Origin of the sequence: Escherichia sp. WS547 (assembly GCF_046486065.1) — a bacterium.
Taxonomy (GTDB): domain Bacteria; phylum Pseudomonadota; class Gammaproteobacteria; order Enterobacterales; family Enterobacteriaceae; genus Escherichia; species Escherichia coli.
This window is the reverse complement of sequence record NZ_JBJQMA010000010.1, coordinates 1-57,671: the sequence shown is the minus strand read 5'-3', so window position 1 is coordinate 57,671 and position 57,671 is coordinate 1. Positions and strand designations below refer to the sequence as shown.

Sequence of the window (57,671 nt, the reverse complement as noted above, 5' to 3'; positions counted from 1 at the left end):
GGTAAACAACAGAATCGTCGGAAACGCAGCAAACTCAAGCGTGCGCTGGGTAAACATCGCCACCAGCAACACCATGATCGACAAGGCGATATTAAAGGTAAACAGCAGGTCGAGAATGAATGCAGGCAATGGCAGCACCATCATCGACAAAATCAGCAAGATCAAAATCGGTCCGGCAAGGATCTGCCATTGTGTCGATTTCAGGTTTGCAGGCAGGCGCAGCATCGCGGCCAGATTACTCATGGGTCGGTTTCTCGTTAATAAAATCCAGGGCTTCCGGCACCGGAAGATGAGTAGGTTGTACAGGGCGCTGTCCACCAGCCAGACGCCAGCGTTTCAGTTGCCAGACCCAGGCCAGTACTTCCGCCACTGCGGCGTACAGTTGACCCGGGATTTGTTGACCGATCTCCGCATGTCGATACAGCGCTCGCGCCAGCGGTGGCGCTTCAAGCGTCGGGACGTTATTTTCAGCGCCAATTTCACGAATGCGCAGCGCGACCAGCCCTGCACCTTTAGCGACCACTTTCGGTGCGCTCATTTTGTTTTCGTCATACTGCAACGCTACCGAATAGTGGGTCGGGTTATTAACAATGACATCCGCTTTCGGCACATCGGCCATCATCCGACGCCGTGCAGCCGCTCGCTGCATCTGACGTATCCGCCCTTTAACATGGGGGTCGCCTTCGCTTTGTTTGAACTCATCACGAATATCCTGCCGCGACATACGCAGCTTTTTCAGGTGGCTGAAGATTTGGAAAAAGACGTCAAATCCCACCATTGGAATGACACCAAGCACCACCAGCAGTGCGCATAGCCCTACCAGATCCATCGCATTACCCATGGCGGTAATCGGAGACTCGGCCATTAAGCGCATCATCTGCGGCCAGTGATGCCAGAGAAAAAATCCCGTCACGCTGCCAACCAGGATGGTTTTCAAAATTGCTTTAAGCAACTCCGCGCCAGTCTGTGCCGAGAACATCCGTTTAATCCCCGGTAGCGGGTTGAGTTTGGAAAACTTCGGCTGCAAGGATTTGCCGCTAAATACCAGCCCTCCCAGCATGACCGGAGAAATGAGCGCCACCAGCACCACGCCGCTAATCAGCGGCAGCAGCGCCAGCATGGCTTCTCTGATCAGCAGAATAATTTGCCCGAGGATCAGATTCGGGTCATTGATAATACTGTGATCAAAATGCAATCCCGCGGAGAGCATGCCCGACAATCGACGGGCCAGCGACACACCGCCAAACCAGATAACACACACGCCCACTAACAAAATCAGCAGTGACGTTAATTCACGTGAACGCGGGATTTGCCCCTCTTCCCGCGCTTTTTCTAGTCGGTGAGGTGTGGGGGCTTCTGTTTTGTCGTCGCTCTCGTCAGACACGTCGCCAATCCTGGAAAGAGTATTAAGCGTAAATGATGCCAGAGCGCAAAGCGTTCAATGGTTTGAGTAAGGGGCAAAACAGGCGGGATTTAGGGCTTTTGCTGCCACACATCAAGCATAGTATGCGTTTGTCGGATGCGGCGTCATCGCGTTATCCGACCGCCTGATATGACGTAGTCACGCCACATCAGGCAATACAAATCAAAATCCAAGACTATCCAACAAATCGTCCACCTGATCCTGACTGGCTACCACACCGGCTTTGCTGGTATCGACCTGAGGTCCATTAAGCAAACTCTGGTTTTCACGTTTTGGACGCGACTCCTGTTCCGGGATGTTTTCCAACAGCACCATCAACAACTGGCGTTCGATCTCCTGAATGACATCCATCATCCGCTTAATAACCTGTCCGGTGAGATCCTGAAAATCCTGCGCCATCATGATTTCCAGCAGTTGCGCGTTTGTAAAGCTGGTATGCGCGGGTACATCTGCCAGAAATTGCCGCGTGTCTGTTACCAGTTCACGGGCGTCGGCAAGATCAATCGGATCGGCAAACCAGTCATCCCAACGTTGGGTTAACGCTTTTGCTGATTTCTCCATTTGATCCTGATGCGGTTGTGACGCCTCAACACTGTTCAGCGCCCGCTCCGCAGCCTGGGCGGTCATCTGCACAACATAGTACAAACGATCGCGCGCATCGGGGATGGCTTCCGCCGCTTCAGCAATGGCCTGATCCAGCCCCAGCTCCCGCAAACTGTCGCGCAGCATACGCGTCAGGCTGCCGATGCGCGCAATGATATCGCCAGCTGAATGCTCGTCAGCAGGTTTGATTGATGGTTGCATCATAGTCGCATCCTCACATGCCCAGTTTCTCAAAGATTTTGTTGAGTTTTTCCTCCAGCGTCGCGGCGGTAAATGGCTTCACCACATAGCCACTGGCCCCCGCTTGCGCCGCAGCAATGATGTTCTCTTTCTTCGCTTCTGCAGTCACCATTAACACTGGCAATGCCGACATCGCGCCATCTGCACGAATCGTTTTCAGCAACTCCAGGCCATCCATATTGGGCATGTTCCAGTCGGAGATAACAAATCCATAACCGCCTGCCTGCAACTTATTGAGAGCGTCGACACCATCTTCCGCTTCCTCAACATTATTGAATCCCAGCTCTTTCAGCAGGTTACGCACTATGCGTCGCATGGTGGAAAAGTCATCCACAACCAAAAATTTAAGTTCTTTATCCGCCATTTCACACTCCTGATTTAAATACGTATCGCCTGTCCGGCACTAATTTTTGCCAGCATTTGCTGGCTTACCTGGCTAAGATCGACCACTTCGCAAACACCACCCATATTGATGGCCTCGCGCGGCATGCCGAACACCACGCAACTTGCTTCGTTTTGTGCAAGGGTCCATGCCCCCGCCTGACGCATCGCCAACATTCCCGCCGCACCGTCGTTGCCCATACCGGTCAGGATCACCCCAACCGCATTACGCCCTGCCTGTTTGGCGACAGAATGGAACAACACATCTACCGAAGGCCGATGACGGTTAACCGCCGGGCCGTCGTGAATTTTGATTTGATAATTTGCACCACTACGCGCCAGCTCCATATGCCGATCGCCCGGCGCAATATAGGCATGCCCCGGTAAGACACGTTCTCCGTCTTCGGCTTCTTTAACCCCGATCTGGCAAAGCTTATTAAGTCTGTCGGCAAAAGAGCGGGTGAAACCGGGCGGCATATGCTGGGTAATTAACAGTGCCGGGCTGGAAAGCGGCAACGGTTGCAGTACGTGACGAATTGCCTCAGTTCCACCCGTTGAAGCACCAATCGCAATCAGTTTTTCAGAACTCAACAACGGCCCCGCTTTCAGCGTTGTCGGTGCCGACAATGGTTTATGTGCCGCAAGGCTCGCTTTTGCTGCCGTACGCACCTTTTCAGCAATCATTTCGCTATACGCCAGCATTCCTTCGCGAATACCCAGTTGCGGTTTGGTGACAAAATCTATCGCCCCCAGCTCCAGCGCGCGCAGCGTGACTTCTGACCCTTTGCCGGTCAGGGAAGAAACCATCACTACGGGCATTGGACGCAAACGCATTAATTTTTCGAGGAAATCCAGTCCGTCCATCCGCGGCATTTCAACATCCAGCGTTAGCACATCGGGATTGAATTTCTTAATCAAATCACGCGCGACCAGCGGATCAGGGGCGGTCGCCACCATTTCCATGTCGCTATGGCTGTTGATGATTTCTGTCATGATCTGGCGCATCAGTGCCGAATCATCGACAGATAACACCCTGATTTTGCTCATCGTTAATCCTTACTTAGCGCATACACCGTCTGACCACGCAGCGTGAAGCGGCGCTCAAGGTGGCTAAAGTTTTCAGAGTGACCCGCAAACAGCAATCCGTCGGGTTTAAGGAGCGGAACAAAGCGGCGCAAAATCTCCTGCTGGGTAGTTTGATCGAAGTAGATCATGACGTTACGACAGAAGATCGCATCAAACGGCCCCGGCACGGTGTACTGTTTCGCCAGTAAATTCAGCGGGGCAAAATCAACATAGTTCGCCAGCTCCTGACGCACGCGTACCAGCCCTTCATGCGGTCCCGTCCCTCGCATGAAATACCGTTGCAGTTGCTGCGGCGTCAGGTTTTTCAACTCTTCATGGCGATAAATACCGCTTCTGGCTTTTTCCAGCACTTCGGTGTCGATATCACTGGCAAACACTTTCCAGCGTCCGGGCACGGTGCCCAATGTGTCAGCCAGCGTCATCGCAATGCTGTACGGCTCTTCGCCGGTCGAAGCCGCCGCGCTCCATACGCGATACTCGCCAGAACGACGCCGGGCGTGATCCGCGAGCAGAGGAAAATGATGCGCCTCACGGAAAAAAGCCGTCAGATTCGTGGTCAGCGAATTGATAAACGCCTGCCACTCACCGCTGTGCTGATTAGATTCCAGCAAGTTCAGGTAATGGCCGAAATCCGTCAGTCCCAGCGAACGCAAACGACGAACCAGTCGGTTGTAAACCATGTCGCGTTTATGGTCGGCCAGGACGATCCCGGCTCGTTGATAGATCAATTGACTTATCCGCCGAAAATGCGCGTCGGAAAGCGCCAGGCGCTCGGTCATCTGTAACAATAAAGACGTTTGCCCACAGGGCAGAGATGAAGTCATAGCGCCTTCTCAATCACTTCAGGATACCACTGGCGCAATATGTAACTGCGCCGACTCATGTCGTGCTACTTCATGTTCTTCAAGGGTAAATACCGCCACACGCGACGAAAGATGGTCAGCCTGGTTCGCCAGTTGTTCCGTTGCCGCCGCCGCTTCTTCTACCAGCGAGGCGTTCTGCTGTGTCACCTGATCCATCTGGCTGACAGCCTGCGCAACCTGCTCAATCCCCCGCCGTTGTTCTTCCGAGGCCGAAGCAATTTCTCCCATAATGTCGTTCACGCGGGTCACCGAACTGACAATATCAGTCATGGTCGCGGCGGCGTTATTCACCAGTTTCGAACCCTGCTGGACACGATTGACTGACTCTTCGATCAGCCCTTTGATCTCTTTTGCTGCCTGGGCGCTACGGCTGGCAAGATTGCGCACTTCACCTGCCACTACCGCAAAACCACGCCCCTGCTCTCCGGCGCGAGCCGCTTCCACTGCCGCATTCAGGGCCAGAATATTGGTCTGGAAAGCAATGCCGTCGATAACGCTGATAATGTCGCCTATTTTTTGCGAGCTGGTGGCGATCTCCTGCATGGTGTGAGTCATTGTACTGACCTGAACACCGCCCGCCTGCGCCGTTGTCGCGGCATTTTTTGCCAGTTCCGACGCCTGGCGCGCGTTATCGGCGTTTTGCCCTACCGTGGCGGTTAATTGCTCCATACTGGCGGCCGTTTGTGCCAGCGATGCCGCCTGCTGTTCGGTACGACTTGAGAGATCGTTATTGCCTGCGACAATCTCCGCGATACCAATGTGCATCTCCTGGCTTCCCTTACGCACATCACTCACCGTCCCACGCAAAGCCTGCTGCATGGTCTTCAGGCTGGCAAAAATGGCGGTGATCTCATTACGACCATATACCGCAATCGGACGCGCCAGATTACCCGCAGCAATGCTGTCAAAATGGCTACCGATAATGGCCAGTGGTTGAACAATCATCTTGCGCGTCCACCACAGCGCACTGCTGATGTAGATCGCCGCAACAATAATCATGCTGATAAACACCAGCGCCGAAATCTGATAGTTACGCTGGCTTTGCGCACTGGCGGCTTCCAGCACATGGTTGATCTCCAGCTGCCAGGCCTCAAAGTTAACGTCAAACGCATTCTGTGATTCCTGCACCGGCGCAGTGAGGAAATCCGAAAGTTGATTACTTTCAAGCCAGGTCGCCTGATGTTCGAGATCGTTGTGCCAGCGGGCAAAACTTTTCTCCGTCTCTTTTTGCAATGCCCTGACGTGCTCGTTGCCCGCAGTCATCGCCATAAAACTTTTAAACAGCGTGGTGGATTGCGTCAGACTGGCGCGCGCCGTCGTCATCAACGTTTTAATGTCATCCGCCGGATAGCTAAGCGCCGTCAGAGTGCCCGCTTTGTTCAGCGCGGTACTGGCCTGTAACATTACCGCCCGAGTTTGCGCTAATGCCGCACGTTGCTGATTGCTCTGCTCGACCTGATTCAGTCGTTGCAAATCGTCGCGAAATGCCCAAAAAGACATGCCGTTACTGCCAATCTGCAAGATCCCGCAGAGAATCAAAATTAAAAACAGCGTGGTCGAAATTCGAATACGATTAAACATCAACGCTCCCCATCAGGCGGCAATGACCGCGTTAGTAAAAACTCGTCAAAATGTTTCCCAGTTTGGATCTTGTTCAGTAATTCGCAGTCGTGGCTGTGCCGGTGGTTGCTCACTGGCAGGACGGGATGGTGTTTGCGGTTTATTGGTGAGTGGGCTGGCTGCCAGACGAAACGCGGAAACCGCTTGCGTTAAACGACTGGCCTGTTCTTCCAGCGCAGCTGCGGCGGCAGCTGATTCCTGCACCAGCGATGCGTTCTGTTGCGTGACGCGATCCATTTCCGAAACCGCCAATGCGACTTGATCGATGCCACGGCTCTGTTCATCCGATGCCGATGCAATCTCGCCCATAATGTCAGTCACGCGAGTGACAGCATTGACGATATTGTTCATTGTTTCCCCGGCGCTTTCGACCAGCACCGAACCGGTATCAACGCGCGAGACGGAGTCTTCAATGAGGGCTTTGATCTCTTTTGCCGCCTGGGCGCTGCGACTGGCAAGATTACGCACTTCGCCCGCCACCACGGCAAAACCACGGCCCTGTTCACCCGCACGCGCGGCTTCAACAGCGGCATTCAACGCGAGGATATTAGTCTGGAAGGCAATACCATCGATAACGCTGATAATGTCGGCAATTTTCTTCGAACTATCGGCGATCTCATGCATCGTTTTCACTACACCATCCACTACTTTTCCGCCGTGCTGGGCAGTATCGGAGGCACTTTGCGCCAGTTGCGAGGCCTGGCGGGCGTTATCGGCGTTTTGCTTCACTGTCGCAGTGAGCTGCTCCATGCTGGCGGCAGTTTCTTCCAGCGCGGATGCCTGCTGTTCAGTACGGGAGGAAAGATCGGTGTTGCCCGCCGCAATTTCACGGGTACCGGCATAGATGGCATCTGAACCTTCACGCACATGAGTGACGGTGTCAGTCAAAGAGCGTTGCATATGTGAAACGCTCTGCGCCAGGTCGCCCATTTCACTGCGCCCGTCAATGGTCAGGGTATTCGCCAGGTTACCACTGGCGATTTCGCGAATGTGAGCAATAATTTTTGCCAGCGGTGTAAGCAACATACGGCGAATGCCGTACCACGCCACCAGCAGAATCAATACCACCACCAGCGCAATAACCGCCAGTTGCCACTGGGCAAATCGGTAATCATCTGCGTTGTCAGTGACGATATCGCGATACAGTTTTTCACTGCTGAGGGCGTACTGAGCAAACGCTTCGCCCATTGCATTTTGCATTCCCTGGGTTGGCTGAGCGAAATAAGCTCCAGTATTGCCATAATCAAGATAATCAATCAGTTCAGTTAACGCTGTGTGATAGTTTTTATATTTTTCATCAATATTACGACTGGTAGCGACCATTTCAGGTAACGGTGCCATGCTTTTGAATTTTTTATAATGCGTCGCTGCCTGGGCCAATGTTTTCCTGGCGCTATCGAGCAATTCAACTTTGGCGTTACTTTGTTGATTGGAGGAATCCATCATCATCCGCACCGCTGAACGACTCAGGTTAATGCGCGTTTGCAGCATTAAATCCCAGGTTGACGTCAGCTCGCCCTGCTGTTCCCGTAATTGATTGGAAACCACAAAGCTCTTCTGGCTATGGTGAAGGGAAGAAAAAAACAGACTGCCGGAAATAAGCTGTAACAGTGCGAATACCCCCAGCACCATTACCAACAGCGTGACTACGCGGATACGGTTAATCATAAGGCACCTTCCTGAAAACAAGTTGATCTCGTTATCGGCAAGGAAGGGGGAAACTTTATTGCTGATGCCACCCGCCGCGAAACTGAAATAAAAAACCCGATGCGCAGGTCATCGGGTTCATTGCAATTGAGGAAATCGGGAGAATTACGCCACTTCTGACGCCGCGCTATCTAACAGCGCCATCTCTTCGCTGTTCAGCAGTTTTTCGATGTTCACCAGAATCAACATCCGGTCGCCCAGTGCGCCCAGTCCAGTGAGATATTCTGTTGAAAGCGTCACGGCAAATTCCGGTGCCGGACGAATTTGCTCCGCCGTCAATGAAAGCACATCTGAAACGCCGTCAACCACGATGCCGACCACCCGCTGTCCGAGATTCAGGACGATAACTACCGTGTTGTCGTTATAGTCCACATCCACCTGGCTGAACTTAATTCGTAAGTCGACAATCGGCACAATAACGCCGCGCAGATTCGTGACGCCTTTGATAAACGCTGGCGTGTTCGCAATCCGTGTTACCTGATCGTAGCCACGGATCTCCTGCACTTTCAGAATATCAATACCGTACTCTTCATCACCAAGGGTAAATACCAGAAATTCCTGGCCTGACGGCTCGCTGGCCAGCTTTGTTACATTCGTCATACCGGTCATATTGTTACCTTTTTACTCATTCAGGCGGCGGTGTTCGCCATACGTTGTTCGCGGTTTATCGCCTGCAAGGCGGAGACATCAACAATCAGTGCCACGCTGCCGTCGCCAAGAATGGTCGCAGCAGAAATGCCGGGGACTTTGCGATAGTTACTTTCAAGGTTTTTAACCACAACCTGGTGTTGACCAATTAATTGATCCACCAGCAAGGCGTAGCGGCGACCGCCACTTTGTAAGATCACCACAATTCCCTGGGTAGCTTCGGTTTTCGCGCCCGCGACGTTGAACACTTTCCACAGTTCGACGATGGGCAGATATTCACCCCGCACTTCCAGCACCCGCTCACCGCCTGCCAGTGGATGCAGATCGGCTTCACGGGGTTGCAGTGATTCCATAACAGCATTCAGCGGCAGTATGAAAACTTCATCCGCAACGCGTACGGACATGCCGTCGAGGATGGCCAGCGTCAGCGGCAGTAAAATGCGGATCGTAGTGCCAGTACCCTGCTTCGACTGGATTTCGACATGACCGCCCATCTCCTGGATATTACGTTTAACGACGTCCATGCCGACGCCGCGCCCGGAGACGTCGGTGACCTGCTCCGCCGTGGAGAAGCCAGGGGCAAATATCAGCATCGCGACTTCGTCGTCGCTCATGTTTTCGCTGACGGTCAGACCTTGCGAGGCCGCTTTTGCCAGAATTCGCTCACGGTTTAGCCCTGCACCATCGTCGGTCACTTCAATGCAAATGTTGCCGCCCTGATGTTCGGCAGAAAGAATTAAATTTCCTACGCTGTTTTTACCTGCGGCGAGCCGTTTTTCTGGCAGTTCAATACCGTGATCGAGGCTATTGCGTACCAGGTGGGTCAGCGGGTCGATAATGCGTTCTATCAGGCTCTTGTCGAGTTCAGTAGAACTGCCCACCAGCGTCAGTTCTACCTGCTTGCCGAGTTTTCCCGCCAGATCACGCACCAGCCGGGGATAACGGCTAAAGACATATTCCATCGGCATCATGCGAATCGACATCACTGATTCCTGCAAATCACGAGCGTTACGTTGTAACTGCCCCATGCTGGTAATCAAATCACCATGATTAACCGGGTCCAGTTCGCTGGAACGCTGGGCAAGCATGGACTGGGTGATGACCAGCTCGCCGACGAGGTTAATTAATTGATCAACCTTTTCTACCGCTACACGGATGCTGGTGGATTCACTGCTGCGCGTCGTTTTTTCCCGCTCCACGCGACCGGTTGGCGCTTGTTCGGCTGCCAGTTTAAGCACTGGTGGGGTGGATATTTTGGGCGAGACTTCTATTGTTTCAAAGGTAATCTGATCGGCTTCAATCACAAAACAGAGTACCGCTGTGATGTCATCTTCGGCGATGTCGCCCGGTAATATTGCCGAGAGAGAATCCGTCCCTTTCACCACGTCAGTTAACGTTGTCAGATGCCCCAGCTCTTCTTCCAGCAGGTCGACTTCCCCGGCCTTCAGGCGCGAAAGGATAATTCGTCGCGGCGACTGACTGCGACTCTGCTCATCTTGCGGTTCACTTTTGGCAACCACACTTAATCGGGTCACTGCGGATGGCGTTTCGTCTTTCGCTTCTAATGCCAGTTGACGCAAGGCCTGGCAGATATAATCGAAGCTGGCGGCATCCGGCTCTTGCGACTGTTTATAAGCGTCGAGCTGTTCTTGCATGATGTCCTTCGTTTCCAAAAACAGATTGATAATGTCGGTGTTGAGTTGCATCTCACCTCGTCTGGCTTCGTCGAGCAGGTTTTCCATCAGATGCGTGGTTTCCTGCAAAACGCTGAAGCCAAAGGTTCCTGCCCCTCCTTTGATCGAGTGGGCAGCCCGAAAGATGGCATTCAATTGTTCGGCATCTGGCGCTTCCGGCTGCAAAACCAGCAGATGCTGCTCCATGTCAGCCAACAGTTCGTCCGCTTCATCAAAAAATGTCTGATAAAAATCGCTTATATCCATGCTCACGCTGTCACCTCGGTTCGGCTGATGGCATTGTGGGAACACTGACCTGTGGTGCAACCTCAGGTTTTTCCAGGGCGCTTACTGGCTCATTCTGGCTTTCGGCGTTTTCATGCAAAATGGCCTCTTCGGCTTGTTTGTTCAGTACCAGCAGGCTGATGCGACGGTTGACAGCATCATCAGGTCCGCGATCGCTTAAGCGCATCGTTGCCGCCATGCCGACGACACGTAACACTTTGCCGCTATCCAACCCGCCAACCATCAGTTCGCGGCGGGATGCATTGGCCCGATCGGCAGAAAGCTCCCAGTTGCTGTAACCTTTCTCACCACTGGCGTAGGGGAAATCATCGGTATGACCCGAGAGGCTAATTCGGTTGGGAATACCGTTCAGTACGGGCGCGATGGCGCGCAGAATGTCGCGCATATAGGGTTCCACATCGGCACTGCCAGTTCTGAACATCGGGCGATTCTGGCTATCGATGATCTGAATACGTAGACCTTCCTGGACCAGATCGATTTTGAGATGTGGACGTAACGCCCGCAGTTTCGGATCGGACTCTATCAATTGGTCGAGATCGCCACGCAATTTCCGCAATCGACTTTTCTCCATGCGTTTTTTCAGCTCTTCGATGTTCGGCTGCTTATTCACTTCCCCCTGGCTTTGGGTGTAATCATCACCCCCACCGGGAATTGGGCTTTCACTATTAGAAATGCGATCGCCGCCCGTAACCGCAGTCGCCAGTGGAGTCCGGAAGTACTCCGCAATCTGAATCAGCTCTTTTGGGCTGGAGATGGAGATTAGCCACATCACCAGAAAAAAGGCCATCATCGCGGTCATAAAGTCGGCATAAGCAATCTTCCACGATCCATGTGCTGCCCCGTGGCTTTTGGCTTTGCGTCGTTTGACGACAATAATCGGATGCGCTTGATTCTTCATGCTTCCTCGGTTGTCGTCTGTTGTTGCGGATTTTTCACCGCACGCACATGCTCTTCCAGTTCAATAAACGACGGACGTTCGCTGGAATAGAGCGTTTTGCGACCAAACTCAACGGCGATAGGCGGTGCGTAACCGTTCAGATTAGAAAGCAGTGTGACTTTGACGCACTGCATCATTTTGCTGGTTTCGGCGCTTTTCTGACGTAAAACACTCGCTAATGGGGAAATAAATCCGTAAGCCAATAAAATACCGAGGAAAGTCCCCACCATCGCATGTGCGATAAGCGCCCCCAGCTCGGCGGCAGGACGATCGGCTGAACCTAACGCGTGAACGACCCCCATCACAGCCGCGACAATACCAAACGCCGGAAGTGAGTCCCCGACCAGCGCCAGACTGTTCGCCGGGACTTCTGCTTCGCTTTCGTGCGTCTCAATCTCTTCATCCATCAGGGCTTCGATTTCGAAGGTGTTCATGTGACCGCTGATAATCAGACGCAGATAATCGACGATAAAATCAAGCATGACGCTATCCGCAAGGATGCGTGGGTAGCTGGCGAAGATCTCGCTCTCACGGGGATTTTCAATATCACGTTCCAGCGAAAACATCCCCATCTGCCGCGATTTCGCCATCAACCGATAAAGCAGAGCCAGCAGATCCATATACATTGCTTTGGTGTATTTGGAGCGACGAAACAGCAACGGCAGCGCCTTCAGCGTGCCTTTAATCGCTTTGCCATTATTGCCGACGATAAACGACCCAATCCCTGCACCGGCAATAATCACCAGTTCAGCGGGTTGATAGAGTGCTCCAAGGCTTCCACCGGTCATCAAATAACCGCCGAAAACTGTACCGAGAACAACCAGGTAACCTAATAAGATAAGCACGACATCATCCTTCCACTGTTGACCATGACAGGATGTTCAGTCGTCAGGCGTTAACGCGCGATTGGGGCAAAAAAAAGCAGCGGTACGTCGTTACCGCTGCTGGAATGTTGCGCCACACCGTATAAGTTAAACAGCCTGTACTCTCTGTTCATCCAGCAGTTGTGGGATAATATCGGCAGGATTCTGGGAAAGTTTACGTCTTTTTACTGCCCGGGATGGCGGCTGACATAAGCTGCAGGCAAAGCTGCCAACAGGCTGGTGAGCGTGGGTAATAAAATTGCCGCCGCAGCAGTTGCAGCTGGAAAGTTGCAGTAATCCACTTTCAACAAACCGTACCAATGTCCAGGCACGGGTTAATGCCAGCAGCGGTCCGTCTTCTGCTTGCGGGCACTGTTCAAGGTATAAACGGTAGGCTTTGATCACTGCATCGACGCCATTACACAAACCGGTTTTCAGTAAAAACTGCCATGCATTACAGAACATCGAAGCATGAACGTTTTGTTCCCAGGTCATAAACCAGTCGGTTGAGAATGGCAGCATGCCTTTCGGCGGTGGGCTTCCGCGCAGTTCTTTATAAAGTTTTATCAGGCGTCCGCGACTTAACTGTGTTTCGCTTTCCAGCATCTGCAAACGAGCGCCCAGGGTGATCAATTCCATTGCCAGCTGAATATCCCGCGCTTCCTGAACAATGCTTTTTTCACTCATGATCAGGCCCTTTTCTTGCGCAGCGCTTCTTCAGGCTGATTAACATCATTCAGCAAGCGTGTTGAGAGCATGATGCCGGTATGAATTTGCTGGAGATCGTCAACGCGGGAATCTTGCGTCAACTGAGTAATCGTCTGGTGGCTGTCAAAACGAAAGTGACAAACCAGTTGATTGGTTTCTGCCAGCTTAACCATTTGCGGAAGAGTCAGTGCCGCTAACGTTGTCGCCATTTCTTCATTTATGCCGAGACGAAACATTGCGGACGCTTTGTCCTGAACAATCAGACGCTGTGCAAGTAGTAAATATGACAAGTTGATGTCATAAATGTGTTTCAGCAACTCGGAGGTATGCATTATTCCCACCCAGAATAACCAACTTTATTTTTATGCGGTCTCACCGCACCCCGTGATGTCGCCGGGAAGCCCCGGTAAAAAATAATTAGCATTAGAATAGTTGCGATAAGCTGCAACAGGCAGAGCCCCTTTTTGGGATTTAATAAGTCCTTACAAATAGAAGGGGTTCTTTACACTTATCTAAGATTTTTCCTAAATCGACGCAACTTTACTCGTCACTACACTCACATACAACGGAGGGGGGCTGCGATTTTCAATAATGTGTGATACAGATCACACAAAACGCTCAATTACTTAACATAAATGTATAAGTCATACTTTTGTTTTGGGTGTATTTCAATCTGTTAAAAAGTTTTTCGCGACGCTAGCAAGCAAAAATGAAACAGGAATAATCGAAATGGGATGTTGCGCACAGTTAAAATAACTCACCGTAAATAATCATCTGCTATAAATAATTGCTTTAATGCAATACCAGATAAGCTATTTTTAAACAGACACTTACCGCACAACAAACTAATTAAATACAAAGAAAGGCAACAATCAACTTAATGTTAATAAAATGTTTTACATATATTAACCACTTGTTTAATATGGAGAATCAGTACATTATTTTCTTATAATTACAGTTGAAATCATATGATCACCAAGAGTGATTGATTAATTATCTTTACTAATAATCAGACTAATATTTACCTGTTTGACTGAGTTGGGATTGCGTCGATTCTCCATTAGGAGTAAAGCTTTAATGTCACCTGAAGTTCACAGAATAAGGAACAGGTTATGAGCTATAGCAATATTCTTGTCACTGTTGCGGTTACACCGGAAAGTCAGCAACTGCTGGCAAAAGCGGTATCTATCGCCAGGCCAGTAAAGGGACACATCAGTTTAATTACTCTCGCTTCCGACCCGGAAATGTACAATCAATTAGCTGCGCCGATGCTTGAAGATTTACGCAGCGTGATGCAGGAAGAAACGCAAAGCTTTCTTGATAAGTTAATTCAGGATGCGGGGTATCCCGTTGACAAGACGTTTATTGCCTACGGTGAGTTAAGCGAACATATTCTGGAAGTTTGTCGCAAATATCATTTCGATTTGGTGATTTGCGGTAATCACAATCACAGTTTCTTTTCGCGAGCATCCTGCTCGGCGAAAAGAGTGATTGCCTCAAGTGAGGTCGATGTGCTGTTAGTTCCACTTACGGGAGATTAACCGCTCCTACGCAATCTTTGGAAAGGTAGCAACTTTATCGCGCTGCTGGCTTTCCGCGCTTCGCGGAACTATCTGCTTTAGGTCGCTAATGAAGCACTCCTGCCAGTGGTTAATATCGTTTTTCACGATAACGTCCAGCATTTCTGCATGACGGGAAATACGTTCCGCCAGCGACATAGTCAATGCACGATCCAGCGCAGCTGCAACTTCGTCACGATCGTAGGGATTAACAATTAACGCCGACGTTAACTCGTTTGCTGCTCCCGCAAATTGCGAAAGAACAAGTACGCCCGGGTTGGCTGGGTCCTGAGCGGCAACATACTCTTTTGCCACCAGGTTCATCCCGTCACGCAGTGGCGTCACTAAGCCCACGTCAGAGTAGCGGAATATTTTCATCAGTAATTTACGGTCAAAATGCTGATTCAAATAATAAAGCGGCGTCCAGCCTAATTGCCCATATTTACCATTAATTCGTCCGGCTTCATTTTCGAGCTGATGACGAATATCCTGATAGGCTTGCACATCACCACGCGACGTTGGCGCGATCTGGGTATAACGAATTTTACCATGATGCTGCGGATATTTTTCCAGCAACGCTTCATAGGCGAGAAAACGCTCCGGCAAACCTTTGGAATAATCCAGCCGTTCGACAGAAAAGATATTTTGTACGTTTTTCAGTTCCGCTTTAAGTTGCGCCAGTTTTGGCGGCAGTGGCCCGGCAGCCTGTTTGGCTATTTCTTTTGGCTCAATGCCAATCGGGTAAACTTCTGTTCGAAACGCTTTGCCCCAGGCTGTATGGCTTTTTGCGCTACGCGTCGTGACGCGGGTCAGGTTAGAAAGGCAATCCAGGAACGCCAGACGATCGTTTTCTGTCTGGAAACCCAGCAAATCATAATCACAAAGCTGTTCAAGCAAGGTGTCATATGTCGGCAGCGCGTTGAAGATTTCCGGTGTCGGGAAAGGAATATGCAGAAAGAAACCAATGCGATTATTCACTCCCCGTTTGCGTAATTCATGCGCAAATGGCAACAGGTGATAATCGTGGATCCAGATAATGTCATCATCTTGCAACAGCGGCAATAATTTATCTGCCAGCAACGCATTTACGCGTAGATAGCCGTCCCAGGCAGGACGCTGAAATTGCACCAGATCGAGCCGATAATGAAAAGCGGGCCAGAGAACGGCATTGGAGAATTGGTTGTAGTATTCGTCAAGGTCCTGTTCGCTGAGGTTAAAAGAGGCCCACGTAATGTTACCCTTTTTCACCTTTTTTAGCGGCTGATCCTCATTCCCTGTTTCGCCACTCCAGCCAAACCACAGTCCACCTGCGGCTTTCAGTGCCCCCAGAATGCCAACGGCAAGGCCACCGGCACTGGCGGCGTGCTCATCTGGTGGTGCAATCCGGTTAGATACTACGACTAAACGACTCATAGTCATCACTCCTGTTATTTTCTCTTTTTTGTTGTAATGCGGTGGTTATCATTTCAAGCCAGCTCCAGACATCCGGTACGCCCGCCAGTCGCCATGATGCCTGAGTTGCGCCTGTGCCAATTTTTACTGACATTCCGCCCAGCCGGTTAACGACAGCGAAGCCAGATTCATCGGTTAAATCATCGCCCAGAAATACCGGCGTTCGCCCGATAAAGGGAGCTTCCTGCATAAAGGCAGCAATCGCCTCACCTTTACTGGTGCCTCGCGGTTTGATCTCGACAACACACTTTCCCTGCTGTAACGCCATTTGTGGCCAGATCTGAGTAATACGTTGCGCTAATGTCATTAATGCGTCTTCATGCTGCGGAGCCTGACGATAATGCAGCGCAAAGGCCATCCCTTTCGTCTCCAGCTCCGCACCGGGATACTGGGCGATAGCCGTATGCAGTTGCACGCTAATATCACGCGCAATCGCATCCGGCAGATGAACGATATGCGTTTTACCATTGATGTCACGGCGCTCCGCCCCATGCACGCCCGCTAATGGGAAGCGATAAGGTTTTGCCAGTGCGTCAAGCTCCACCATTGAGCGCCCTGATATCAATGCCAATGCACCATCACTTGCGATTGCCAGTAGCTGTAGTCCTTGCAGAATATTGTCAGGCACGACGACCTGATCGGGATGCGGTTTGATTTCCGCCAGCGTTCCATCGAGATCAAAAAACCAGGCATATTTCGCGGATAGTTCAGGGGTTTCGGTTAACGGTTCTGTCACCCGGTTCTCCTCCTTCTCTTTTCTTATTGTGTTGCGCAGAACGCGCTTTACAGACATGTAAGTATAGACAGTGTGACGGGGGTCGCCATTTGTAACGAAGAACAGCCAACCGTTGTGGCGGCTGGCTGTGGTGGGAAAAAACGTTAAATTGTTGTGGAAAAAAGCATCAGACAGTGCGTTTCGCTTTTTGCTTGTAACGGTCGAAGATCACCGCTGCCAGCAGGATTAAGCCGCGAACTACGTACTGTGCGAAAGGAGAAATATTAAGCAGGTTCATGGCGTTTTCCACGGTGCCTAAAATTAAGATACCCGCCACCACATATGAGATTTTTCCGATGCCGCCTTTCAGAGAAACGCCACCTAAAACGCAGGCGGAGATCACAATCAGCTCATAGCCAATCGACGTCATTGGCTGCCCACTGGTCATACGTGAAGCCAGAATAATTCCGGCTATCGCTGATACCAGGCCAGAGAGAACAAAGATAATAATTTTGGTGCGAACAACCGGTACACCCGCCAGACGCGCAGCCTCTTCGTTCCCGCCAATCGCCAGGGTATTACGACCAAAGGTGGTTTTATTCAGCAGCAAGCCAAAGATGATCAAACACGCGACGGTGAGCCAGATTGGCGCAGGCAGACCAAACCAGTTGGCGTAACCAAGGGCAAAGAAGCTTTCATCTTCGATACCGACCGCTTTACCGTCTGAAATGATGTACGCCAGACCTCGAACAATCTGCATCGTTGCCAGTGTCGTGATCAGGGCATTTATTTTGAGTTTGGCGATAACAAAGCCATTGACCAGGCCACAGAGAACGCCCAGCAACAAACCCGCTGCCACGCCAATCCACAGGCTTTCAGTCAGGTTGATAACCACCGCCGTGGTGACACCCGCACAGGCAATTACGGAGGCGACAGAAAGGTCAAAGTCACCGGAAGCAAGGCAGAACAACATGCCACAAGCCACCATCCCCGACATGGAAATTGCCAGGCCCAACCCTTTCATATTAATGAAGGTGGCAAAGTTCGGGACAAAAATGGCACAGGCGATAAAAAGCACCGCAAACACCACCAGCATGCCGTACTGATCCCAGATACGCCCGAAGCTGAATGACGACTTAGGTGCGCCAGAACCCGATGTAGAAACAGAAGACATCATACTCTCCTTACTCAGGCAACTGCCTGGCTGACTTTAGGCATCGCAAGGCTCAGTGCCTGACGCTCATCTGCCTGCTCGTGTAACAATTCACCGGCGATTTCACCTTCGCGCATCACCACAATCCGGTCGGCAACGCCGAGGACTTCAGGTAAGTCGCTGGAGGCAAACAGCACCGCCACACCCTGCGCCGCCAGCGCATAAATTACGTTATATATTTCGTGCTTAGCGCCAACATCAATGCCGCGCGTAGGTTCATCCAGCAAAATGACCTTCATCTCTTCCGATAACCAGCGGCCCAGAATGGCTTTTTGCTGATTTCCGCCTGAGAGATTCATGATCAGTTGCTCAGCGCCCGGCGTTTTGATGTTAAGCGAACGAATGTGGTGATCGGCATTGTTTTCTTCCCAACCGTTGTTGATTACACAACCGCCGAGCACATGTTTACGTCTGGCACTGATGTTGATATTGTCGCGAACGGAGTGCACAGGAATAATGCCTTCGGCTTTGCGATCTTCCGGGCAGAGCATCATGCCTGCGGCAATGGCGTGGCTCGGTTTACGAATATCGATCGGCTGTTGGTCGATATAAACCTGACCGGCGGTAATTTGCGTACCGCCAAACATGCCTTTCATTAATTCGCTACGCCCTGCCCCGACCAGACCAAACAGACCGACAATTTCTCCACTGCGAACCGCCAGACTTATTGGCGTACGCACGCCTGGTGCTTTCACAGCATCAAGACGCAGGCGCTCCTCGCCATAACTACGCGGTTGCCAGCCGTAGATATCACCGATGTCGCGCCCGACCATCGCCTGCACCAGGGCGTCGTGGTCAACCTGCTGCATATCAGTAAAGGTTTTGACATAACGCCCATCTTTAAAGACGGTGATGGCATCGCTGAGGGCAAATATTTCTTCCATACGGTGAGAAACGTATAAGATCACCCGCCCCTCTTTTCGCAGTTCACGAATAACGCGGAAAAGATTGTCGATTTCACGGGCAGAGAGGGAGCTGGTTGGCTCATCAAAGGCGATAATTTTGGCGTTACGCGCCAGCGCTTTGGCGATTTCAACCATCTGCCACTGACCAATGGAGAGATATTTCAGCGGCGTGTCCGGGTCAATATCCATACCAAGATGTTTAAGTTGTAAACCCGCCTCATAATTCAGCAATGAGCGATTCACAATGCCGCCTTTATGCGGCAGCTGGCCGAGATAGATGTTTTCCGCGACGGTCATTTCCGGCACGAGATGCAGTTCCTGGTAAATAATCGCCACACCCGCGTTAAGTGCTGCGGTCGTGTCGGAAAAGGACATTTCCTGCCCATTAATCACTACAGAACCCGTGGTTGGCGCATAGTTGCCGCTGAGGATTTTTAAGAGAGTTGATTTTCCTGCGCCATTTTCACCCATCAACGCATGAACCTGACCGGCATAGCAATCAAAACTAATATCCGTCAGCGCCTTAACGCCGGGAAACGTTTTACCGATGCCGCGAAATGAGAGATACGGGGTAGACTGTTGCATAACGTCTCCGTGAATCACTGGTCGTTCACACCCCCTCTGCATCATGCAGAGGGGAATTTTTCTGGCAAATTACTTACCGCCTAAACCTTTTTTCTCCAGTTCTTCTTTAAAGTTGTCACGCGTGATCAATACCACGTCGGTAACTTCGGTAAATTTTGGCGGTTCAACGTCTTTTGCTACCCAGTTGTAAAGCATTTCGCTGGATTTATAGCCATGTACGTCCGGGCTTGGCAGCAGGGAACCGTAGAAGCCGGTTGCCTGTGCCTTAGACAGTTCGCTCACCGCATCCACACCGTTAATACCGATACCGATGATATCGGCCGCTTTAAAGCCCTGACCTTCCGTCGCGCGTACGCCGCCAAGTACGGTGCTGTCGTTCATACCGACGATCAGCCAATGTTTAACTTCCGGATGTTGAACCAGCATTGAGTTGGCAGCGTCAAATGCCCCCGGGATGTCGTTAGATTTGGTAGGTACCTGATAAATTTGTTTTTCCGGGAATCCTGCAGCTTTCAGCGCATCCATAGACCCCGTAGTACGGCGACGAGCCGTATCCAGTTCGTTGGCGGTAATCGCCATCACCGCGCTTTCTTTGACATCCCAGCCACGTTTCTGCATCTCTTTATACAGTTCCTGGCCCTGACGTTCGCCAATTTTGGTCGCTGCCATCATCACCAGCGGAACGGTATCCATTGGCTTGCCTTTGGCGTTAACAAACTGGTCATCCACGGCAATGACTTTCATATCGTAGCCACGCGCTTTCGCCACGATGGCAGAGCCGAGTTTCGGGTCCGGAGTACAAATAACGAAACCTTTTGCGCCACTGGCAGCCAGGCTATCGATAGCGTTCAATGTTTTTTCGCCATCCGGCACGGCAATCTTAATAACTTCAAACCCTAAATCCTTCCCAGCTTTATCGGCAAACTTCCATTCGGTCTGGAACCACGGCTCTTCCGGTTGCTTCACCAGGAAACCGAGCTTCAGGTTCTCCGCCATAGCGGATTGTGACATAACGGCTGCCAGACCAATGGCTGCCAGGGCTTTAGTAAATTTGTGCATGGTTCTCTCCAGCTTTAGTGTCGTTTTGTGTAGGGCAAAAACGAATGACATTCGTTAAATTAATCGGAAAACAAAGCATTACCTTTTAACTAAAAGATAAGTGACTGTGTTGACATAGTTTTAGCGAGAAATTAATTCTCCATAGGAGAGCAATATCACATCGCAGAATTACAGTGAGAACGTGCATAAATTTAGCGGGAAAAGACATAAGGAAAAGCCAATTTGTCTGACAAATTGTCTAGTGCACAGCAGATTAATCCATAAGATTAGCCTGGAAATCCTTGTTGTCTTTGGTACCCAGCGGGATGTCTTTTTTTTAACCAGTCAATAGGCCACATTACCTGGCGTTGAGTTTTTGAAAGGGTGTAATAACCGCAACTCAAAGATGTGGAAAAAGCGCGTCATTCATTTCGCCATTAATTATCACCGTGCTCATTAATTAACAGAACACGTATACTGAGAGCCATACCGCAAAAATGAAAAAACGTTTTAAGAAATCATTGCTTCATCATGAATTCAAATTCACCGATTAATATCAACAAGATACAAAAAGCACTATCATTAAAATTCATTGCAGTTACATTGATTTCATCAATGAAATGTAAAAATATATAAACTTGATGATTTAAGCATTTTCTTATACCCATTCAGACGTTATTCTTATTTCAGATCATCGTCAGAATTGACTCCACGATCACATTTCGGACCGGCAGAAAGGAATTATTCTGCAAACAGTAATTATGGTGTTTTGATTTATCTTGCACCTCTCCACTTCTGGATATAAGGATATTAGGTATGGCAACCGCTGGAATGCTTCTCAAACTCAACTCTCAAATGAACCGCGAGTTTTACGCATCCAATCTCTACCTTCACCTGAGTAACTGGTGTTCTGAACAGAGTCTGAACGGCACCGCCACTTTCCTTCGCGCCCAGGCACAGAGTAACGTGACCCAAATGATGCGCATGTTTAACTTTATGAAGAGTGTCGGCGCTACCCCCATCGTTAAAGCCATTGATGTTCCCGGTGAAAAACTGAACTCTCTGGAAGAACTGTTCCAAAAAACGATGGAAGAATACGAGCAACGTTCAAGCACGCTGGCGCAGTTAGCCGATGAAGCGAAAGAACTGAATGATGATTCAACCGTCAATTTCCTGCGCGATCTGGAAAAAGAACAGCAGCATGATGGCCTGTTGCTGCAAACCATTCTTGATGAAGTGCGCAGTGCGAAACTTGCGGGTATGTGCCCTGTGCAGACCGACCAACATGTTCTGAATGTCGTGTCGCATCAGCTGCATTGATCATACATCGGCGCTAATGCATTGCGCCGATGAAGTTTTTGAGAAACCGCTGCCTCATCTTTTTGAAGCAGCGGTTTTTTTAATGGGATTCGCCCTGTGGGGTAAACTTGAGTTCAATCAGCGCGATGGCTTTTTGGATTGCCCGCATGGTGACCGGGTCTGCGGCGGCGGGATGGTTAGTAAAGTCGATATTCTTCAGCTGGCTGGACATTTTTTCACGAACTTCAACGGGCGCGATTACATCGAGAACATCCAGAATTTGTTTGATAACCAACTGGCAAGCAACCACATCAGAAACCAGTTCCTGATCGGCATTCAGCGGCTGGGACATCGTAAACTCCTGATAGCATTTTGAAAGCCGTTATAGTAGCGGCTTCACATCTTCAGCGATAGTCACATCCACCGTCATCAGGACACAAAAAAACCTGCCGGAGCAGGTTTTTTGTTATCGGAACATATTGCCTGGCGGTACGTCTTTGAACGTCTTGCAATAGTTGTTGAACATACTTTTCAGGATTTTGCGCAGTTTCATCGCGGCACTCCGACCATTTGTTATACAGGTGTTATTGTCTTTGCGCTTATAATATGACAACCATCACAAAAATCAATCTTTATGTGATGCAAATCACATAAATACCCCTTTAATGTTATAAAAATGATAATCAAAAAGCAGCCCCCCCTTTCTGACACATACAGATGGCGAGAAATAGCGCCTGCCAGGCGTCTTTTCCGGCCATTGTCGCAGCGCTGTAACGCGTAAAATACTGCTTTCTTTTACTCTTCTGGCTGGACCATGAGACTTCTGATTCTGACTCTTTCATTAATAACGCTGGTGGGGTGCACAGTTACTCGCCAGGCTCATGTGGGCGAAGTTGACGCGGCAACAGGTATTGTTCGGTTGGTTTATGATCAGGCTTTTTTGCAGCATGCCCGTACCGATCGTTATGTCAGTCGCGGGATCGCCGATCGCGCATGCCAGCAGGAAGGCTATACCCACGCGATCCCCTTTGGTCAGCCAGTAGGCAACTGTAGCCTTTTTGCGGGTTCCTTATGTTTGAATACGGAATTCACTTTGTCATATCAGTGCCATCATTCCGCCTTCCCTGTCTTTCTCTAAATATTTTAATCAGCGAGGGGATCTTCGCTGATTAAAGAAATAGCGGTAATGCGTTTTATTCCCATTCGTATTTTTAATAAATGAAGTTTATATTTTACCTTTTGCAAATAATAAAATAACAAATTATAGTGACGCCACAGCAACAAATATAACCTTTGTGGAGCACTATCATGCTGAAACCAGAAATGATTGAAAAACTTAATGAGCAGATGAACCTGGAACTGTACTCTTCACTGCTTTATCAGCAAATGAGCGCCTGGTGCAGCTATCATACCTTCGAAGGTGCTGCCGCGTTCCTGCGCCGTCACGCCCAGGAAGAGATGACGCATATGCAGCGTCTGTTTGATTATCTGACTGATACCGGCAATTTACCGCGTATTAATACCGTTGAATCTCCGTTTGCTGAATATTCCTCACTTGATGAATTATTCCAGGAAACCTATAAACACGAACAATTAATCACCCAGAAAATTAACGAACTGGCTCATGCTGCAATGACCAATCAGGACTACCCAACATTTAATTTCCTGCAATGGTATGTTTCTGAGCAGCATGAAGAAGAGAAACTGTTCAAATCGATTATTGATAAATTAAGTCTGGCAGGCAAAAGCGGCGAAGGTTTGTATTTTATCGACAAAGAACTCTCTACCCTCGACACACAAAACTAATGTTCTCCGGCGGCAGGTTTACTGCCGCCGTTTCAAATCAGTGACGGCAAATCTTACTCTGATCGGTCGAAAAACCTTCTTCCGAAGGTATAAATTTGCCTTTTGCTGTCAGAAACGCTACCAGCTCTCCCGCTGTCATCCCTTCTGCCGAGCAAGTGTGAAAACGTGCCTGTTCACCAAAACGCGCTTTAATCGCAGCTTCCAGACTGGCATGCGTATATTGCTCACCTGATTCAATCATCATATTTAACACTTCATGACCGTGAATAGAGTCCATCGTTCCTCCTCAAAAAAAAGGCTAGCGTAGCGATTGCCGCTTACCAAGACTTTGCGCCAGCGCAGGACTGAACGCATTTTATTGTACATTTATATTTACACCATATGTAACGCCGGTTTGACGAAGCAGCCGTTATGCCTTAACCTGCGCCGCAGATATCACTCATAAAGATCGTCAGGACAGAAGAAAGCGTGAAAAACAGAACTCTGGGAAGTGTTTTTATCGTGGCGGGAACCACAATTGGCGCAGGCATGCTGGCAATGCCGCTGGCTGCTGCAGGTGTTGGTTTTAGCGTCACGTTAATCTTGTTGATTGGGCTTTGGGCGTTGATGTGCTACACGGCGCTATTACTGCTGGAGGTGTACCAGCATGTCCCGGCAGATACCGGCCTGGGCACGCTGGCAAAACGCTATCTGGGACGCTACGGTCAGTGGCTGACGGGCTTCAGTATGATGTTCTTAATGTATGCTCTGACTGCGGCATACATCAGCGGTGCCGGTGAATTGTTGGCCTCCAGCATCAGCGACTGGACAGGTATTTCAATGTCGGCAACCGCTGGCGTGCTGTTGTTCACTTTTGTTGCCGGTGGCGTGGTTTGTGTCGGGACATCGCTGGTCGATTTGTTTAACCGTTTTCTGTTCAGCGCCAAAATTATTTTTCTGGTGGTGATGCTGGTATTGCTGCTACCGCATATTCACAAAGTGAATCTTTTAACCCTGCCGTTGCAACAGGGGCTGGCTCTGTCTGCAATCCCGGTGATTTTTACCTCGTTTGGTTTTCACGGTAGCGTGCCGAGTATTGTCAGCTATATGGATGGCAACGTTCGTAAGCTACGCTGGGTGTTTATAACCGGTAGTGCGATCCCCCTGGTGGCATATATTTTCTGGCAGGTGGCAACGCTTGGCAGCATTGATTCAACAACCTTTATGGGATTGCTGGCTAATCATGCCGGATTAAACGGGCTGTTACAGGCGTTACGCGAAATGGTGGCCTCTCCGCATGTTGAGCTGGCGGTGCATTTATTTGCTGATTTAGCCCTCGCCACGTCATTCCTCGGCGTAGCGTTAGGTTTATTTGATTATCTGGCAGATTTGTTTCAGCGTTCAAATACCGTTGGTGGACGATTGCAAACTGGTGCAATTACCTTTCTGCCGCCGTTGGCGTTTGCACTGTTTTATCCACGAGGATTTGTGATGGCGCTGGGTTACGCCGGTGTGGCGCTGGCGGTACTGGCATTGATTATCCCTTCGCTGTTGACCTGGCAAAGCAGAAAGCACAATCCTCAAGCGGGTTACCGGGTCAAAGGTGGTCGTCCGGCGCTGGTGGTGGTGTTTCTCTGTGGTATTGCTGTGATTGGCGTGCAATTTTTGATTGCGGCAGGGTTGTTACCAGAAGTGGGGTGATTAGATCTTATTGGGTGCCAGAATTAACGCTGACACCCAATTTGATCTCTTAATGCAGGCAGCACTGCTTAAATTTCTTACCACTACCGCACGGGCAAGGATCATTACGCCCCGGTTTCTCTTCTGCTTTGATCGGTTGCTGAACAGCTTTTTCCTGCGGATGCGCCATCCAGTACGCATGTAGATCAAGCGCCGCCAGTCGAATGGCATCTACGCTCTCTTCAAACGCTTCTGGCGACATCTTCTCTAACCGCTCGAAGTTTTCCTCAGTACCGTGCAGCGCAATCGCCTCCAGCGCTGGTTTTAACGAATCGGGCAACGTTGACCAGTCAGAAAGTGCCACGCCCCGCATATAGCCAAAGCACCACTCCTCAACAATCGTCAGCTCGCTGCCATCGACTTCTCGCAAGCCGAATAACGGCTCAAACTGCTCCGGGAATTCGTTCAGACGCTCTGCGGTATCAGCCATATGCTGAAAAGCCAGGTTCATAAAGCGCGTCATCTCTTTCTCTGACGCCCAGCGTGGCACATAGTCAGCCCCACCCCACACGGCAACCAGCCACTGTGCCGGTTCAATCTCTTGCGGAGAACTCAACACCGCCGTCAATAAACCGTCCAGCTCCGCCACATCAAGGATGGCGTGGTCAGTGTTGTATTTGGTCAGAATATCGTCCAGCCATTCCAACTCACTTTCGTTTAACGGTCCCGTTTTCATACGCTTTTCCTTGTGGTTCTCAACTCGCCAGCACCTATCTTACATGCCGGTCCGTATCAGAGATACTTTTTGAGTGGCTTTGCTGGTGATTAATAATTAAGGAGGGTGTAACGACAAGTTGCAGGTACAAAAAAACCACCCGAAGGTGGTTTCACGACACTGCTTATTGCTTTGATTTTATTCTTATCTTTCCCATGGTACCCGGAGCGGGACTTGAACCCGCACAGCGCGAACGCCGAGGGATTTTAAATTCTACGCAGGATCAATGAGTTACATAGCAGTGCATTGCGAAACTTTGCTGACGTTGAATGGTCGTCTTTGCAACCACTGGCAGAAAATGGATAGCCGTAGATTGCGTTGAGCACAGAAACAGCAGAGGGTAATCGTCTACCTGGTCCTGTAAAGGAGGTTGTTGCCACACAAGCTAAAGCGCTTGACCTGCCCCCAGTATTCGGTACAACTGTCAGTTAGTAATGGACTGACCCCACCCCGGTAGACGATCCTGCCCTATAGTTTGAGTATAGGGGGGAGCATATGGGCACACCACGATTTACACCTGAATTTAAGGAAGAAGCCGTCCGACAGATAACGGAACGCGGTTATTCCGTTGCCGAAGTATCTGACCGTCTGGGCGTTTCTGCCCACAGCCTCTACAAGTGGCTACGGGCTATCAAACCGGATAACAGCGAGCAGCATGCCCGGGATTTACTGGAAGCCAAAAGCGAGATCCTGAAACTACGGGCGCAGCTAAAACGTACCGAAGAAGAACGGGATATCCTGAAAAAGGCCGCGCGGTGCTTTGCAAGGGAGCCCGACTGAAGTACCGCTTTATCAATGAGCACCGCACTGTATGGGGTGTGATGACAATGTGTCGGGTACTGGATGTCGCCCGGGCCGGGTTCTACGCGTGGCTGCATAACCCGGTCTCGGCACGTGATAAAGATAATCAGCGTCTGCTGACGCTTATCCGTGACTCCTATTCACTGAGCGGAGGCGTATACGGTTACCGGTGGGTTCATGGCGACCTGAACGAAATCGGGGAAACCTGCGGTAAAAACCGGGTGGGCCGTATTATGCAACTGAACCGGATTAAAGCCGTGCGCGGCTATAAAGCGCCGCGTCGTATCGCTGGCAGACCTTCAGTGGTTGCCCCTAATCGCGTGCAGCGGCAGTTTACTGTTGTCCGGGCCAATCAGGTCTGGGTCACCGACATTACTTATATCCGCACCTGGCAGGGCTGGCTGTATCTGGCGGTGGTTATCGATCTCTTCGCCCGTAACGTGGTGGGCTGGTCGATGAAGCCCACTCTCTCACGCGAACTGGCGCCGGATGCACTGATGATGGCGGTCTGGCGACGTAAACCCGACGGCGAGGTCATCGTGCACTCAGACCAGGGAAGCCAGTACGGTAGTGACGACTGGCAGCGCTTCTGCCGGGCTAATAACCTGGTCCCGAGCATGAGCCGGCGTGGCAACTGCTGGGATAATGCGGTGGCCGAATCGTTCTTCAGTTCACTGAAAAAAGAGCGCATCAGGAAGAGAATATACAAAACCCGGGATCTAGCCCGGGCGGATATCTTCGATTACATTGAAGTGTTCTACAACCGGGCCCGGCGCCACAGTCACCTCGGCGGCGTCAGTCCGGAGGCCTTCGAACAGGCCTCGTCGTGAGGACAGAATTTGTCTACGGGCGTGGGGTCAGTCCACAACACCACGGTCAATCAACCAATGACTGAGCAAATCAGGCTCAACATTACGGTTGTTAGGACGCTTGTGCCAATCGCCTAGATAACGATAGCCCAATTCCTCAATAAAAAACCTGACTACGCGCTGTTGAGTTGCGCGTTCACATTGTCCGACAGTTGTCACTGTTCTTATTACCTTTAACTAATTATGCCAATTCAGACTCAAACGCTGCATCATTCGCTTCAGCCTCTGCGCCATCAATTAATGCCAAGACTCGGTCAAGAAAGCGTTGCGCTTCGTATACATCTGTTGCTTGCCGCAGATAATGAGGTATTCGTTCAACAAACTCGGAACGTGATAAAGGCTGATGTTCCAGCAAAGCCTCAAGCATTGCGGGCCGCAACAAACGACGATCAGCATCAACATTAGGAAGCTCAACCTCAATGACATGTGTGGCAAAATACTTAAGTTGCTCCTTAAGCCCCAAATTGGGCATAAGAGAATCAATTGAGTCAGACGCCACTTCAGCGCTTGACTCAATCGTTTCTACATATTCATAGGAAGGTACAACAACGTCTGGAGCCAATGTTTTAAGCTCATGGAGTTTACGGATAATCGGAGATAGAACCTCATCAGGATTACTGAACCAATCAGTGGACCAAATGCGGCTAATTCTCCAACCCAAACGCTCCAGAACCTCTTGACGCAAACGGTCACGATCACGAGCAGATTTAGCTGAGTGATAAGCCGCACCATCACACTCTATGCCCATTAAGTAACGGCCAGGACAACCTGGATCTTTCACAGCTAGATCAATAAAGAATCCTGCAACCCCTACCTGAGGTTCACACTCAAACCCAGCGTGATTGAGTGCTTCCATTACAGCAACCTCAAAGTCACTATCTGGAGCCCTGCCGGTATGCGTTGTGAGGGAATCTAGTTTGCCACTTTCGGCAAACTGTAAAAAACCTTTCAACGAAATAACACCAAGTTTACTGGTTTCACTCGTCAATACATCTTCAGAACGCATTGAACTAAACACATGCATCCGTTTTTTTGATCGAGTGAAAAGCACATTCAAGCGACGCCAGCCAACATCGGAATTGATAGGTCCAAAGCGTTGATAAACCTTTCCACCATGCTCAGAAGGTCCATAGGTAAAGGAAATAAAGATTACATCACGCTCATCCCCTTGAACGTTCTCAAGGTTTTTCACAAAAAGTGGCTCTTCCATGGCATATAAGCCATCGATTGCATCGTTAAATTCAGGGCGATTTCGGCGCAATTCATCGATAGCGCGCTCAATTTGATCGCGTTGCTTGGAACTCATGGCCACTACCCCGAGTGACTCACCCGGCCGGTGTTGCGCATGATGAAGTACGGCCTCAGCAACTGCTTGGGCTTCTTCAATATTGTGTTGATTGGAGAACCGACCTTTTGACACATAGGTAAATTTAATCCCATACTCTGGAGACTCAGCATTTGGGGAAGGGAATATCACCAAATCACTGTTATAAAAATGGCGGTTAGAGTATGCAATCAACTTTTCATGTCGTGAACGATAGTGCCAACGCAAACGTCTCATAGGAAACAGTGGCAAAGCAGCATCCAAAATGCTGTCAGTATCACTTAAAGCCGCGGCATCATCGTCATCTTCTCCGTCGGCACTTCGATCAAAGAAACTGGTTGGTGGTAGCTGTTTCGGGTCACCAACGACCACTAGTTGCTTGCCCCTCGCGATGACACCCAATGCATCCTCTGGCTTCACCTGAGACGCTTCGTCCATCACCACCAGATCAAATTCCATTCGTCCAGGTTCTAGGTAATGAGCTGCTGACATTGGCCCCATCATGAAACAAGGTTTAATTGCAACCAGCGCATTACATGCACGGTTAACCAATTGCCTAATTGGAATATGTCTGGTTTTTTTACCCAACTCATTTTTGATCAAAGCTAGTTCTGTATATTCACTTTTCTTACCACCAGAATTCCCTTCTGGTATATTTCGGCAAGCAATTTTTGCTGCAATCCGCTGACGTTGTAATTCAATCAGTTTTTTGTCGTAATCTTTAAATGACTTCTGCAAAGCATTGCGCTGTGAGCCGGAAACTCTCATCAATTCAGGGTGGATGTGAATAACCTCCCGCGCCAGCTGGTCATGAATTGCTAATGCTAAACCCAATTCAACTTTTTCAATCGGGAGCGAGCCCGCAAGTACAGCACTCCAGATTCGCTGCAATCCATTTTCATGCATCTGCTCGTAACAACGAATAAAGTTAACCCACCCGTTCAACCAACGGGGTTGCTGTATTGCTCTTTCGTTGCGCTCGATTAATGTATTAAGAGAACCATCAGTCGACTTGAGCCACTGACTCCGCTCTAACTTTGTTTCTAGCGCATATAACTCAGCATTTTTAATCTGTTCATTCCATTTCGAAACTATTTCCCCACCATCACGACATAGTAAATCGTAATCACTACCACTAGCCAAATGTCTGATCTGGGTAGCCAAGGATACGCAATTTATCTTATCAACCAGTTGCTCGGCAAAATTCAGCGTGTCGTTAATAGTGTCTAACGTCAGTTGATTATTTTTATACGCACCGCAAGCCAATGGGGTTAATTGTAAAAACGCCCCTAACTGTAACGAGTCATTTTCAAGGGATATCTGAAGATCGTTTATGTTTTGCAAAATCTCGGAGGAATGAGTCATCTGCTCTAATGATATATCTGGATTGATAAACCATCCCTGCAAGGCAATGAGAGTATTCCGCACCTGTCGGTAAGATTGCATCAATACACCTTGCTCACCTAACCAAGATGCATGTTCTTCCAACAAGCTAGAAATACGCGGTAATAACTTAGCCTCGTGCTCGACCCGTTTAACCAAAGTCATTAATCTTGAGCTAATCTGCGATTTCTCGATTAAATGCACACCTTTGATAATCTCACCATCTAGGTTAAATAATCCAGAGCCTATCGCAACTCGCTTTCCAAAACCTATCCCGTAACAAGCTCGGACCTTCTTGTACCAATCACGCAATAACATGAGTTGTTCACAGTCGGTGTCCAACCCTCGGAATGCATTACCAAGTTGATTACCAAAGTCACTTTGTTCAAACCGTTGTAACAGCTCCGAATACTTGAGCAAATCAGCTGAGCAGCGTTTTAACTCAGCAAACTTAGTGTCAGGCTTACGAGATTGCGCCATGAGCAGTGCCTTGGCACTACGCCAATCACTCTTAAACCATGCAAATAATCCCCCTTGCTGGATAACAGCAACGGCATGCGCGAGCATCTCTTGGGAAGGCAACTGGTCCAATTGATACAAAGTAGATAGACCATCTCTTAAAGGACGCAATGTTTCGATTTGACACATTAAGTCGCGCAATACTGCATCGATATCATCATCATCAAAAAGAGGATCTCGAACTCTAATAAGCTCAGTCGGTAAAGCACCCAGAATCGACAACAACTCAGAGCAGAATAGCAATCCAGCTTGCGAATCATCGATATACGAAGCAATACCATCTGGCAAAGCATTTTTGAAATCGTTTAATTGCGCATAAATAGATGATAACTCATCATGAATTGATTGGATGGATTCAAGCCACCTGACCAAATCACGTAAAGTGAAATCCTCTGCTGCACCATATTTTTCCAGCTCTTCACGAGGAAAGTCACACGATTGTCCTTGTTCTAAAAGTCGTAGCTTTTGAGGCTCGATAACCTGGCTCAAGGCCACATAATGACCTTGTAGCAACTCGAACCTATCTAAATAGTGACGCACCCGTGCAATGGCATCGGGTGAATCTAGCTCACTAAGTGCTGGGAAATGCTCTGAACCACACAACACTGGAAGATTCGACTGATCTTCTACCAATTGCTCAATATATTGAAGCGTATTAAGGCTTTCGCCTTCTAACGCCCACTTATCTACATATTCTTGATAGCTATGTTGAAAGTCGATAATTGATGTCTGCCAAGTTTGTAGCAAATCGACTATACGAGCGCTGTCAAACAATTGAATTTGTGTGTTATTCACACCGCTCCAAGGGTGCTCATATATTTCTGCATTAGCCCCCACCTGCTCACGAACCTCTTTGTAGATGCGGCTAAACTCTACTATTTGGTCACGCAGCCGTAATTGGGTCACTTTATCCAACTGCTTCCCGGAAAGGTTTTCGATATGAAGTGCTGTTGCATCAATATCTAATTTGTGACGATAACGGGTTGCACCACTCAAAATCTGATGGATCGTTTTGCCTGTTTGCGCCCATTGGTTATTGATCAATGCGGCATATTCATTGAGCTGCTGCTTAAGATCTTCATAACGCAAAATCTGAGCATCAATCTCTTCCATAGTAGGCATGGTCGCCTGACTCACCAAGCGAGCATTAATATCATCCAGCACCTTGCGCTTATGAGTTTTATGACTGTGCAACTCTAAGCAAAATTGACCTAGCCCCGCACGATCCAAGCGACGTTTGACGACCTCCAGTGCAGCCATCTTCTCTGCCACAAACAGGACTTTCTTACCGTTGAGCAGAGCTGCTGCAATCAAGTTGGTGATCGTTTGTGATTTGCCACTACCAGGAGGGCCCTCAATGACTAAGTTTTGACCACGGATAGCATCGATCAACGCACTGTGCTGCGAGCTATCCGCATCATCGATTAGTGGAACCTTGTCATGAATATCAGGGTAACTATCGATGCAGTACTCATGCTGACCGAAGCCACCAGGTAAGCAGGAATTCTCTTGACCACAGCTCTGACTGGTGAAAAAGCGACGAATTACTTCATGAGACAATATATTGCGCTTGTCACAAGGCCAGCGGGCAGGATCGAGGTCAAGATACATCATCATCTTGCCAAAATTGAGCAAGCTAAGTGCACCATAACGTTTCACAGACCATTTAGGTTTGTGCTGCTCTACAACCTTCTTCACCGAAGCAAAATAAGACTCTGGAGTTTCCTCTTCATTGAACAAAGGAAGAGCGAGGCCAAAGTCAGCCTGAAGTTTTTCCTTCAAAGAGAGATTGGGCAAAATATCTTCACCCGTGTAATAAAGTTGAAACTTGTAAAGACCATCCTTCGGATCTAATTTTCCTCGTTCACATCTCACCGGAATTGTAAATAACGGTGCATAACGTGCCTTTTCAGAGGAATCGCTTTCATACCACTCAAGGAACCCTAACGCCAAATACAAGATGTTGGCGCCACTCTCCTCCAAAGCAGTTTGAGCCTTACCATAGATGGCGCGCAAACAAGCTTCCAGTTCATTTGGATAAAGCAGAGCCTGTATCCGATTATCGTCATGAGAGGGATTGGAAGAAGATATACTAATCTCATTCCCAGCCTTTGCCTGTCGTTCAAAATCCTCAAGCCCTTCATAGCCTGCTAAGCAGCACGCCTCCTTCAACGCTGACAAAGCTATACCTTGATTAACGTATTCAGAACGAATCCCTGTTAATTTTCCATTCTGGCCTTGGGCATATTGCAAGATAAACTGATGGGCTTTTTCCAGCAACTCTCTATCTGAATCAGAAACAACCGTTTTATGGCTATCTGGTAAATCAAAATCTGTACGGATTCCTAAGACGTGCGCCCAATCCTTAGCGCTAGGATGAGCTCTTAACTGTATATCTTTACCATCTGGCCCAACTTTGAGATAGCCATGCTCTAACAGCTGCGCTCTAGTTGGATCGGGCACAGGAGCAAATTCCATCGGGATTTCCGAGCAAAGGGTTTCATAAAGCTGTTCTGGTAATTCATCAACAATACGTAGTGAAGACCCTTTTTGAGTGATAGGGAAATTCAAAAGTCGATTTCGAGACGTAAGGTCCAATAACTTCTTACGCATAGCCTCGAGGGAAGTCAGAATAAAATCTGAGCCTCCTTGATTGAGTTCCTCTGCTGTAGAGGTATCTACAGTCGACATAATGTTCTCCATTTCTTAGGGTCCACAAGTAAAACGTTTTATGCTGATGCATCACAAAAAGACCGCAGTAAACTGCTGCAAAGAAGAGGAGATTTTTAGTCTCCCCTTCTTTATCAATCAGATCATACAATCAACTTAACGCCCATTAGTTGATAGCAGCCAAATTTCATAAACAGATTCAATCCGTTATTGCTGAATTTGATTGGATAGTAAGACCTGCAACATATCTTGTTGATGCACAGCTATCTCATCTTCCAGCCAACGACCTTTATCTTTCATCAGCCGAATCATAGCAAGCAATTTAAGACTATCAGTCTGGTTATTGGCAAGGCTTGCTTCAAAGTGCTCCTGCTTCTGTTGCGGCTGGAAGTTACTCAAGCGCGAGTTCTTGCTGTGGCTGATAAGGCAAAGGTTGCCAAACGAATGGAGTGCACTCTGCTCAACCGGTTTATAGCCATCCATCGGATGCTGGGGTGAGAAGTGCTCCACCGAGCTGCGGAAAGTGAACTCAAAGGAGCCAGCAACTTTGTCGCTATTCCGATCTCGTACCCACAGCAGATAGTCGAGGAAGTTGAAGACAAAGTTGTTCTCGATATGACCGAAGCGAAGTTTGGATGTAATCACCTTGTGCCAACTCTCATCCACATTGATGGCGGGCAACAGGGCGTTATCAAGGTAGAGCATCTGGTAATAGGAAGCCCCTTCACCAGGCGCCAAAAAGCGCTGGAAGACAAAGCGGCGAGCCTGACTCTCCAGATAGGACAGATAAGCCCCGGCATCCACCGGTTGATCAGGGTGACAATTGTCGAACAGATATCTCAGTGCACCATTCAGCCAATGTTTGTAAACCAGGGTCGGGGTCGACACATGAAACGCCGACAGCAACATCAGGACCCGCCGGTTAACACCAGAGAAACCATTCTCATTTTCATCCTTATCAAAGGTATTGATGTAACTGACGCTCTTTTCCGAATACCAGTGCAGCCGCTTCAGACTCCAACTATCCTTGCCATCGGCAAACTCGCGCTTGATGATGAACTGATCAAACAGATACTTGCTCTTTAACAGGCCATAGATAAAACGCTGAACTGCCGCTACTGGATCCGGTTGCCTTATCACTCGCAGCTCAAACTGATCGATCAGTTGTTTATCATCAAGCGGCACCCCCTCCGTATCACCCGGGTCGCGGCTCACGAGTCGCAGCACATGGAGCAAGAAGTTGGAGAAGTTGATGACGCTGTTAAAGCGCTCGGAACCTGCGCTCTCCTCCTCCACCGTCTGCTCACCATCAAGCTTGTCATCCTGCAAAATGGCCAACAAGGTGCGCCCTTGGCTACCGGCAGCTGCACGGCTTTTATCGGCAGCGTCGGCCGTGTTTGGGGATCCTAGCAGATCAAGCAGATGGGCAAAATCACGGGGCACAAACTGACCCCAGTCGCTCTCACCAAACAGACGGTGGCGCTCTTGCGGGGTAAAGCCGTACTGGATATAGCGCTCCATATTGGCGCAGGCATCCCATACCCGGGTCAGGATATGAATACTTTGGCGACGATGCTCTTCCTCGGGTATCTGGTTCAGCGTCTCCATCAGCCGCGCCTTGATCACTTCATGCTTTTCCAACTGCTCGCCGCGATTGTTCATCGCCTCGAAGAAGTGATTGAGATCGGTATCCTTGGGTACTTCGATACGAGAGATCTGCACATGCTTGAAGAGGTAGTCGCAAAAGGCCGTCAGTTTAGCCCCTACCAAACCAAGATCCGCCATTGCCTTGCCAATCAGCTCAAAACCGTTCACCAAACCTTCATTGAAGGTACTCCCCCGCAAATCGTAGGGGGCAACACCCTGCCATAAGCGCTCGAAGGTATGGCTCGATATCGGGCGACTCTCAAAAGCGAGGTTGATGGTCTGATACCAGCTCATATCCACCGAATCTATCGCGTGATGTTTGAGCCAATTGGCCAGCAGAGAGAGGGTAGTAAAGCGCTGCTGGCCATCGATTACCTCGAAACTGCCATCGTCCCGGGCAAACACCACCAGGGTGCCGATATAGTAGGTTTGCGGCCCCTTACCACTGACCAATTTTTGCTGATAATCCAGAACATCCTGCAGCAGCTGGGTGATCTCTCCCTCACCCCAGGCATAGTTGCGCTGGTACATGGGCACCAGATAGCGGGCGCGATCTTCAAGCAGTGCACGAATGGAAAAGGGGCGAACGCCTGCATCATTCATAATATTTCATCTCCCGAAACAGCCCGACCAGCTCATCTTCGGCACCATTGCGATTGTTCTTGTTCTCTCGACTGCTCATGCTAGGCAAAGGGAAGCCGTGCAGATCTCCCGGCAGACGAGCATCACGAATGGCACGGATCAGATTGTGCTCCAGCACATAGTTATCCATGGTTGCCAACTGCACTACCTGCTGGCGGATGCGGCAGCGATAGGCCCAGATAAAGCACTTCTCGATGGCCAGTGACAGCCCTTGGCTGCCGAACTTGTCGATATAGAAGATCAGGGCGCAGTCGAACATGGCCCGCACATAACGATCCCCGGTGCGGTGGCGACGCTCGTAGCTGCCCAGGGTCGATAGCACCTTGCTGGCCATCGGTGTCAGCGTTTCGCCGAGCAGGGTGGCAGATTGCGCCTTGCCGGAATCAGACTCCTCGGCCACGATGGCGGCCACCCGCGTCTGGTAGTACTCGGCCATCTCGAAAAAGCGCCGACCATTGATGATCATCTGGTCGAGATGAAAGGGAAACGTCATGTACTGGCCGTCAATCTTGCGCTGGTACTGGCTGTTGTACTCATCGACAAAGTGGTGGGCGATGCGCAGCGACTCCACGTAAGGATAATGCCCTACCCGATCTAGGTTGACCCCCTTGAAGAGATCCACCTCCCCCTTGCCAAAGTAGCGGGCCGACTTGCCCTCGGCCCACTGGCGTACCCGATAGAGATAGAGGGCGAACAGATTGGCCAGCTCGTCGCTTGGCAGGCGCTCCCAATGGGCGACCGCCTCGGCCTTGAGATTGGCCTCATGACCGGCAAACTCGCGCAGGTGAAATGCCTTGAGCAGATCGTGAGGAGCCAGATCGCGCCCCCGGGCATTTTGCGAATCGAAGAACTGGAACGCCTCCGAGATATCCTGCAGTACAAAGCAGACCACCTGACAGCGGTTGAGCAGAAAGTCAATTTGCTGCTCGTCAAACTCAGGGCGGGCCACCAGCCGACGCAACTCCAGATAGTTGCGTCTGAGGTTGAACTCCGAATCCCGGCTGGGGAAGCGCTGGCGCTGCATAAACGCATCGATAGGTCCACGCAAAACCTGCAATTGCTCACGCAGATCCTGACGTTGAAACCGGATACTCTTCTCTTTGCCACTGCGATTTTCGTTATCCAGCACCTCGATCAGCGCCTTGACGGTCAACATCAGGGTCAGGGTGCGTTGCTGACCATCGACGATATCAAGCATCTCGCCCTGCTCACTATCGGTGTGCTGATGAAACACCACCGAGCCCAGCCGGTAGGCGCTCTTGTCCTGATGGGTTGCCAAATCGGTAAAGAGATCCGAGATATTCTTGGAGCCCCAGCGGTAAGGTCGCTGATAGCTTGGGATGGCCAGTTGGGGAATGGCCAGCAACTGGCGTACCGACTGCACTTGATTATTAATGCTCTCCATCATGCCTCCTGCGGTATGAAGTGGTCAACAAAAACTGGCCACCGCGTTAGAGTTTTTCCAGTATCGATTTTCTGATTCGTTTGGCGGTAACCCACCATTATATTCGTGCGGTCTTAGTGCGCTGTAATATCCAACGATATAGTCCGTTATTGCGTGAGCTGCATCGCTGAAGCTTACATAGCCCGTCGCCGGCACCCATTCGTTCTTCAGACTCCTGAAGAAGCGCTCCATTGGGCTGTTATCCCAGCAGTTTCCACGCCGACTCATACTCTGCCTGATCCGGTATCGCCACAGTAACTGCCGGAACGGCCTGCTCGTATAATGGCTGCCTTGATCGCTGTGGAACATCGCCCCGACGGGCTTACCACGGGTTTCCCATGCCATTTCCAGTGCTTTCATGGTGAGCCTGCTGTCCGGCGAGAACGACATGGCCCAGCCCACTGATTTTCTTGTGAACAGGTCGAGAACAACGGCGAGGTACGCCCAGCGCTTACCCGTCCAGATATAGGTCACATCACCGCACCACACCTGATTTGGTTCCGTTACGGCGAACTGTCGCTCAAGATGATTCGGGATAGCAACGTGCTCATGACCGCCACGCTTATACCGGTGAGTCGGCTGCTGACAGCTGACCAGCCCCAGCTCTTTCATGAGCCTGCCAGCAAGCCAGCGTCCCATCTGGTAGCCCCTCCGGGTTGCCATTGTGGCGATGCTTCTTGCTCCGGCCGAACCGTGGCTGATGCCATGTAGCTCAAGTACCTGACTGCGTAATACAGCCCGTCTGCCGTCTGGCTTTTCAGGACGGTTTTTCCAGTATTTGTAGCTGCTGCGATGAACCCCGAACACATGGCAGAGAGTGGCCACAGGATAACGCGCCCTGAGTTTCCCGATTATCGAGAACTGTTCAGGGAGTCTGACATCAAGAGCGCGGTAGCCTTTTTTAATATTTCATTTTCCATTTCAATACGTTGTAGCTTTTTCCTAAGCTCACGGATTTCAATTTGTTCCGGGGTAATGGGGGAGGCTTTTGGTGTTTTGCCCTGCAGTTCATCACGTAATTGTTTCACCCATCGCGTCATTGTGGAAAGGCCGACATCCATAGCGCTGGCTGCATCTGCCACGGTGTAGTTCTGGTCAACGACCAGTTGAGCGGATTCGCGTTTAAACTCTGCGCTGAAATTTCTTTTTTTCATTATGACTCCTGTGTTGTTCTGAGGTGAGCATATCACCTCTGTTCAGGTGGCCAAATTCAGTAAACCACTTCAATATCACCACGTCAAAGGGTGACAGCAGGCTCATAAGACGCCCCAGCGTCGCCATAGTGCGTTCACCGAATACGTGCGCAACAACCGTCTTCCGGAGCCTGTCATACGCGTAAAACAGCCAGCGCTGGCGCGATTTAGCCCCGACGTATCCCCACTGTTCGGCCATTTCCGCGCAGACGATGACGTCACTGCCCGGCTGTATGCGCGAGGTTACCGACTGCGGCCTGAGTTTTTTAAATGGCGTAAAATCGTGTTGAGGCCAACGCCCATAATGCGGGCTGTTGCCCGGCATCCAACGCCATTCATGGCCATATCAATGATTTTCTGGTGCGTACCGGGTTGAGAAGCGGTGTAAGTGAACTGCAGTTGCCATGTTTTACGGCAGTGAGAGCAGAGATAGCGCTGATGTCCGGCAGTGCTTTTGCCGTTACGCACCACCCCGTCAGTAGCTGAACGGGAGGGACAGCTGATAGAAACAGAAGCCACTGGAGCACCTCAAAAACACCATCATACACTAAATCAGCAAGTTGGCAGCATCACCGACAAATGAGCCCATTGGAATAAGTTAGAAACTACATATCTGCCAACAACATCCCAGCCATACCATCCAGTCGCTTCTTAACCTTTTCCCAGCCCGGCATAACCTGCCCCATCAGACGGTAAAACTCCTCGCTGTGGTTGTGCTCAGCCACATGGCATAACTCATGTAGCAAAACATAATCGATACATTCTGAGGATGCCTTAACCAGCCATGGATTCAGGGTCAGACAGCCTTTTGCTGAACAGTTGCCCCATTGCGTTTGCATCGCCCGCAGACGTATCGGAGGACGCTCACTGACCCAAAGGGTCTGCGGAATCAGTAAATCAAGCCTGCGCTGAAAAACATCTCTGGCACGTTCCCGATACCATTCAGCCAGCAAGGCTTTAATCTTTTCTGCCGATTTGTGTCTGACAGTCACTTCCAGACGCCCACGCAACATTTTCACTCGTTGCGGCACAGTAGCGTCTTCTGTCACTTTCAACTGATATTGCTTACCGAGATAATAATGGCTTTCTCCGCTGACATACTGACGCGGAACAATGTGTGTCTGTTGCTCCCTGAAATCACGCAGTTGCTGGTATATCCAGCGCCCACGTTTTTTCAGCGCAGACAATACCTCGTGCTCCGGTGTTTCAGGCGGTACAGAGGCCACAACCCGGCAGTCCGGATAAACCTTGATGAGCACCCTGCCCTTTACGACCTGACGCGGAACACACTGTACGGTGATGACATCATCACCATAAACAATGCGTAACGCTTTCACTGCTGGCGACTCTTTTTCACTCATGATTTCATCAAACCAACGCGCAGTATCTGGATGATAGTTTCCACAATACGGTTTACCTGATTCATTCCGGCACCAATTTCCCGGCAGGCCGTAAACAGCAGTGGTAGCAGACTTGTCTTAACGACTTTCTCAATGTCCTGGGGGTTCAGGGAGTTTTCTGCCACCGCTTTGACGATAATGTTGTCCACTTCAAAAGCCAGCTTCGTCCACTTATCCTGCACCTGAACGTCGTTTACCGCAAAAACCTCAGGTAGCTCTTTTTTAAATACACCGTAATACGCCTGAGCATGCTTGTTTACCGCCAGTGCATCCGGGATATCGCTGAGCTTACGGGCTTCAACCTGTTCTTCAAATTCACGGAACAAGAGATACTGTTTCAACGGATGGTCGAACAGTTTTTCAGCCTCTTCAATAGCCATACGCAGGAGTTTTGAAAAGGCTTCCTGAGCATACGGGTCATCACGCAGCTCCTGCTCAATCATCTTTGTCACACGGGTTTTAATGATGTCGGTTTCATTGCGGGTTTTATTGTTGTCCCACTCTTCGGGCTTTTCTCTCTTGCCCATTTTACCGACTTCATACACGCCATCCGGTTCACGAACCTCAACGCCGGTGACATGCTTATCCAGCAGTTTTTTCACCTGCTCAGCGTAGTCGTCATAATTGACCTGCTCTCCACTGACCTGCATCGCCCACTGGCGCAGGCTGGACATCTGTTTTACGGTTTCTTTATAGAGATTTCGGTCTTGTTCCGTAAAGCTCTTGTCGGTGAAGAAGGTAGCGGACTGCAGTGCCACTTTCAGGCATCCGGCAAAGGCCGTTAACGCCTCGAAGAAATCATCACGGGTTTTCTGATGGATATCGACCATCTCTCCGTCACGTTCTTCCATTTTAGGCACCAGTACCGCACGTAACTGCTCAGTATCATTTTTGTTTTTAACACCGGCAAATATGGCCCACAGCTGGTTATACAGATGCGGTAGACGCTTGTATTCAGAGCTCATGGCGCTGTACAGCCCGTCAATATCTTTGATATCGTATCCGCCCTGAGTTCGGGAGGCGAGGTCCTGATATTTGCCGATAGTCGTGTCCAGCTCAGTCAGAATACCGCGATAATCAATCAGCAGACCGAACTTTTTCAGTGGATGCAGTCGGTTCACCCGCGCAATCGCCTGGATAAGGTTGTGGGACTTAAGCGGCTTGTCGATATACAGCACGGTATTCTTCGGCTCATCAAACCCGGTGAGCAGTTTATCAACGACTATCAGCAATTTGAGCTTCTCATCGGTATCGAAACGACTGATGATATTGCGGGTATACACAGACTCATCCTGCGTGCCGACGTTATCTTTCCACCATTTCGTCACTTCCGGCAGTTTGCTTTCATCCACCTCAGTATTCCCTTCCCGGGTATCCGGCGGGCTGATAACTACAGCTGACTCAAACAACCCGGCTTCATCAAGATACTTTTTATATTTGATGGCGGAAATCTTGCTGTCGCAGGCAAGCTGGCCTTTCAGTCCCTCATCAATATTCTTCGAGAAGTGCGTGGCGATATCGAGTGCGATCAGACGGATGCGATCATCTGCACTATAAACCTCACCTTTACGGGCATATTTACGCTTAAGGTCGGCTTTTTGCGCTTCGCTTAACCCATCGGTAATACGATCAAACCAGGCATCTATTGCCCGATCGTTAACCTCAAGGTCGGGAATACGTTCTTCATACAGCAAAGGTGTAACGGCTTTATCTTCTACCGCTCGCTGCATGGTATAAGCGTGGACAATAGGTCCGAATTTATTGGTGGTCTTATCTTCTTTTAGCAATGGCGTACCAGTAAATGCCACAAAGGCGGCGTTCGGCAGTGCCAGTTTCATTCGCACATGGTTCTCACCACCCTGGCTACGGTGTCCTTCATCAATCAGTACGATGATGTCGGGGCTGGTATTGACGCATTCAGGAAGTTTTGTCGCTGAATTAAATTTCTGGATTAGGGTGAAAATGATGCGTTCTTTACCGGAGCCAATCTGTTTCGCCAGCATCTGCCCGGATGTCGCCATTGCATTGGCTTTGTCTTTTTTCCCGGCCAACTCGCCGCCGGATGCAAAGGTACTGCTGAGCTGCCCTTCAAGATCGACACGGTCCGTCACCACCACAATGCGACACTGCTTCAGGCTGTCATGAAGAATCAGCGCCTTACTGAGGAACACCATGGTGTACGATTTACCGGACCCCGTGGTATGCCAGATCACACCACCTTCTCTGCCCCCGTCCGGTCTGCGGGTGCTTATGCGTTCCAGCAGCCTTTTAATCCCGAACACCTGCTGATAGCGGGCGACAATTTTCCCGGTCTTTTTATCAAACAGGGTGAAAAAGCGGGTCATCTCCAGCAGACGTTCCGGTGAAAGCAGGCTGATGAGCAGCTTATCCTGCCCGCTGACGGCCAGTTCACCGGCGGCGATTAACTGTTGGTACCAGTCGAGATCGGCTGAAGGACGATGATCAAACAACGCATGAATTTGTTCAGTCGATAACTTATGATTGCGCAGCGCATACATCTGCGCGTAAGTAATATCTTCTTCGCGCCATGCCGCCCAGAATTTCATTGGTGTATGACAGGTACCGTAGCGCCCGTCATGCCCGTTAATCGACAGTAATATCTGGCTGTAAGCAAACAGCTGCGGGATTTCGTCGTTGAGCTGATTGCGGATACTCTGGGATATCCCTTCGTCAATGGTTGGCCCTTTCTTGCCGTGACCCGCCGGGCTTTTCGCTTCAATGACGGCCAGCGGGATACCATTCACAAAACACACAATATCCGGTCTGCGGGTTTCAACACCACCTGACCGCAATACCGTAAATTCTTCAGTAAAGTGGAACTGGTTATTTTCCGGATGTTCCCAGTCGATCAGCGCAATGGTGGGGTTGACCTTCTTGCCATCGACAAACTCCGTGACGGCGATACCGTAGAGCAGATGGTTATACATCCGTTCATTGGCTTTGAGCAGCCCTTCATTCAGCGCCGGAGAACAGACCTGTGATATCAGGTTATCCAGTGCTTTTTCCGATAACTGGCAGGTTTTGCCACCCGCCATAAAGGAACGCTTCGACAGCTCTTCACGCAGAACCGGACGCAGCACCACCTCATCCTGTTTATAGCCCCGGTAATCCATAATCTGTTTCGGAGATAAAAACGTCCAGCCGAGGCTGGTCAGTAACGTCAGTGCCGGGATTTTGGCGCTGTATTCTTCCTGGAATTTAGGTTGGTAGTGCTTATCCACCCGGTAATCCTTCTTGGCTAAGAGGTGAAACTGTATGTCCTTACGGACATACTCAAAATGAACGAAGACTTATGATGAAAAGAACGGCGAGTCCCGATAAAGGCGATTGTACTTGACCTGTTCTGTTTCGCCCTTGTTTACATTACCAAATTTCTCCTGATGCGTCGTACAGCAGGAACCACAGGATGCACAAATAAATCGTCCTTCTGAACATTTTTCATGCAAATCCCTGGCGTCAATTATTTCGCTGCATTTGTAACCAATACAGTGATTAATGTAATGCCCGATACCAAACTGTTCGCACGAATGACTGGCACATTTAAAGACGGTCAGGCGATACGCGGCCTGGAAAGGTTGTTTCACAAATCCTTTCGACTTTGTATCCCAGACGCTGACTTCGACACGAGCATATTTCATATCTGGAACCATCAGCACCCCACAACTTCGGCAATGCAAGCGGGAATGTAATTCTCTGATACGGTTGAAATACCCAGCCAGTTTAATTGGGAAATCCCGCTTAGATGGTTCTCCTGCAACCATATAGGTCATGCCATAGTGCGCAAGCCAGTCATAAATAGTAAAGTCGATGTAATCCCGACTGAGCTCGGGTAGTACCTGCGGATCATGGCAGACTTTCGAACGACAAAGGTATTTTTTCTCTATCGTTCCATCAGACTGTTTTGCATTCCAGTGAAATGCTTCACAGGATAATTTTAAATTCCGGGAACGAATTTTCAATGAGCTACACTGTGGGAACAATTTGAAAACAGAAGGATGGCTTACCGGGATTTTACCCGACAACACTCCCTGCCATATCTCATGCAGAATAATACTCAGAACGGACTGTTCATCGTTACGCCCAATCAGCGGTAACAATTTACTCAGAATAAAGTATTCAGGGTCAGAAGAAAATTCAGCATTTGATTCAACATCATTAACAAAACTGAAATCTTTCCTAAACATCTTCTGTTTAATCAAATACTTATTGACAAAAGGGCTAATCACGGAATGCTTGTAAAATTGCTCTCTCGATGAGAATTTCTGCTGATAGGCATCACGGACAAACGGTTTTATATCCATTTTATTTTTCGTGAAACTACGTCGAACAAAATTCTTTATATCATCATGCCGATGCTCAAGAATCCGCTCGCTACTTATACAATCGTAAAAAGCCAGGTAGAGAATAGCACTTATAGATATATGGCTGAGTAATTCATTGATGATGTCCGATGTTGAAGCCCCCTGGCAATCCGTAGCCGCAGAACACCTTTTCACCCAAACAGCGAACTGATCAATGTTATTATCGATAAATGACGAAGGCATGACCACAGGAGATATTTGTTGTGCGGTCAAATCATCAAAATTCTTATCAGAGGCGAAAAGTGCAAACTGGTTATCGTAGTTACGTGATTTTAAAAATAGCGGCAAGACTTTTGTAGCAGCTATATCACTGGTAACTAACCGAATTATAGCCCTTTCGCCAAAGGACTGAGTGAGGAAATTAATAACGCAGTCACGATAACGCCAACGAGCGAAATCAACGCCCTCCTCAATAATAGCCCGGAGATATTCAATGAGGAGCTCAGCCGTCTCCTCATCTGTTTTATCAAGCAAGTGAACGTTAAAAGCCGTAGGCTTACCATTTTTACCTGTACCTTCCCTGAACAGCACCGGTGTATTGTCAGCGGGTGTATAGTTCCGGCTTATCTCATTCTTATGAAAAAACAGCTCATTACCATTCTCTGATAAGAGAAAACCAAAGTTATTCTCCCGATCCGTTTTGCTGTTGTAGCCTCCGAACCAGAGAACATTTCCTATGTACCACCGGGAACGATCCAGATTGTTCACTGCCATGAGCAAGCCCCCTTCCGCTTTGTCAGTGCAGGCAGCACTTTTTAAATTTTTTACCGCTGCCACACTGACACGGGTCATTACGACCGGGCAGTTTTTCTGCCCCCTTCACGGGAACAGGCCGGGATGATGCCTCTGACATTCTCACCGACAACCAGTGCTGGTAAAGCGCCAGTGCCGCAGGCTGAATTAGAGTAATACTCTGTTCAAATTGAAGAGGTGACATTTTCTCAACCACTGGGAAGTTCTTTTCGATACCATGAAGGGCTATCGCCTCCAGCGAGGGACGTAAGGCCTCTGGCAAGGCTGACCAGTCATCCAGAGACCGGCCTTTCATATACCCGAAACACCACTCTTCGACGATGGTATATGTCTTCCCCTTCACCTCACGTCCATTGAAAATCGGTTCAAACTGTTCAGGGGCCTCATACAGGCAGCCAGCGATATCGTTCATATGCTGAAAACACAGCCCCACAAAACGCGTCATCTCTTTTTCAGTGGTCCAGCGAGGGTGGTAATCACCTCGCCCCCAGATAGCACTGAGCCAGGTATTAGGGGAAATCGTATTCGGGCCAGAGACAATCGCTGTCAGAAAGCCATCCAGCTCAGAGAAACAGAGCACAGAGTCATCATTGCCGTATTTCAGCAACACCTCTTCCAGCCAGTCGATTTCCCGGTCAGTCAGTGGACCGCTTTTCGTCAGTTTCATTCGGCAACCGCCTCATCGACCTTAACACGACGTTTGCCAGTCAGTAGCTGTTGCATCAGGGCTTTTTTCTCATCTCTCAGGCAGGTGAGTTTTTTCTCAAGTGTGGAGATTTCAGCATCCGCAGCAGAAAGTACGGCTGCGATTTTTTGCTGTTCTTCAACACAGGGGAGTTTAAGCTCTAACTTTATCAATTGCCTTTTTGAGAGGTTGTAGCGAGTTACTCCCTGACCTAATGTCGAAATTTGACGGCGTACATGTTCACTACGGAATAGGTAACGAGCATATTTTGGAATAAGAGTCTCGAAGTTATTCAATCGAAATCCGAAGCAAAATGAGTTTAAGAAAACCTCACTAACCTCTTCCAATAAAACCGAAGACATCCCAACCTCTTCTGGCGTCTCCGATGATGTAGTGAAAAATATATCGCCGTACTTTACAACGGATTGGCGCTCATCATCATTAACCTGTACGTACTCTAGGTTTTGAATATCGATTCTGGAATTTTTGAAAATATTGATGTAAGGGATATATGGCTTACCTGCACCAAAATCCTCCTTGGTCTTCCCTGTTAAACCGGTATAGGTATCACCCAAGTTGCCGAAAATGGTATATTCCCACTCCCCACTAAACCTCACCCCATTCTCATCCAGCAAGCGTTTTTTCCCGGTAAGCAATTGCTGCATCAGGGCTTTTTTCTGCTGCTGACTGTTGGTGAGAAGCTTTTCCGTCACCGAAATCGCCTTATCCCAGGTTGACAGGATTTGGGCGATTTTCTTTTGTTCGTCAAAAGGAGGAACAGCTATTCTTAATTTCTTAAAATATGGAAGACCAATTGTTTTAATTGTAGAGCCAACAGCTTGCCTTTCGAACTCTTCTTTATTTAACTGCAACCAATTATAAAGATACCAACTATGAAGCTTTTCTTTATTATCACATTTCCAGGCAATAAAGTGCTGACTCACAGCCATTGGCGTAGCCATAACACCACTCTTGCCAACACCTGCGTCACGCGATAATACAACCGTTTCCGCCGGATGTACTTCAGCTGAACTATTTTTGATGCCCTCTAGAGATATTTCTTTATCGGTTTCATAAACGTACCCTTTATCAAGGCGACATGAATCAGCGAGGGAAATCCATTTAATGCCACCATTCCAATATTCCGGGAATGATTTACTCGGTGTATGGCCACTGCATCTTTCAGCAATATTATCCAATAAATTGTAGCTCCACCCTACAGGCAGCTTTTGCAATATTATTTCACGAGCCATAACCAAGCTCCTTCAGATAACCCGCCATCTCTGTTTCGAGTTTTGACAGTTCCACTTTCAATTGCTCACGTTCGGCACGCACAGCCAGCAAATCGATCTCGTCTTCTTCCTCAAAGGTATCGACATAGCGCGGAATATTGAGGTTGTAATCGTTGTCCTGAATTTCCTTCAGGCTGGCAAGATAGGCGTATTTCTCAACGTTATCGCCATCACGGTAGGTCTTGACGATTTTCTTAATGTTTTCTTCGCTAAGCTGGTTCTGGTTTTTACCTGCCTTGAATTCACGGCTGGCATCGATAAACAGCACCTTGTCATCCACTTTCTGCTTTTTGAAAATCAGAATCGCAGCCGGAATCCCCGTACCGTAGAACAGTTTTTCCGGCAGACCAATTACCGCATCCAGCAAATTTTCGTCGATCAGTTTCTGGCGAATTTTACCTTCGCTGGAGCCACGGAAAAGCACACCGTGTGGCACAACTACGCCCATACGACCCGTTCCCGGTTTCAGGGTTTCGATCATATGCGAGATAAAAGCGTAATCTCCTTTAGTCTTCGGCGGTACACCGCGACGAAAACGGCCAAACTTATCGTTCTCGGCCTCGTCATGGCCCCACTTATCGAGGCTGAACGGTGGGTTAGCGGTCACGATATCAAACAGCATCAGGTCGCCATTTTTATCGAGCAGCTTCGGGTTACGAATGGTATCGCCCCACTCGATTTTATGGTTGTCTTCCCCGTGCAGGAACATATTCATTTTCGCCAGCGACCACGTGGAGCCAATCGCTTCCTGACCGAACAAAGCATAGTTACGGCTTTCATGCCCGGAGACAATCTTACGCCCGCACTTCATTAACAACGAACCAGAACCACAGGCAGGGTCACAGATGGTATCACCCGGTTGCGGATCGAGCAGTTCTGCAATCAGGTCCGAAACTTCCGGCGGCGTATAGAATTCCCCGGCTTTCTGCCCACCGCTGGCGGCAAAGTTTTTAATCAGATATTCGTAGGCATTACCGATAACGTCCAGCGTACCTACACGGCTTGGCTTCAGGTTAAGATCTTCACCGGCAAAGTCTTCCAGCAGCTGGCGCAGGATGGTGTTCTTCTGTTTTTCTTCACCCAAGCGGTCAGTGTTAAACGAAATATCCTGGAACACGCTTTTCCCGGCATCTTTCAGTTTGGTGCCGTTGGCTTCTTCAATCGCATGCAGCGCCTGATCGATACGCTCACCGTTACCCGGCTCATGGCGGCGTTCGTACAGCGCATAAAAGCTGGCACTTTTTGGCAGTACAAAACGCTCGTTGGCCATCATCGCTTCAATCAGTTCCGGCGCATCGCCATACTGTTCTTTGTATTCGTCATAGTGATCCTGCCAGACATCTGAAATGTACTTGAGGAACAGCATGGTAAGGATAAAGTCTTTATAGGTATCAGCACTGATGGTGCCACGGAACGTATCACACGCGGCCCACAGGGCTTTGTTGATCGTGTCCTGACTGATTTTGTCGTTCATGAATCATCCTGGTCTGAAGAAAAAGCTAGCGATGCAGGGCTTTGCATCTTAAAAATTGCGGTAAATGATACCGTAAGATGCCTCCCCTGACACGCCAATATCGCAGCATTCAGGTTTGCATCATCCCCGTAATATCGACATGAGACAGACTGACACAACCTGGCTCGTCACTCGCTAAAAACCAATTATCTTAGTAAGATAGCATCCATATTAGCCATGGTGTAAAACTGCCGTTGGGGTAATGATGATCCATATATCACCCGTTCTGGTGTGTGGAGCTGACATGATCCATAATCGGCAACGTTGATGCCCTTTGATAGTAATGATGACCGTCAATGTGATTCCCCTGCTGACTGGAGGTCTCCGGATAGTATGAGTATTACCAACTGCGTTATCGGCCCACTTTACGATGAGCAAATAAAAAAAACACTTATGTATGCTGACCATAAATTCAAGCGGCTAATGAATACACGAATGTCGTTACTCGAACATTTATCACCCCACTATGACTTATCTTCCATGTTCAGCTATGAGTTGGAGGGAAGAGTTTTTCGGATTAAATTGATCAAGCCTGAGATTAAATTATCTCGCCAGCAGTTGATCTTCTCCTCACTCTTTTTAGAGCAAGATTTTCTAAAAGAATATAAAAAACACATCTCAAATACTCTACAAAAAACAATCAAACAGTGCATTAAAAAATACAAACAAAAAATCAAAATCGAGCCTTCTATTTTAGATTACATATCAGCGTCACCCCGCAATACGTCGAGTTATGTATTACATGAGATAGTTTCTCAATGTGAACATTGCGATGAAATTCGCAATATTAAAAATGATATATTGCTTGATGAACTAACGTTGAATGGCCGGATCACTAACATTTCAAAATACATTAAAAATAGTCAAGATAAAATCGTCGAACATATAGAATTCTGCACTCATAAACTTGTCAATATAAGTCGTAAGAATCGTCACATTTTCAACAGCACCACAATCTCCGGCAGAAAACCCAACATCACTGGTGTTTTACTTTGCCTTTCAGAATTGATAAGCAACCTGCATATTTACCCAACTGAAATTAATAATATAAGCAATGCCATAATATTAAGCATTGCATACTCTGTACTTCAACATCTTCAATCCGGAAGAGAAACAGAAAAAACCAAAACCTCTCCAGCACTGGATTTTATCCCCACCATCATCGCACCTCATGTTTTCTACCTGGCGAAACGCGAAGAATCCTCTCAATATAAATACATTGAAAAAGAATATCTTCTCGGCCAGTTACTTATATTTTTGATGTATAAAACAGTTTACTACTCGATTCATAGCATCAGGGTAAGCCGTAAGCATTTCTATAACGATATAAAACCAAAATTAATGGCATTAAAAAAAGAAAGCTTATTAAGCACCAATTTCATGAAAAATCGAAGTGAGATTAGAGGTGAAGTCTTTGGTGATGTTGGTAGTATTGAGGCTGATTTGAGGGAAATCAGCACATTGATTCATCGGCGAAAGGCTCTGTTTATTTCCTTTTAATCTTTAGAGAACACTATATCATCGTGAAGCAGAGCTAATTTCAGCCTTGCATAGATCATTATCAATGCCATAGACAGTGTTAATCATATGACATCGTTCCGGTATTGATACTGATTATCAGGCCTTGGTTTTATGTAATTTAAACACCACCATCTCTGAAACCTCATAGTGCTCATATTTTAACCATAAAAACTAACCGATTTACACCCGCCACACACCGTCATAACTTATTGTATTTAAATAGCTATAAGCCTCTAACTCACTGATTACACCATTAAATTCAAGCCATATCCTTACGCAGATTCAAGCTTGCCCCTGCTGCCATTCACGTTTTAGGATTACCTCGCTAACACGACATGCTACTTTTTAAATCAGTGTAATAATTCAAACGAGGATAAAATTATGTTCGAGAAAATGAAAAACAATGTAACCCGTATACCGGGGAATTTAACAAAACTTAATCAATACCAAAAAGACATTGATCACCTGTCTAAACTATTTTCTGAACAGCAATTACTGGAACTAATGACGACTACCGAATCCGATCAAATATTGCAAATGAAGCCTGCTGTAGATATTCTTCATGTACTATCTCCATCAGCATCTACTGCTAAGCATATCAATTTTTTTCAGCACGTCCCAGTGCTCGAACAATGGTTAAAAAAGGAGTGCACTGCCTTTAATTTACTGGCAGTATATTTCTATTCACAGCAATCCCGTAAAAATGTAATTCCGAAAGAAATCTGTATGCTACTGGATGCATTTATTAAAACTGAACTTTCATCTGCGGTTAATGGTAATAATAATGCCGAACTCCTTTCTTGTTTTCTAAACACGCTGGATAAAATGTGCAATACACTAACATTTATAGACCACACAGTTACGGAACAATCAGGTCAAGTAGCAATGCTTGATTTCAGCGCAAAAATGCATGAATATACTGTTGAAATCAGGACCTTTTTGAAGTCTGAATACTGGCTAAACAAACTACCTAAGGATATTAACATTCCAGCCATTGACCTATCCTGGCTTGTGTTTTGTTACTTTTGCTCTGAATATCTTTTTGTATTTATTCAAACAACGCTCAATACAATGAAGGCAGGAAAAATCATTCGTGATAACTACCTTTATCATCCTAAAATGATTGCATTGATCATTTTATCTATGCTGCCTTATGAAGTCATTCATAACGATGGATCACTGAATAAGTTTAAAACGCCTTTAACCAGCCCTGATGAGTTCATAATCAAATCTATTTGCATTAAAGGTAAGCAAAACACTACAGGGCATAAAAAAGATATCGAACAATTGCTTCGTAAGACATATATCTATATTGCATTACTCTTAAACCCTGAGTGGGCACCATCTTCCAAGGAGTTGATTTCCTTTTTATCAGGAAAGTCCACAGTGATAAGTGGTTCACTCAACTTCCAGTCAACCTCCAGTGGTCTGGGTGTTCAAACAAACAATATAACTCTTCTTAAGAATGAGGTTTATTTCGAAAAAATAGCGAACAAGATCATGAAACTGTAGTTTCTTAATATAATGGCGACATGGAATTGTGTTGCCATTATATCCGAATCTGCGTTTTTTCACCTGATGAACTGTGAAAGCTGTAACTGGCAGACTATAACCTCACATCGTATTTTTCCAGTGTCATTTACAGGAGAAATACGATGCCTATTCTGGATCTGCGTTTCAGCAACAAATCAATTCACCAACTTCCACATCCCCTCACGGGTTGTCAGGAATACCGTGATATTCACTGCCAAAACCTGCGTGCTCTGGTGTATCCCAATCGGATCACGCTGGCCTTTCGTGCCACTATAAACAATCAGCGTATATATGAAACCCTGGGTCAGTTCCCTCAGCTCTGCGTTGAGGATGCCCGTCAGCATGTGATGAAACTGCTTGCTGATAAAAATCGTCTTGCGGTTCAGTCCCGTCGATTCACTGTGGAACAGGCCATCAATGACCTGTGGCTACCGGATTTGCAGTTGTATAAAAAGAGTCCTCAGTCAGAGTTGTCAAAACTCAACCTCTACGTTCGCCCGTTCTGGGGCAAGCGGCAACTTCGCGACATCACGGCAGGGGAACTGGAACAATATGCTGCTGGCTTACGGGAAAAATTACGTCCGTCAACAGTAAACCGGATCCTCGCAATATTGTCCAAAATATGCTCTCTGGCAGTACGTGCTGGATGGATCACGCATTCCCCGATGACACATGTCCGCTATCTGAAAGAAAATAACATTCGCTATCGCACACTATCAGCGACAGAAATCCCGCGCTTTATTGACGCGGCAACAGCGCTGCAAACACCGGCAGCTGATTCTATATTGCTTGCTCTTTATACGGGGATGCGTATTGGTGAGGTATGTACCCTGAAATGGGAGTACTGGCACCCGGATATGCATCAACTCATACTGCCTGATACAAAGTCCGGACACCCTTTCACCTGCCCACTTGCACCTCCAGCCATTGCAGTTGTCCAGTGCCAGCAGGACCTGATGCTCAGCAAAACTTACATTTTTCCACAACTAACCGACAATGCCCGCCCTCTGGCATATCCGCGTGCAACCTTTGCCCGTATTTGTCGGGATGCCAACATTGATAACCTGCGGATGCATGACCTGCGCCGTACCTTTGCCACCCGGGTACTACAGGCGACCGGGGATATTGCAATCGCTTCCCATCTGCTAAATCACCATTCACTCACGGCGACCCGTCGCTACGCTTTTCACAATGCAGCGACATCGCACGCAGTGGTTTCTCAGGTCATAGAAAGTTATGACACGAAAAAATGAACCTATGATCTGTGATTCGTGATTGATGCAACACTCGTTTAAGGACGGTATTGTCATTGCATGCTTCTGCAGGGCCCTGCATTAAGCCATCAAAGAATGTGGATTGATATTAAATCCGCGTGGCTTCTTCTTCTCTAAAACCGGAGGTTTATGTATTTAACCATTAAGCAGTTTGCAGAAAGATTTAATCTTTCCGCATCCACGGTTGCGTCAGATATATCGCGCAACCCAGGAAAACTCCCGCCCTTCATCAGAATTGGGCGGGCTATACGATTCTCTCTTGACGATATTGTTGAGTGGGAAAATGCACATCGTCAAAACAAACTTAAAGGTGATATAAATGGTTACTAAGAACACGGAAAATAACGCTAATAATGCACTGAACATTATTCCTGAATCAGCAAGCACAGCTGTAGACAACGATGAAAAATATCTGTCCTTTGCATTAGTTCTCGCTATCACGATTATGGACAACTTAGTAAAGCTCATCGGCACAGATGGCTTCGTACTTTATACCTACACCCTGCAGGACACGGCTACTGCTCGTGCTGTTTTTAATGAATTAGCCAGGCGTCTCAAAAATTTCAGTTGTCAGGAGGAGATCTACACCACCGACGCCCTCACCTTTCGAATGAAATACATTTACGGTGTTACCTTGTTCGAACATGATGGTAAATCTATCCTCAGCCTTTTTGATAAGAAGGGCTATCCGGTATTGAGTGAATCAGGAGAACCCGGTTCTCTTGATGATATGTATAATGAAATTAAAGCCCGACTGCATGGCGGCTACGCCTCAAAAAAGTTTCTTCAGTTACATGAAAATTGTCTGTTATCTGCACGCGTCACCCCATCTGTGGAAAAGACGCAACGTGGCATCCTGATTAAAGCAGGCAGGAACCTCGTTTCATTTATCCATGCAGATGATGAATCACGCAAAACCGATATTTTCAAATCTGTAGTAAATGTTATTAAATCTTGATTCTTTATGCCGGGACACAGCTCCCGGCATTTTTTCGGAGTTAACTATGAGCAATAATTTGCAGGACATCCTCGCTGCCGCCTCGGGGTATCAGTCCGTGACTTCAGAGCCAGCGCTCAATCTTAAAAGACCTAAAACGCTTGATGATTATCCTGTGATACCACCTGCATCAAAAAAAGTATCTGTTATTTCAAGTGACCTGACACTCCATATCGGTTTTGATACCGAATATGTTTTCAATCCTGAAACACAACAGAATGATATTCTGTCATATCAGAGTTATGTTGTCTTACCCGATAATACAGGTATATCGAACATTATCTATCCACCTGACTCACAGAAAAAATCCCGGCTGTCTTTTAAGGAATTTCTCTGTCAAACGATTACACCGCTTCTTGAAACGGGTGTGATTACAAAATGGCCCGGTATTATTAATATATATGCGCATTTCATTCGTGCGGATATCGCCTCCTTTGCTAATTTCTGGTCAGACTACAAAATTCTTCTGAAAGGAATACGCGGTACTGTCAGCAGCTTCAAAAATCGTTACGGTATCGATTTTGATGAACAGCAGGAACGTCGCGTAAAGACTGAACAGATAATGTTTGACAAACGAACTTCCCCTCCGCGTTGCAGTAACGTAGCTTTCATCGATACACTGCTTATCACTCCCGGGGGTATGGGTCTGGCTGAATGTGGTGAATTACTGGGTCTTCCCAAACTCACCATTCCTGCCCCTTATTCCATAACCAATATGCGTGAATATCTTCTGGGGGACAGAGCAGGGTTTGAAGCCTATGCTCTGCGGGATGCCGAGATTGCGGTTCGTTATGCTTTACAGGTTCGCAATTTTTGCGCCCGGGAGCTGATGATTGATCGTGTCCCCGCCACCATCGGGGCGATGGCAGTTTCACGGTTCACCAAAACACTTAAAGAAAACAATATGTCTCCTGAAGTCTGCCTTGGGACACACATTAAAACCCGTGAACTCTGGCTCACGGAGAAACAGGCATTCCGGACAATTAAAAACCCCGCCAGTGTTCCTTCAAGAGAGCTGTTTGAAACGTTCCCGATCAACTGTTACCACGGCGGACGCAATGAGTGTTTTATGATGGGGGTTACACCGTCTGATCACTGGTATGACTACGATCTGGCTGGAGCGTATACCACCGGGCTATTAGATATCCTCATACCCGATTACGGAAACATCCGCCTCAGTAAAAATCCGGACGATTACTGTGGGCATGTGATGGGGTTTGCGCTTGTCACATTTCGGTTCCCGGAATCAGTTCCCTATCCCAGCCTGCCGGTTCGGACCGATCAATATGGGTTATTCTTTCCATTAAGTGGCGAATCATGGGCAACGGCACCTGAAATCGAACTTGCTCTGTCGCTCGGGGCAGAGATGACGATCCATAATGGGATCATCGTCCCCTGGATCTGTGACACCTCCCCACATAACAGCGAATCAACATCGGTGTTTCTTCCCTTTGTTCAACAGGTCCGTGAGAACCGTAATCGCCATATTAAAGGTTCTTTGGAGGAGAAATTCTGGAAAGAAATTGGCAACTCGCTTTATGGCAAACTTGCTCAGGGCCTTCGCGCCAAAACCGCCTTTGATACTGCCCGTGGATTAAACAGATCCCTCCCACCATCATCGGTTACTCAGCCATTCTTTGCTGCGCATGTAACGGGATTTATCCGCGCCGTTGTCGGGGAACTCATGAATGCTTTGCCTTCTGATTCATCGGTTGTCAGCGTCACAACCGATGGTTTTTTGACAAATTGCCCACTTGACAAGATAAACATGAGCGGTCCACTGTCTTCCCGCTTCCAGTCGCTGTGCGATATTGTTGATCCGGGTTCATCAATGTTGACATGTAAGCATGAGGTCAGCCAGCTTATCGCCATGAAAACCCGGGGGCAGTTAACCTATAGAGCTATTCAGGGAAAACCTGTTGTTCATGCCAGGGCTGGCGTCAAACCTCCTGCCGATATTCCACGCAGTGACTATAACGACTATATGGTAGATCTTTACCTTAATCGTTTACCCGGTCAGACGTTATCCCGAAGTACGTTGATATCAACGCGTGAGATGTGGCTGTCGGAAAGCGATCTGGTATCCCGGGAACAGGATATCCGTCTTAATCTGGAATTCGATTTCAAACGCCAGCCCGTACAGCCCGCCATGAATGAAGGGCATTTACTGATGTCTTCCCGCCCGTGGGATAATATGGAAGAGGCTCTGCAGCAACGCTCCCTTTTCGACGACTGGCGGCAAACGCATACACTGAAGACCCTGGCTGACTGGGATGACTGGTGTGATTTTCTCTATTGCCGGACGGTGTTTTCTGATATGAAACTAAAAGTCGGAAGCAAACGTAGTGATGATATTTTAGTCAGACTATTTCTCCGGGCGCTGACTCAGTGCCAATGGGGGCTGATGCCGAAAGATAAAAAAAGTTATTCCTGTAAAGAGGTTGCTGAATGGCTGACGTCAGAAGGCTATTCAGTAACGGTGACTGATGTAAAAAATGCGGTAAGAGCAAAAATACCCCAAATGAAATTTAGTTCTGTAACACCGCGAATGAAGTCACTGATGGATATCATAGCCCGTAAATATCCGACATTCTGTCTTCCAGTTTGATAACCGTTAAATCTCCCCCAACTCCTTTAACAGAAGTTGGGGGCTTAATCACAGGCAATCGGCATCAAAACAGTGAAATAACTGCCGCGCGTCAGGATGACCATTTACATGATAGATCCGCATGGCATGACAGGTGATACTCTGGAGATTAGCCGCCAGCCTTTTCCCCATATTCACCAGTATGCCGTGTGGTATTTTACTGCTTGTACTGTTTACTGTCAGAGTAAAACAATTTGTTTCAACGCTGACCTCAATAAAATCATTTCCAAATAATGTACTCACAACCTGCCTGATTGTTTCTTCATAATCTGTCAGATCAATGACATCACGCCATCTCGCATTTACGAGTTGATACTTTCTGATATGTAAATACATAGAACCACCTTTATGTTATTTCAACTAATATGATGTTCTCCGATATTACGAAAATATTAATCATCATTGTAATTGCTGATAACCTCTCTATCCTTCGGATCTTACGTTCCCCCCTGCCTCTCCGACTTGATGGCAAAAGTGCATGGCCAAATATGCAGCAAAAACAGGTCATGTACAGGTCAGGATAATAATTATCACCCTGAGCGTAAAAATACACATGGACAGGATGAGTCCACATGTTATTTGATGATTCCAGCAATGTTTTAATACATTGATAATTAATGAGTTAATTTTTTCTCCGTCACAGTAAAAGTGGACTCATCCTGTCCATTACTTTGCTGAAAATATCCTCTTCGCTGGCATTAACCGGATAAACGAATGGGTAAGCACGATAAACTTGGATATCGACTCGGATTGATATTAACTCGCCTGAACAATGGTGAGTCACTAGCCGTCCGGGAGCTATCTGAGGAATTTAACGTTTGCGAAAAAACTATTCGTCGTGATCTTACTCAGCGCCTGTGCTATCTTAGTCTGATTCGACAAAATGGTCGCTATCGCCTGTCTAACGGTGTTCTCGGTCAACGCAGCAATGCTGATTTACGTCATTTCACGCGCATCCTGGGCATTGAAGGGCTGTTCCCTCGCTGGGATGACAGGCTACTGGGTGGTGCTGCCAACTTACTGATTTAGTGTATGATGGTGTTTTTGAGGTGCTCCAGTGGCTTCTGTTTCTATCAGCTGTCCCTCCTGTTCAGCTACTGACGGGGTGGTGCGTAACG

48 protein-coding genes and 1 pseudogene (1 of these 49 running past the window's edge) are annotated in these 57,671 nt (G+C 48.3%); 14 read left to right on the top strand and 35 right to left on the bottom strand.

The window, feature by feature from the left end:
- The 14 genes from flhA to flhD form a co-directional block, all read right to left on the bottom strand.
- A protein-coding gene (flhA, locus tag ACJHWK_RS11200) for a flagellar biosynthesis protein FlhA (RefSeq protein ID WP_001551266.1) crosses the window boundary here: on the bottom strand, positions 1 to 243 show its 5' portion. It extends 1,836 nt beyond the left edge of the window; 243 of the gene's 2,079 nt are visible here — the first part of the coding sequence; it begins with the start codon at positions 241 to 243; its stop codon lies off the left edge, out of view.
- Entirely contained in the window at positions 236 to 1,384 is a 1,149-nt protein-coding gene (gene flhB, locus ACJHWK_RS11195; protein WP_001278923.1) for a flagellar biosynthesis protein FlhB, read from the bottom strand. Before flhB ends, flhA begins: the two co-directional genes overlap by 8 nt.
- A gap of 201 nt (positions 1,385 to 1,585) precedes the next feature.
- Positions 1,586 to 2,230, bottom strand: coding sequence for a protein phosphatase CheZ (gene cheZ, locus ACJHWK_RS11190; RefSeq protein ID WP_000983609.1), 645 nt, complete (start codon positions 2,228 to 2,230; stop codon positions 1,586 to 1,588).
- Between the two features lie 10 nt (positions 2,231 to 2,240).
- Positions 2,241 to 2,630: a chemotaxis response regulator CheY gene (cheY, locus tag ACJHWK_RS11185; protein ID WP_000763867.1), complete on the bottom strand. Its 390-nt coding sequence runs from the start codon at positions 2,628 to 2,630 to the stop codon at positions 2,241 to 2,243.
- Positions 2,631 to 2,644: 14 nt separating this feature from the next.
- Entirely contained in the window at positions 2,645 to 3,694 is a 1,050-nt protein-coding gene (gene cheB, locus ACJHWK_RS11180) for a protein-glutamate methylesterase/protein glutamine deamidase (protein ID WP_000036371.1), read from the bottom strand.
- A 2-nt stretch (positions 3,695 to 3,696) separates the two neighbouring features.
- Entirely contained in the window at positions 3,697 to 4,557 is an 861-nt protein-coding gene (gene cheR, locus ACJHWK_RS11175) for a protein-glutamate O-methyltransferase CheR (RefSeq protein WP_000204344.1), read from the bottom strand.
- An 18-nt stretch (positions 4,558 to 4,575) separates the two neighbouring features.
- Positions 4,576 to 6,177, bottom strand: coding sequence for a methyl-accepting chemotaxis protein IV (tap, locus tag ACJHWK_RS11170; protein ID WP_000483203.1), 1,602 nt, complete (start codon positions 6,175 to 6,177; stop codon positions 4,576 to 4,578).
- Between the two features lie 45 nt (positions 6,178 to 6,222).
- Positions 6,223 to 7,884 carry a methyl-accepting chemotaxis protein II gene (tar, locus tag ACJHWK_RS11165; RefSeq protein ID WP_001306742.1) on the bottom strand — a complete coding sequence of 554 codons (1,662 nt, stop codon included), beginning with the start codon at positions 7,882 to 7,884 and terminating at the stop codon, positions 6,223 to 6,225.
- A 144-nt stretch (positions 7,885 to 8,028) separates the two neighbouring features.
- Positions 8,029 to 8,532, bottom strand: a complete 504-nt coding sequence (cheW, locus tag ACJHWK_RS11160; protein ID WP_000147302.1) for a chemotaxis protein CheW — start codon at positions 8,530 to 8,532, stop codon at positions 8,029 to 8,031.
- Positions 8,533 to 8,552: 20 nt separating this feature from the next.
- Positions 8,553 to 10,517, bottom strand: coding sequence for a chemotaxis protein CheA (gene cheA, locus ACJHWK_RS11155; protein WP_020233063.1), 1,965 nt, complete (start codon positions 10,515 to 10,517; stop codon positions 8,553 to 8,555).
- 4 nt (positions 10,518 to 10,521) lie between these two features.
- Positions 10,522 to 11,448: a flagellar motor protein MotB gene (gene motB, locus ACJHWK_RS11150; RefSeq protein ID WP_020233062.1), complete on the bottom strand. Its 927-nt coding sequence runs from the start codon at positions 11,446 to 11,448 to the stop codon at positions 10,522 to 10,524.
- A complete protein-coding gene (motA, locus tag ACJHWK_RS11145) occupies positions 11,445 to 12,332 on the bottom strand; it encodes a flagellar motor stator protein MotA (RefSeq protein ID WP_000906336.1) in 888 nt (295 codons plus the stop codon). Before motA ends, motB begins: the two co-directional genes overlap by 4 nt.
- A gap of 126 nt (positions 12,333 to 12,458) precedes the next feature.
- The gene (flhC, locus tag ACJHWK_RS11140; RefSeq protein ID WP_001291591.1) at positions 12,459 to 13,037 is read right to left on the bottom strand and encodes a flagellar transcriptional regulator FlhC; all 579 of its coding nucleotides are present in this window, start codon (positions 13,035 to 13,037) and stop codon (positions 12,459 to 12,461) included.
- 2 nt (positions 13,038 to 13,039) lie between these two features.
- A complete protein-coding gene (gene flhD / locus ACJHWK_RS11135) occupies positions 13,040 to 13,390 on the bottom strand; it encodes a flagellar transcriptional regulator FlhD (RefSeq protein ID WP_001295647.1) in 351 nt (116 codons plus the stop codon).
- A 780-nt stretch (positions 13,391 to 14,170) separates the two neighbouring features.
- Between flhD and uspC the strand changes: the two genes are divergently transcribed.
- Positions 14,171 to 14,599, top strand: coding sequence for a universal stress protein UspC (gene uspC / locus ACJHWK_RS11130; RefSeq protein WP_170886281.1), 429 nt, complete (start codon positions 14,171 to 14,173; stop codon positions 14,597 to 14,599).
- A gap of 6 nt (positions 14,600 to 14,605) precedes the next feature.
- On the opposite strand, the gene otsA is transcribed toward uspC, so the two are convergent.
- From otsA to araF, 5 genes are all read right to left on the bottom strand, one after another.
- A complete protein-coding gene (gene otsA, locus ACJHWK_RS11125; RefSeq protein WP_020232910.1) occupies positions 14,606 to 16,030 on the bottom strand; it encodes an alpha,alpha-trehalose-phosphate synthase in 1,425 nt (474 codons plus the stop codon).
- Complete coding sequence (gene otsB / locus ACJHWK_RS11120) at positions 16,005 to 16,805, bottom strand: trehalose-phosphatase (RefSeq protein ID WP_001308716.1); 801 nt, start codon at positions 16,803 to 16,805, stop codon at positions 16,005 to 16,007. The genes otsA and otsB overlap by 26 nt, the downstream gene beginning before the upstream one ends.
- A 166-nt stretch (positions 16,806 to 16,971) precedes the next feature.
- Positions 16,972 to 17,958, bottom strand: a complete 987-nt coding sequence (gene araH, locus ACJHWK_RS11115; RefSeq protein ID WP_000100205.1) for an arabinose ABC transporter permease AraH — start codon at positions 17,956 to 17,958, stop codon at positions 16,972 to 16,974.
- 14 nt (positions 17,959 to 17,972) lie between these two features.
- Positions 17,973 to 19,487: an arabinose ABC transporter ATP-binding protein AraG gene (araG, locus tag ACJHWK_RS11110; protein WP_001187819.1), complete on the bottom strand. Its 1,515-nt coding sequence runs from the start codon at positions 19,485 to 19,487 to the stop codon at positions 17,973 to 17,975.
- A gap of 69 nt (positions 19,488 to 19,556) precedes the next feature.
- Complete coding sequence (araF, locus tag ACJHWK_RS11105) at positions 19,557 to 20,546, bottom strand: arabinose ABC transporter substrate-binding protein AraF (RefSeq protein ID WP_000548675.1); 990 nt, start codon at positions 20,544 to 20,546, stop codon at positions 19,557 to 19,559.
- 795 nt (positions 20,547 to 21,341) lie between these two features.
- Here araF and ACJHWK_RS11100 point away from each other — a divergent pair.
- The gene (locus ACJHWK_RS11100; protein WP_000179469.1) at positions 21,342 to 21,845 is read left to right on the top strand and encodes a non-heme ferritin-like protein; all 504 of its coding nucleotides are present in this window, start codon (positions 21,342 to 21,344) and stop codon (positions 21,843 to 21,845) included.
- Positions 21,846 to 21,924: 79 nt separating this feature from the next.
- Here the strand turns inward: ACJHWK_RS11100 and yecJ are convergent, their stop codons facing one another.
- Together yecJ and azuC are read right to left on the bottom strand one after the other, a co-directional pair.
- Positions 21,925 to 22,176 (bottom strand): DUF2766 family protein YecJ, encoded by a 252-nt coding sequence (gene yecJ, locus ACJHWK_RS11095; RefSeq protein ID WP_000082127.1) that lies wholly within the window; start codon positions 22,174 to 22,176, stop codon positions 21,925 to 21,927.
- A gap of 114 nt (positions 22,177 to 22,290) precedes the next feature.
- Positions 22,291 to 22,377, bottom strand: a complete 87-nt coding sequence (azuC, locus tag ACJHWK_RS11090; protein WP_010723106.1) for a stress response protein AzuC — start codon at positions 22,375 to 22,377, stop codon at positions 22,291 to 22,293.
- Positions 22,378 to 22,638: 261 nt separating this feature from the next.
- Between azuC and ACJHWK_RS11085 the strand changes: the two genes are divergently transcribed.
- Together ACJHWK_RS11085 and ftnA are read left to right on the top strand one after the other, a co-directional pair.
- Complete coding sequence (locus tag ACJHWK_RS11085) at positions 22,639 to 22,962, top strand: YecR-like lipofamily protein (protein ID WP_021523127.1); 324 nt, start codon at positions 22,639 to 22,641, stop codon at positions 22,960 to 22,962.
- Positions 22,963 to 23,132: 170 nt separating this feature from the next.
- Positions 23,133 to 23,630 (top strand): non-heme ferritin, encoded by a 498-nt coding sequence (gene ftnA, locus ACJHWK_RS11080; protein WP_000917208.1) that lies wholly within the window; start codon positions 23,133 to 23,135, stop codon positions 23,628 to 23,630.
- 37 nt (positions 23,631 to 23,667) lie between these two features.
- On the opposite strand, the gene ACJHWK_RS11075 is transcribed toward ftnA, so the two are convergent.
- Positions 23,668 to 23,907: a YecH family metal-binding protein gene (locus ACJHWK_RS11075; RefSeq protein ID WP_020232907.1), complete on the bottom strand. Its 240-nt coding sequence runs from the start codon at positions 23,905 to 23,907 to the stop codon at positions 23,668 to 23,670.
- A 191-nt stretch (positions 23,908 to 24,098) separates the two neighbouring features.
- Between ACJHWK_RS11075 and tyrP the strand changes: the two genes are divergently transcribed.
- Positions 24,099 to 25,310, top strand: coding sequence for a tyrosine transporter TyrP (gene tyrP, locus ACJHWK_RS11070; protein WP_000797573.1), 1,212 nt, complete (start codon positions 24,099 to 24,101; stop codon positions 25,308 to 25,310).
- A 49-nt stretch (positions 25,311 to 25,359) separates the two neighbouring features.
- Here tyrP and yecA read toward each other — a convergent pair whose 3' ends face one another.
- Positions 25,360 to 26,025 (bottom strand): UPF0149 family protein YecA, encoded by a 666-nt coding sequence (gene yecA / locus ACJHWK_RS11065; protein WP_000847881.1) that lies wholly within the window; start codon positions 26,023 to 26,025, stop codon positions 25,360 to 25,362.
- Positions 26,026 to 26,559: 534 nt separating this feature from the next.
- On the opposite strand from yecA, the gene ACJHWK_RS11060 reads away from it, so the two are divergent.
- Positions 26,560 to 27,695, top strand: a protein-coding gene (locus tag ACJHWK_RS11060) for an IS3 family transposase (RefSeq protein ID WP_410234841.1) whose coding sequence is annotated in 2 segments (ribosomal slippage) — positions 26,560 to 26,806 and positions 26,806 to 27,695 — 1,137 coding nt in all. Because the reading frame shifts where the segments join, the coding sequence is not laid out codon by codon here.
- Positions 27,696 to 27,915: 220 nt separating this feature from the next.
- Here the strand turns inward: ACJHWK_RS11060 and hhe are convergent.
- The 11 genes and pseudogenes from hhe to ACJHWK_RS11005 all read right to left on the bottom strand — a co-directional run bounded on the left by hhe (position 27,916) and on the right by ACJHWK_RS11005 (position 48,542).
- Complete coding sequence (gene hhe / locus ACJHWK_RS11055; protein ID WP_410234840.1) at positions 27,916 to 33,651, bottom strand: DUF4011 domain-containing anti-phage protein Hhe; 5,736 nt, start codon at positions 33,649 to 33,651, stop codon at positions 27,916 to 27,918.
- Positions 33,652 to 33,837: 186 nt separating this feature from the next.
- Entirely contained in the window at positions 33,838 to 35,880 is a 2,043-nt protein-coding gene (locus ACJHWK_RS11050) for a DUF262 domain-containing protein (protein WP_410234839.1), read from the bottom strand.
- Positions 35,873 to 37,324, bottom strand: a complete 1,452-nt coding sequence (locus ACJHWK_RS11045; RefSeq protein WP_000443938.1) for a DUF262 domain-containing protein — start codon at positions 37,322 to 37,324, stop codon at positions 35,873 to 35,875. The genes ACJHWK_RS11050 and ACJHWK_RS11045 overlap by 8 nt, the downstream gene beginning before the upstream one ends.
- A gap of 24 nt (positions 37,325 to 37,348) precedes the next feature.
- Positions 37,349 to 38,517, bottom strand: a protein-coding gene (locus ACJHWK_RS11040; RefSeq protein WP_410234838.1) for an IS3 family transposase whose coding sequence is annotated in 2 segments (ribosomal slippage) — positions 37,349 to 38,268 and positions 38,268 to 38,517 — 1,170 coding nt in all. Because the reading frame shifts where the segments join, the coding sequence is not laid out codon by codon here.
- 55 nt (positions 38,518 to 38,572) lie between these two features.
- Positions 38,573 to 39,075 (bottom strand): annotated as a pseudogene (locus tag ACJHWK_RS11035) (IS1 family transposase); the annotation flags it as partial.
- 86 nt (positions 39,076 to 39,161) lie between these two features.
- Positions 39,162 to 39,917 (bottom strand): M48 family metallopeptidase, encoded by a 756-nt coding sequence (locus ACJHWK_RS11030; RefSeq protein WP_021567410.1) that lies wholly within the window; start codon positions 39,915 to 39,917, stop codon positions 39,162 to 39,164.
- On the bottom strand, positions 39,914 to 43,198 hold the full coding sequence (locus ACJHWK_RS11025) for a type I restriction endonuclease subunit R (RefSeq protein ID WP_410234837.1): 3,285 nt from the start codon (positions 43,196 to 43,198) through the stop codon (positions 39,914 to 39,916). Before ACJHWK_RS11025 ends, ACJHWK_RS11030 begins: the two co-directional genes overlap by 4 nt.
- Before the next feature lie 69 nt (positions 43,199 to 43,267).
- Positions 43,268 to 45,130 carry a cold shock domain-containing protein gene (locus ACJHWK_RS11020; protein WP_225567503.1) on the bottom strand — a complete coding sequence of 621 codons (1,863 nt, stop codon included), beginning with the start codon at positions 45,128 to 45,130 and terminating at the stop codon, positions 43,268 to 43,270.
- On the bottom strand, positions 45,075 to 45,758 hold the full coding sequence (locus tag ACJHWK_RS11015; protein WP_063078877.1) for a YecA family protein: 684 nt from the start codon (positions 45,756 to 45,758) through the stop codon (positions 45,075 to 45,077). Before ACJHWK_RS11015 ends, ACJHWK_RS11020 begins: the two co-directional genes overlap by 56 nt.
- Complete coding sequence (locus ACJHWK_RS11010) at positions 45,755 to 47,029, bottom strand: restriction endonuclease subunit S (protein ID WP_094319091.1); 1,275 nt, start codon at positions 47,027 to 47,029, stop codon at positions 45,755 to 45,757. Before ACJHWK_RS11010 ends, ACJHWK_RS11015 begins: the two co-directional genes overlap by 4 nt.
- Entirely contained in the window at positions 47,019 to 48,542 is a 1,524-nt protein-coding gene (locus ACJHWK_RS11005; RefSeq protein WP_048266629.1) for a type I restriction-modification system subunit M, read from the bottom strand. Before ACJHWK_RS11005 ends, ACJHWK_RS11010 begins: the two co-directional genes overlap by 11 nt.
- 306 nt (positions 48,543 to 48,848) lie before the next feature.
- Between ACJHWK_RS11005 and ACJHWK_RS11000 the strand changes: the two genes are divergently transcribed.
- The 6 genes from ACJHWK_RS11000 (at position 48,849) to ACJHWK_RS10975 (ending at position 56,514) form a co-directional block, all read left to right on the top strand.
- Positions 48,849 to 50,081, top strand: coding sequence for a hypothetical protein (locus ACJHWK_RS11000; RefSeq protein ID WP_311264723.1), 1,233 nt, complete (start codon positions 48,849 to 48,851; stop codon positions 50,079 to 50,081).
- 402 nt (positions 50,082 to 50,483) lie between these two features.
- Positions 50,484 to 51,614, top strand: a complete 1,131-nt coding sequence (locus ACJHWK_RS10995) for a hypothetical protein (RefSeq protein ID WP_086625230.1) — start codon at positions 50,484 to 50,486, stop codon at positions 51,612 to 51,614.
- 143 nt (positions 51,615 to 51,757) lie between these two features.
- Positions 51,758 to 52,888 carry a tyrosine-type recombinase/integrase gene (locus tag ACJHWK_RS10990; RefSeq protein ID WP_086625229.1) on the top strand — a complete coding sequence of 377 codons (1,131 nt, stop codon included), beginning with the start codon at positions 51,758 to 51,760 and terminating at the stop codon, positions 52,886 to 52,888.
- 150 nt (positions 52,889 to 53,038) lie between these two features.
- Positions 53,039 to 53,239, top strand: a complete 201-nt coding sequence (locus tag ACJHWK_RS10985; RefSeq protein ID WP_000281555.1) for a helix-turn-helix transcriptional regulator — start codon at positions 53,039 to 53,041, stop codon at positions 53,237 to 53,239.
- On the top strand, positions 53,229 to 53,867 hold the full coding sequence (locus ACJHWK_RS10980) for a hypothetical protein (protein WP_021579294.1): 639 nt from the start codon (positions 53,229 to 53,231) through the stop codon (positions 53,865 to 53,867). Before ACJHWK_RS10985 ends, ACJHWK_RS10980 begins: the two co-directional genes overlap by 11 nt.
- 46 nt (positions 53,868 to 53,913) lie before the next feature.
- The gene (locus ACJHWK_RS10975; protein WP_086625227.1) at positions 53,914 to 56,514 is read left to right on the top strand and encodes a hypothetical protein; all 2,601 of its coding nucleotides are present in this window, start codon (positions 53,914 to 53,916) and stop codon (positions 56,512 to 56,514) included.
- Between the two features lie 48 nt (positions 56,515 to 56,562).
- Here the strand turns inward: ACJHWK_RS10975 and ACJHWK_RS10970 are convergent, their stop codons facing one another.
- Positions 56,563 to 56,889, bottom strand: coding sequence for a hypothetical protein (locus ACJHWK_RS10970; RefSeq protein WP_161544050.1), 327 nt, complete (start codon positions 56,887 to 56,889; stop codon positions 56,563 to 56,565).
- 378 nt (positions 56,890 to 57,267) lie between these two features.
- Between ACJHWK_RS10970 and ACJHWK_RS10965 the strand changes: the two genes are divergently transcribed.
- Both ACJHWK_RS10965 and ACJHWK_RS10960 read left to right on the top strand, forming a co-directional pair.
- On the top strand, positions 57,268 to 57,582 hold the full coding sequence (locus tag ACJHWK_RS10965) for a DeoR family transcriptional regulator (protein WP_244600512.1): 315 nt from the start codon (positions 57,268 to 57,270) through the stop codon (positions 57,580 to 57,582).
- A gap of 28 nt (positions 57,583 to 57,610) precedes the next feature.
- On the top strand, positions 57,611 to 57,671 hold a 61-nt coding region (locus tag ACJHWK_RS10960; RefSeq protein WP_001623223.1), incomplete at its 3' end, for an IS1 family transposase.

What these genes read in the sequence shown, in the direction of transcription:
- cheZ (WP_000983609.1), bottom strand. Translation starts at nt 2,230, where the DNA reads ATGATGCAACCATCAATCAAACCTGCTGACGAGCATTCAGCTGGCGAT.
- cheY (WP_000763867.1), bottom strand. Translation starts at nt 2,630, where the DNA reads ATGGCGGATAAAGAACTTAAATTTTTGGTTGTGGATGACTTTTCCACC.
- cheB (WP_000036371.1), bottom strand. Translation starts at nt 3,694, where the DNA reads ATGAGCAAAATCAGGGTGTTATCTGTCGATGATTCGGCACTGATGCGC.
- cheR (WP_000204344.1), bottom strand. Translation starts at nt 4,557, where the DNA reads ATGACTTCATCTCTGCCCTGTGGGCAAACGTCTTTATTGTTACAGATG.
- tap (WP_000483203.1), bottom strand. Translation starts at nt 6,177, where the DNA reads ATGTTTAATCGTATTCGAATTTCGACCACGCTGTTTTTAATTTTGATT.
- tar (WP_001306742.1), bottom strand. Translation starts at nt 7,884, where the DNA reads ATGATTAACCGTATCCGCGTAGTCACGCTGTTGGTAATGGTGCTGGGG.
- cheW (WP_000147302.1), bottom strand. Translation starts at nt 8,532, where the DNA reads ATGACCGGTATGACGAATGTAACAAAGCTGGCCAGCGAGCCGTCAGGC.
- motB (WP_020233062.1), bottom strand. Translation starts at nt 11,448, where the DNA reads ATGAAGAATCAAGCGCATCCGATTATTGTCGTCAAACGACGCAAAGCC.
- flhC (WP_001291591.1), bottom strand. Translation starts at nt 13,037, where the DNA reads ATGAGTGAAAAAAGCATTGTTCAGGAAGCGCGGGATATTCAGCTGGCA.
- flhD (WP_001295647.1), bottom strand. Translation starts at nt 13,390, where the DNA reads ATGCATACCTCCGAGTTGCTGAAACACATTTATGACATCAACTTGTCA.
- uspC (WP_170886281.1), top strand. Translation starts at nt 14,171, where the DNA reads ATGAGCTATAGCAATATTCTTGTCACTGTTGCGGTTACACCGGAAAGT.
- otsA (WP_020232910.1), bottom strand. Translation starts at nt 16,030, where the DNA reads ATGAGTCGTTTAGTCGTAGTATCTAACCGGATTGCACCACCAGATGAG.
- araH (WP_000100205.1), bottom strand. Translation starts at nt 17,958, where the DNA reads ATGTCTTCTGTTTCTACATCGGGTTCTGGCGCACCTAAGTCGTCATTC.
- araG (WP_001187819.1), bottom strand. Translation starts at nt 19,487, where the DNA reads ATGCAACAGTCTACCCCGTATCTCTCATTTCGCGGCATCGGTAAAACG.
- araF (WP_000548675.1), bottom strand. Translation starts at nt 20,546, where the DNA reads ATGCACAAATTTACTAAAGCCCTGGCAGCCATTGGTCTGGCAGCCGTT.
- ACJHWK_RS11100 (WP_000179469.1), top strand. Translation starts at nt 21,342, where the DNA reads ATGGCAACCGCTGGAATGCTTCTCAAACTCAACTCTCAAATGAACCGC.
- yecJ (WP_000082127.1), bottom strand. Translation starts at nt 22,176, where the DNA reads ATGTCCCAGCCGCTGAATGCCGATCAGGAACTGGTTTCTGATGTGGTT.
- azuC (WP_010723106.1), bottom strand. Translation starts at nt 22,377, where the DNA reads ATGAAACTGCGCAAAATCCTGAAAAGTATGTTCAACAACTATTGCAAG.
- ACJHWK_RS11085 (WP_021523127.1), top strand. Translation starts at nt 22,639, where the DNA reads ATGAGACTTCTGATTCTGACTCTTTCATTAATAACGCTGGTGGGGTGC.
- ftnA (WP_000917208.1), top strand. Translation starts at nt 23,133, where the DNA reads ATGCTGAAACCAGAAATGATTGAAAAACTTAATGAGCAGATGAACCTG.
- ACJHWK_RS11075 (WP_020232907.1), bottom strand. Translation starts at nt 23,907, where the DNA reads ATGGACTCTATTCACGGTCATGAAGTGTTAAATATGATGATTGAATCA.
- yecA (WP_000847881.1), bottom strand. Translation starts at nt 26,025, where the DNA reads ATGAAAACGGGACCGTTAAACGAAAGTGAGTTGGAATGGCTGGACGAT.
- hhe (WP_410234840.1), bottom strand. Translation starts at nt 33,651, where the DNA reads ATGTCGACTGTAGATACCTCTACAGCAGAGGAACTCAATCAAGGAGGC.
- ACJHWK_RS11050 (WP_410234839.1), bottom strand. Translation starts at nt 35,880, where the DNA reads ATGAATGATGCAGGCGTTCGCCCCTTTTCCATTCGTGCACTGCTTGAA.
- ACJHWK_RS11045 (WP_000443938.1), bottom strand. Translation starts at nt 37,324, where the DNA reads ATGGAGAGCATTAATAATCAAGTGCAGTCGGTACGCCAGTTGCTGGCC.
- ACJHWK_RS11030 (WP_021567410.1), bottom strand. Translation starts at nt 39,917, where the DNA reads ATGAGTGAAAAAGAGTCGCCAGCAGTGAAAGCGTTACGCATTGTTTAT.
- ACJHWK_RS11020 (WP_225567503.1), bottom strand. Translation starts at nt 45,130, where the DNA reads ATGACCCGTGTCAGTGTGGCAGCGGTAAAAAATTTAAAAAGTGCTGCC.
- ACJHWK_RS11015 (WP_063078877.1), bottom strand. Translation starts at nt 45,758, where the DNA reads ATGAAACTGACGAAAAGCGGTCCACTGACTGACCGGGAAATCGACTGG.
- ACJHWK_RS11010 (WP_094319091.1), bottom strand. Translation starts at nt 47,029, where the DNA reads ATGGCTCGTGAAATAATATTGCAAAAGCTGCCTGTAGGGTGGAGCTAC.
- ACJHWK_RS11005 (WP_048266629.1), bottom strand. Translation starts at nt 48,542, where the DNA reads ATGAACGACAAAATCAGTCAGGACACGATCAACAAAGCCCTGTGGGCC.
- ACJHWK_RS11000 (WP_311264723.1), top strand. Translation starts at nt 48,849, where the DNA reads ATGCCCTTTGATAGTAATGATGACCGTCAATGTGATTCCCCTGCTGAC.
- ACJHWK_RS10995 (WP_086625230.1), top strand. Translation starts at nt 50,484, where the DNA reads ATGTTCGAGAAAATGAAAAACAATGTAACCCGTATACCGGGGAATTTA.
- ACJHWK_RS10990 (WP_086625229.1), top strand. Translation starts at nt 51,758, where the DNA reads ATGCCTATTCTGGATCTGCGTTTCAGCAACAAATCAATTCACCAACTT.
- ACJHWK_RS10985 (WP_000281555.1), top strand. Translation starts at nt 53,039, where the DNA reads ATGTATTTAACCATTAAGCAGTTTGCAGAAAGATTTAATCTTTCCGCA.
- ACJHWK_RS10980 (WP_021579294.1), top strand. Translation starts at nt 53,229, where the DNA reads ATGGTTACTAAGAACACGGAAAATAACGCTAATAATGCACTGAACATT.
- ACJHWK_RS10975 (WP_086625227.1), top strand. Translation starts at nt 53,914, where the DNA reads ATGAGCAATAATTTGCAGGACATCCTCGCTGCCGCCTCGGGGTATCAG.
- ACJHWK_RS10970 (WP_161544050.1), bottom strand. Translation starts at nt 56,889, where the DNA reads ATGTATTTACATATCAGAAAGTATCAACTCGTAAATGCGAGATGGCGT.
- ACJHWK_RS10965 (WP_244600512.1), top strand. Translation starts at nt 57,268, where the DNA reads ATGGGTAAGCACGATAAACTTGGATATCGACTCGGATTGATATTAACT.